The organism is Pseudomonas marginalis, assembly GCF_001645105.1.
GTDB classification, from domain to species: domain Bacteria; phylum Pseudomonadota; class Gammaproteobacteria; order Pseudomonadales; family Pseudomonadaceae; genus Aquipseudomonas; species Aquipseudomonas petroselini.
In genome coordinates this window covers 56,122-113,532 of the sequence record NZ_LKEG01000043.1, presented here as the reverse complement: position 1 = coordinate 113,532, position 57,411 = coordinate 56,122, and the positions used below count along the sequence as shown (strand labels likewise).

Genomic DNA, 57,411 nt, shown 5'->3' with positions numbered 1-57,411 from the left:
ATGCCAAGTCGAAGTTATTGTCAACTTCGCTTTCGTATCCGGCTAGGAATTCATTTAAGGTACACCAGACGTGATAGTCAGCACAGCTATTGAAGTAAGGGACTGCAAGGATGATGTCTAGAGGTGCATCTTGACTCATGTGCCGTGGTGGAGAAAGGGGGATGACGATGGCATTTAGTGTATGGTCGGATGAAATGCTGATTGGATTTTTTTCGCCAAGTTCGAGCTGCGGAGACATCAAGAAGCTGTTCAGCTTTGAGTTGTTTAAACGATATTTGGCTGGGCGAAGTGTTTTTTTCCACGGTTTGACGGCAGCCGTAAGCCTCACATCGGCTGTGGTCATCAATGTGTAAAACTCACCCTTTGGATTTGTAGAAACCACCTGCGAAGACCAAGCTTGCTGAAGCCCCGCAAGCCCATCCTGGATATAGGTATAGCGGTCTTGGGCGCGTTTTCGGTCTTTAGGGATATGTACAATATCGTTTCCCGCTGCAAACGCTTTTCGAAACGCAGTCGGAATAATATTTTTGATTTCTTCGAAGTGGTTGCGCGGAACCTTTCGACGCAGATAGCTAAGAATTTCTTCTTGTGTGTTCATGACACCTCCCACAGGTCATTTTTCCTAAAGCAGACTTTAGGCTATTTTTCCTTCCTTTTGAATGTGCGAATGACCAGCGGGTATATTTTTTACAGTAGAGAGATTCCTGGCTTTGGCGGTGGGTTCATTTCCCAGGCGGATCTTTAGAATGGCACATCCCCCAAAATCGTGGCCCGATGCATCACCCGCCGTTGCGGCCGGTAGTCATCCACCGCGTAATGCTGCGTCACGCGGTTATCCCAGAACGCCACATCGTTTTCCTGCCAACGCCAGCGAATGGTGAACTCCGGACGTGTCGCGTGGGCGAACAGCAGCTTGAGGATCGCCTCGCTTTCCGCCGGCTCAAGCCCATTGATTGTGGTGGTAAACCCCTCACTCACGAACAGCGACTTACGCCCACTCACCGGATGCGTACGCACCACCGGGTGGGACAGCGGTGGGTTTTTCTTGCGGGTTTCTTCCCAGCGCACCAGGTCTTCGGCGGTGTTGCCAAAGCGCTCCAGCGGGAAGGATTTGGTGAAGTCATGCGTCGCGGTCAGCCCGTCGAGCAACCGCTTGAACGGTTCGGACAATGCCTCATACGCCGCGATCCCGCTGGCCCACAACGTGTCGCCACCAAACGCCGGCAGCAGCTTGGCGCTGAGCACCGCACCGAGCGCCGGGGTGGGCAGGAAGGTCACGTCGGTGTGCCACACGGCGTTGTCGCGCACGTCGGTGACGGCGGTGTCGAGGATCAGCACTTCGGGCTGTTCCGGTACGTTGGGGTAGATCGGGTGGATATGCAGGTCGCCGAAATTCGCCGCAAACCGCGCTTGCTGCTGCGGGTTGATGGCTTGGCCTCGGAAGAACAGCACCGAGTGCGTGAGCAACGCCTGTTCAATGGCGTGGCGCTGCTCGAGGTCCAGCGGCTGGGTGATGTCGACGCCACTGATCTGGGCGCCCAGTGCGGTACTTAAGGGGGTAACGGTCAGGCTGCTCATGCGGTTCTCACTCAATGTGCCTGGCCATGCCAAGGCACCAGTTTGCGTTGCAGTGCACGCAAGCCCATTTCCATGGCGAAGGCGATCAAGGCGATGACGAGGATCCCCAGCACCACCACGTCGGTGACCAGGAACTGCGCCGCTGACTGCACCATGAAGCCCAGGCCGCTGGTGGCGGCGATCAATTCTGCGGCGACCAATGTCGACCAACCCACACCCAGCCCGATGCGTACGCCGGTGAGGATATCGGGCAGGGCGCTCGGCAGGATCACATGACGAATCAACTGCGCACGGCTGGCGCCCAGCGACTGCGCGGCGCGCAGCTTGGCCGGGTCGACCGTGCGCACGCCGGTGGCCGTGGCGATGGCAATGGGCGCAAAGATCGCCAAGTAAATCAGCAGCACCTTGGACAGCTCGCCGATGCCGCACCAGATCACGATCAACGGCAGATAGGCCAGGGGCGGGATCGGCCGGTAGAACTCGATCAGTGGGTCGAGCACACCCCGGGCGACACGATTGGAACCGATGGCAATGCCCACGGGCACGGCGGTCAGCACGGCAAAACCCAGGCCCAGGCCGATACGGCTGAGGCTCGCGCCCAAGTGCTGCCACAAGGTGGAATCCATGTAGCCGCTGGTCGCCAGCAGCCAGCCTTTTTGCAGCACGGCGGACGGCGGTGGCAGGAATAAGGGTTCGATCAAACCGGTAGCGGTCACGGCCCACCAGAGGGCCAACAAGGTGAACAGGGTCAGCAGGCTGATCCAGCGCGTACTCAAGCTGCGGCGCACCGGGATAACCGCGTGCGCCAATGGCTGGGTGGTGGTGGCGGGGAGTTCGTAGCTGCTCATGCGGACACCTGCCGTTGGGAGAACACTTTGCCCAGCACGTGTTCGCGGGTTTCGATAAAGCGCGGGTCGGACTTGATCGCCCGCGCCGATTCACCGGCGGCGTAGCGCTGGCCGAAGTCCAGGCTCAGGCGTTCGACGATCTGGCCGGGGTTGGGTGCCAGCAGGATCAGGTCGGTGGCGAGAAATACCGCCTCTTCGATGTCGTGGGTGATCAGGAACACCGGCTTGGCCGTGCGCCGCCAGACTTGCAGCAACAGCTCCTGCATCTGCTCGCGGGTGAAGGCATCGAGGGCGCCGAAGGGTTCGTCCATCAGCAGTACGCGCGGGTCGGCAGCCAACGCGCGGGCCAGGCCGACACGTTGCTTCTGGCCGCCGGAAAGCTGCCAGATACGGCGGCTGTCGAAACCGGCGAGGTCAACCAGCGCGAGCATTTCCCGGGCGCGGACTTCGCGTTGCGCCTTGGGCACACCGGCCAGCTCCAGGCCGAAGCCGACATTGGCCAGTACGTCCTGCCAGGGCAGCAGGGCGTCGTCCTGGAACACCACGCCGCGCTCGGCGCTGGGGCCGTTGACCGGCACGCCATCGAGGGTGATGCGCCCGGCAGACGGTTTGACAAAGCCGGCAATCAGGTTCAACAGCGAAGTCTTGCCACTGCCGGACGGGCCGAGGGCCACCAGCAATTGCTGGGGCCCCAAGTCGAGTGAAATGTCTGACAGTACCGGTTCTGTGGCGCCTGGGTACTGTGCGCTGATGCGCTCCAGTTGTAGCAAGGCCATCGCAATGAACTCCTCAATCAGTGAGTGATGAATTTGGCACTGACGTAAGGGGCGTAGTCCGGCAGCACCGCGTCGACCTTGCCTTGTTCCTTCAGGAACGCAGCGGTATCGGTGACGGCTTTGGTGGTCGGTGCGCCCAGCAGGGTCACCTGGTCAGCGGCCAGCGGGTAGACGTTGCCTTGCAGCAGCAAGGGGATGTCACTGGCCTTGGCGCCGGAGAGCTTGACCAGTTTGTCGACGTTGCCTTTGTCGGCGAGCCAGGCTTGTGGGTCTTTGCGGTAGGCGGCGTAGGCGTCCAAGGTAACTTTGGCGAACGCGGTGACGATTTCCGGGTGCTTCTCGGCGAAGTCCTTGCGCACGATCCACGCATCGAAGGTCGGCGCGCCGAACTTGGCCAGTTCACCGGAGGTGATCAGCACCTTGCCGTTCTCTTTGGCGACGCCCAGGGCTGGGTCCCACACGTAGGTCGCGTCGATATCACCACGCTTCCAGGCCGCGATGATTGCCGGTGGCGCGAGGTTGAGGATGGTCACTTTGGACGGGTCGATGTTCCAGTGTTTCAGCGCGGCGAGCAGGCTGTAGTGCCCGGTGGACACGAAGGGCACGGCGACTTTCTTGCCGATCAGGTCCTGCGGGCTGTTGATCCCGGAACCGTTGCGCGCCACCAGGGCTTCGGCGCCGCCGATCTGGGTGGCGACGAGGAAGGTTTCCACCGGCACTTTGCGGGTGATCGCAGCTGTCAGCGGGCTGGAACCGAGGTAGCCGATCTGTACGTCGCCGGAAGCGATGGCGGCGATGATGTCGGCGCCATTGTCGAATTTGCGCCAGTCGATCTTGGCGTGGGTGGCTTTTTCATAGGCACCGTCGGCCTGGGCGACTTTGGCCGGGTCCACGGTGGTCTGGTAAGCGATGGTCACATCCGCCGCCTGGGCAAACAGGCTGGCACCGGCCAGGGACAATGCGGCCAAGAGGCGCAGAGGGGTTAGCAGTTTCAAGCGGAAGCTCCTCAATCAGGCGGCCGAGGGTCGGCGTGTGAGGAGACTAAATGATCTAAGAATTCGAAAATAAATAACATTTTCGAATTAGCTTATGAGGAGAAACATATTGCCCTGTAGTGAGCGGGCTTGCCCCGCGCTGGGTGGCGAAGCCGCCCTAAAATCTGGCGCCGCGTGTTAACTGAAGCAATGCGGTTGCCTTATTGGGGCGGCTTCGCCACCCAGCGCGGGGCAAGCCCGCTCACTACAGTAAATTACCCCAACATTTTTTAGTTGCTGATGGCGAGGATGCTGGCTTGGTAGGAGCCGACAAACACATCGAAATCGCCCACTTCGTTCTGCTCCAGCTCCGCCTGCTGTGCCAGCGACGTGCGTGCCAGCTGTTCAAAGCGCGCCTGCTCTTCGGCCGGCAGCGGCTCCTTGCGGAAGTGCTCGGCGTGCAGCTGGCTCTGGTGCAGGGAAAACTGCGCAAAACTTTCCTTACGCTCGGCCATCGCCGCCAGCACCTGGGCCGATGGCGTCAGGGACGGGTCCTTGACCTTGGCCAACTGAGCGTCCAGCGCCTGGCTGTGCTCGGTAATGCCGTGGCTCTCATCCAGCAGGGCGGCCAGCGGTGCGATCTGTTCCAACAGCTCGGCGGCCCATTCCTTCATGTCCACCGCCTGGCCCTGGCGCTGCAGTTGCAGGCCCGGACGGCGACCTTCCTTGACCACGCTGAGGAAGTTGGAGGTGGCGTTGCCGCACTCGTTGTCGGCGAACAGTGGGCTGTCGTTCAGCGCGCAGTACAGCAGGAAGGCGTCGAGGAAACGTGATTCCGGCAGGTCGATGCCCATTGGCAGGAACGGGTTGATGTCCAGGCAGCGCACTTCGATGTACTGGATGCCACGCGCCACCAGCGCCTGGATAGGCCGCTCGCCGGTGTAGGTCACGCGCTTGGGACGGATGTTGGAGTAGTACTCGTTTTCGATCTGCAGGATGTTGGTGTTGAGCTGCACCCACTCACCATCCTTGTGGGTGCCGACCTCGACGTACGGCGCATAGGGCGTTGCCACCGCTTCGCGCAGGCTGTCGGTATAGCTGGCCAGGTCGTTGTAGCACGGCGTAAGGCCGGCCTGGGCGTTGCTCTGGTAACCCAGGTCGCTCATGCGCAGGCTGGTGGCGTACGGCAGGTACAGGGTGTCGGCGTCCAAGACTTCCAACTGGTGCGAACGACCGCGCAGGAAACCAGCGTCTAAGGCTGGCGAGGCACCGAACAGGTACATCAGCAGCCAGCTGTAGCGACGGAAATTACGGATCAGCGCGATGTAGGCGGTGGACTGGTAGTCGCGGTCGGTGCCGACGAACCCTTCAGTCTCCTTGAGCAACGGCCACAACGCTTCCGGCAGGGAAAAGTTGTAGTGGATGCCGGCGATGCATTGCATGGTCTTGCCGTAACGCAGGGCCAGCCCCTTGCGGTACACGTACTTGAGCTGGCCGATATTGGAGGTGCCGTAGTAGGCAATCGGAATATCTTCCTCGGCCGGCAACGGGCACGGCATCGAGGGGCTCCACAGGTATTCGCTGCCGAGCTTGGTGTAGGCAAAGCGGTGGATCTTGTCCAGGCTGCTCAGGGTATCGGCCGGGTTGGGCAGCGCGGGAGTGATGAACTCCAGCAGCGATTCCGAGTAGTCGGTGGTGATCAGTTCGTTGGTCAACGCGGCGCCCAGGGCTTCGGGGTGCGGCGTTTGTGCCAGGCGGCCCTCACCCGTGACGCGCAGGCATTCGCGCTCGATGCCGTGCAAGCACTGCTCTAGCAGGGAGAGGTGTTCGCGCTTGCCGAGCAAAGCCAGGCGGCGGTTGAGAAGTTCGCTCAAGTTGGATTCCTTCACGCGTCAGTCGCCCCAATATGGGGGTGGGCAGGACGGTCTACAAGGGTGAAGTTAAAACTGGCGTTATCGCCTGGTTTAGAGTCGATTTGACCCGCTGTGAAAATGCCTACTTCACTCCATGAATTTGGCTACAGCGCGGCTAGAAAATTCCGACGCTGTTGTCGCAGCGCCGAAATTAACTCAAATCGAGGGTGAGGAGCTATAGGACAGCGAAGGTGCCCTGCGCTTTTGCGACAAGTCTTTCGTCCTGGTACACATCCGCCTCGACCACCAGCGTGCGGCGGCCGGCATGAATCACCCGGCTGGTGCACAGCACGTCGCCGTCTTCCACGGCGCGGATGTAATTGATCTTGCATTCGATGGTCGCGCTCTGCTGGTCGAAACCATGTGAGCTGGAACAGGCCAGCCCCATCGTAATGTCCACCAGGCTGAAAATCGCCCCACCATGGAGCTTGCCCGCGCGGTTGCGCAAGTGCGGCTCCAGGGTCAGGGCCACCTCGGCAATGCCTTCTTCAAGGCGCTGCAGGCGGCAGCCGATCAGCTCGCTGAATGCGCTCTGGGTCAACCCGGCCGGGATCTCCATCAGCGTTTCTTCAACTGTTTGGCGTTGGCGAACAGCGAGGCCATGGCGTTGTTGTTTGGGGCTGCCGTGGCGGCTTCCTTGCGCGGTGCATTGTTTTGCGACTGGCGCGGCGCCGAGCCTGGGCGTGCGCCACGGGCACCGTCGATTTTCTCGCCGGGGGTGTCACTCATGCGCATCGACAGGCCGACGCGTTTGCGTGGGATGTCGACTTCCATGACCTTGACCTTGACCACATCACCGGCTTTTACCGCTTCGCGTGGATCCTTGATGAATTTCTCCGAAAGCGCGGAGATGTGCACCAATCCGTCCTGATGCACGCCGATGTCCACAAAGGCGCCGAAGTTGGTCACGTTGGTGACCACACCTTCCAGGATCATGCCCAGCTGCAGGTCCTTGAGGTCTTCGACGCCGTCCTGGAACTCGGCAGTCTTGAACTCGGGACGTGGGTCGCGGCCAGGTTTTTCCAGCTCTTGCAGGATGTCGGTGATGGTCGGTACGCCGAAGGTTTCGTCGGTGTACTTCTTTGGGTCCAGGCGCTTGAGGAACGCGGCGTCACCGATCAGCGAACGGATGTCACGGTCAGTCTCGGCAGCGATGCGTTGCACCAGCGGGTAGGCTTCCGGGTGAACCGCCGAAGCGTCCAGCGGGTTGTCACCGTTCATTACGCGTAGGAAGCCGGCGGATTGTTCGAAGGTTTTTTCACCCAGACGTGCGACTTTTTTCAGTGCTGCACGGGTTTTGAAGGCGCCGTTTTCGTCACGGTGAGTGACGATGTTCTGCGCCAGCGTGGCGTTAAGGCCGGAAATACGCGCCAGCAGTGCCACGGAGGCCGTGTTCACGTCCACGCCCACGGCGTTCACGCAGTCTTCCACGACCGCATCCAGGCCGCGCGCCAGTTTCAGCTGCGACACGTCGTGCTGGTACTGGCCGACGCCGATGGATTTAGGGTCGATCTTCACCAGTTCGGCCAGGGGATCCTGCAGGCGACGGGCGATGGACACCGCGCCACGGATCGACACGTCGAGGTCCGGGAACTCCTTGGACGCCAGTTCCGACGCCGAGTACACCGAAGCACCGGCTTCGGAAACCATGACCTTGGTCATCTTCATGGCTGGATATTTTTTGATCAGTTCGGCGGCCAGCTTGTCGGTTTCACGGCTGGCGGTGCCGTTGCCGATGGCGATCAGGTCCACCGCGTGCTTGGCGCACAGCGCGGCAAGTATCGCCAGGGTCTGGTCCCATTTATTGTGCGGCACATGCGGATACACAGTGGCGTGGTCCAGCAGCTTGCCGGTGGCGTCCACAACGGCGACTTTGCAGCCGGTACGCAGGCCTGGGTCGAGGCCCAGGGTGGCGCGCGGGCCGGCTGGGGCCGACAGCAGCAGGTCATGCAGGTTGTGGGCGAAGACGTTGATCGCCTCGGTTTCGGCACCGTCGCGCAGCTCGCCGAGCAGGTCGGTTTCCAGGTGGGTGTAGAGCTTGACCTTCCAGGTCCAGCGCACCACTTCACCGAGCCACTTGTCCGCAGGACGGTTCTGATTCTGGATGCCGAATTGTTGACCGATCATGCCTTCGCACGGGTGCATGGTGCCCGGCAGCTCGTCGCCAACCTTCAGCGCGGAGCTGAGAATGCCTTCGTTGCGGCCACGGAAAATGGCGAGTGCACGGTGGGACGGCATGCTCTTGAGCGGTTCGTCGTGTTCGAAGTAATCGCGGAACTTGGCGCCTTCTTCCTCTTTGCCGGCGATGACACGGGCGCTGAGAATGGCTTCCTGCTTGAGGTAAGTACGCAGTTTCTCCAGCAGGCTGGCGTCTTCCGCGAAGCGCTCCATGAGGATGTACTTGGCGCCTTCCAGGGCGGCCTTGACGTCGGCGACGCCTTTTTCGGCGTCGATGAAACGGGCCGCTTCGGTGTCCGGGGTCAGCGACGGGTCATTGAACAGGCCGTCAGCCAGCTCGCCCAGGCCGGCTTCCAGGGCGATCTGGCCCTTGGTGCGACGCTTCTGTTTGTACGGCAGGTAGAGGTCTTCGAGACGGGTCTTGGTGTCGGCGAGCTTGATGTCGCGCTCAAGCTGCGGGGTCAACTTGCCCTGTTCCTCGATGCTGGCGAGAATGCTGATACGCCGTTCGTCGAGTTCTCGCAGGTAGCGCAGGCGCTCTTCCAGGTGCCGCAATTGGATGTCGTCGAGGCTGCCGGTCACTTCTTTACGGTAACGGGCGATGAAAGGCACCGTGGAGCCTTCATCCAGTAGAGCGACGGCCGCTTCGACCTGTTGTGGGCGTACACCGAGTTCCTCGGCGATGCGGCTGTTGATGCTGTCCATAAAACCACCTGAAATTCTTAAAAGCAGCTCGCAGGCCCGGAGAACAAGGCCTTGGGAGGCTGGTTGAGCGGCCCGACTGGCGCCGCTGCCTGGGTCAAGAGGCAGCCTATTGACCCTCGAAATCGAAAAAATCACGACAAGCGGGTGAAAAAAGCCTCGGCATCAAACGGTAACGATCTGACGTTGCCCTGCACGACGGCGCCGCATTATAACCAGCGTTCTGCCCTTGGGGGGGATTGCGCCAACGGTTGTAGGGCGCGGGTTCGCTGGCAGTAGAGGAAAAATCTGCTAACAATGCACACGGTGCGTATAACGGCAGCTAGGCCATAATGCGCGCCGAGATAAGAGGAGCATCCAATGAGCAGCACTGCACAAACTGCTGAAGGCGAAAAAATTCTCATCGTTGATGACGATCCAGGGCTGAGCAGCCTGCTGGAGCGTTTCTTCAACTCCAAGGGCTACCGTGCCCGCGCGGTGCCGAACACCGAGCAGATGGACCGTCTGCTGGGGCGTGAGGTATTCAACCTGGTCGTACTCGACCTCATGCTGCCCGGCGAAGACGGCCTGACCGCCTGCAAACGCCTGCGCGGCGCGAACAACCAGATTCCCATCATCATGCTCACCGCCAAGGGTGATGAGCTGAGCCGCATCAAGGGCCTCGAACTGGGCGCCGATGATTACCTGGCCAAGCCGTTCAACCCTGATGAGCTGATGGCCCGGGTCAAAGCCGTACTGCGTCGCCAAGCCCTGCCTGTGCCGGGCGCACCGGGCAGCGAAGACGAAAGCGTGACCTTTGGCGACTACGAACTGTCGCTGGCCACGCGTGAGCTCAAGCGTGGCGATGAAGTGCATATGCTGACCACCGGCGAATTCGCCGTGCTCAAGGCCCTGGTGATGAACGCTCGCCAGCCCCTGACACGCGATAAGCTGATGAACCTGGCCCGTGGCCGGGAATGGGACGCCCTGGAGCGCTCTATCGACGTGCAGATCTCCCGTCTACGCAGGATGATCGAGCCGGATCCGTCCAAGCCACGGTACATCCAGACGGTGTGGGGCGTGGGTTATGTGTTTGTGCCGGATGGCAATAAAACCAGTTGACCGATGATTTGCGGGGCGGGCCTCTCGGTGTTTGACTCCACCAGAGTCGACGGGATGCCCGGCGTCTGCAATTCTGCGAGCGCCGCTCGTTCCTGCAAGGTATCTAGCTGTCTTCTATGAAAACCCCGCTGTGGTTCCCGCAAAGTTTCTTCTCTCGCACCCTTTGGCTGGTGCTGATCGTCGTTCTGTTTTCCAAGGCACTCACGCTGGTTTATCTGTTGATGAACGAAGACGTGCTGGTGGACCGGCAGTACGCCCACGGTGTTGCCTTGACCTTGCGTGCCTACTGGGCCGTAGATCCTGAGAACCGCGAAAAGGTGGCAAAAGCGTCGACGTTGATTCGGGTCGAAGGGGCCGGTGTGCCCGAAGGCGAGCAGCACTGGCCGTACAGCGAGATCTACCAGCGCCAGATGCGCGACGAACTGGGAGAGGACACTGAAGTGCGCCTTCGCATGCATGTTTCTCCCGCACTGTGGGTAAGAGCGCCGAGCCTTGGCGATGCCTGGATCAAGGTGCCGCTCTATCCGCACCCGTTGCGCGGACAAAAAATCTGGAATGTATTGGGATGGTTCCTCGCCATCGGATTGCTTTCAACGGCGTCCGCGTGGATTTTCGTCCGCCAGCTTAACCAGCCGCTTAAACGCCTGGTGTTTGCCGCCCGTCAGCTGGGGCAGGGGCGCAGTGTGCGCCTGCCGGTCAGCGATACCCCCAGTGAGATGACCGAGGTGTACGGCGCGTTCAACCAGATGGCGGAGGACGTCGAGCAGGCGGGTCGCGAACGCGAGCTGATGCTGGCGGGGGTTTCCCATGACTTGCGCACACCGTTGACGCGACTGCGCTTGTCGCTGGAGTTGATGGGCAATCATACCGACCTTACCGACGACATGGTCCGCGACATTGAGGACATGGACGCTATTCTCGACCAGTTCCTGGCGTTTATCCGCGATGGCCGTGATGAGGTGGTAGAAGAGGTCGACCTGACGGACTTGGTGCGTGAGGTCGTCGCGCCCTACAACCAGAACGGTGAGCAGGTGCGCATGCGCCTGGAGCCGATCCAACCGTTTGCGTTGCGTCGGGTATCGATGAAGCGCCTGTTGAACAACTTGATTGGCAACGCCTTGCACCACGCAGGCTCCGATGTGGAAGTGGCGGCCTATGTGTCTGGCGACAGTGCTGCACCCTATGTGGTGCTGAGCGTGATGGACCGGGGGGCAGGTATCGACCCGGACGAATTGGAGGGCATTTTCAACCCGTTCACCCGTGGCGACCGTGCTCGTGGGGGCAAAGGGACTGGCCTGGGGTTGGCGATTGTGCGGCGGATTGCCTCGATGCATGGAGGCAATGTTGAGTTACGCAACCGCGAAGAAGGTGGCCTGGAAGCGCGTGTGCGCTTGCCGCTTGGTTTGATGCTGCCTAGAGACGCAGTCTAAGCAACAACGCAGGCCCTATGTGGGAGCTGGCTCCCACATAGGTTTGTGGCGTTTCAAAAGCAGGGATTGATCAGCCCTTGCCCTTGGTCCGAGTCATATTCGGCCCGCCATTCTTCTCCAGATGCTCAATGATGATCCCTGCCACATTTTTCCCCGTGGTGGTCTCGATCCCTTCCAGCCCCGGCGATGAATTCACCTCCATCACCAGGGGGCCGTGGTTGGAGCGCAGGATATCCACACCCGCCACGCTCAACCCCATCACCTTGGCCGCTCGCAGTGCGGTCATGCGCTCTTCGGGGGTTATCTTGATCAGGCTGGCGCTGCCGCCACGGTGCAGGTTGGAGCGGAACTCCCCCGGCTTTGCCTGGCGCTTCATTGCCGCAATCACCTTGTCGCCCACCACGAAACAGCGGATATCGGCCCCGCCGGCTTCCTTGATGTATTCCTGCACCATGATGTTCTGCTTGAGGCCCATGAATGCCTCGATCACGGACTCCGCCGCTGTCGCGGTTTCACACAGCACCACACCGATGCCCTGGGTGCCTTCCAGCACCTTGATCACCAGTGGCGCGCCATTGACCATGTCGATCAGGTCGGGGATGTCGTCGGGAGAGTGGGCAAAGCCGGTCACCGGCAGGCCGATTCCCCGGCGCGACAGCAACTGCAGCGAACGCAACTTGTCCCGTGATCGGGCAATGGCTACCGATTCATTGAGGGGAAACACCCCCATCATTTCAAACTGGCGCAACACCGCGCAGCCATAAAACGTCACCGATGCACCGATCCGGGGGATGACGGCATCAAACCCTTCCAGCGGCTTGCCCCGGTAGTGGATCTGCGGCTTGTGGCTGGCAATGTTCATATAGGCACGCAACGTGTCGATCACCACCATTTCGTGGCCACGTTCGATGCCGGCCTCAACCAGGCGGCGGGTGGAATACAGACGCGGGTTTCGCGACAGCACAGCAATCTTCATGCAGCACCTGGGGCAGAAATAGTGGAGACCGGGAACACCGGCTTGTCTTGAACGTACTTGATGCCGGGATTGACCACCAACTGGCCGTCAATCAAGGCCTTGGAGCCCAGCAACAGGCGGTAGCGCATGGCTTTGCGGCAGGCCAGGGTGAACTCCACCCGCCAGACCCGATCGCCCAGCGCCAGCGTAGTGCTGATGACATAGCGCACCTGCGCATGACCGTTGGAGCTCTTGATGGTTTTCATCGTCACCAGGGGTGCTTCGCAGCGACGGTGACGCAGTTGCACCACGCTGCCCAGGTGCGCGGTAAAGCGCACCCAGTTTTCACCGTCGCGCTCAAACGGCTCGATATCGGTGGCGTGCAGGCTGGAGGTGCTGGCACCGGTGTCGATCTTCGCACGCAGGCCTGCCACTCCCAGGTCGGGAAGTGCCACCCACTCACGCAGACCCACAACGGTCAAATGGTCAAATGTCTTCAATATGGGTAACCGGTCAATTCGCCCAGGCCTGGGGTGAAACCTCGGCCAGGGCGTTGAATGCAGGCTTGGCGAACCAATAACCCTGCATCAGAAAAATTCCGCAGTCGGACAGGAAGTCGCGCTCGCCGGCACTTTCGATGCCTTCGGCGATGACAGTAACCCCCAACTGCTCACAGATTGTGACAATCCCCTGGACGATGACCTGACGGACACGATCCTGGTCAACATCGCGGATAAGCGCCATGTCGAGTTTGATCAGGTCAGGTTGGAAATCGGCCAGCAGGTTCAGCCCCGAATAGCCCGCGCCGAAATCGTCGATGGCGGTCTTGAAGCCGAATTCGCGGTATTCACGCAGAATATTGGTCAAATGGCGATAGTTATCTACATGCTCGCTTTCTAGTGTCTCGAAAATCAGTTGGTTCAGTGGAAAATTGTGTGCGCGAGCCGCTTCCAGGGTGCTACGAATACACAATTCCGGACGGTACACGGCATTGGGCATGAAGTTGATCGAAAGGTGGGTTTGCATCCCCAGGGCCGCCGCCCCGGCTATCGCCTGGGTTCGGCAACGTTGGTCGAAGCGGTAGCGGTTGCTTTCGTTGACCTGGTCCAGCACCGACAGCGCCCCTTCGCCGTGGGTGCCGCGCACCAAGGCTTCGTGGGCGAAGATCGAATGGTCCCGAAGGTCTACGATAGGCTGGTAGGCGAACGCAAAATCGAACCCCAAGGGCTCGCTTTGCTGGCAACCCACGCAGCGCTGGTTGGGCGAGGTGAGTGAAAGGGGGAAGTCGGTCACAGCGTATCCTCGCGAAAACAGGGTGCTACCTGGCGTATCTTAGGTGAGCCTTGGGGTTTATGCGTCGAAGGGTTTCAACGGTAAGGTTGCGACATTTTTCAGAGCGAGGAATTCAAGTGGCTCAAAAGCAGGAAGAGGAAGAAAAGGTCCGTCTGGACAAGTGGCTGTGGGCAGCGCGGTTCTATAAAACCCGTGCCTTGGCGAAGGCCGCTATCGAGAGTGGCAAGGTGCATCATCGGGGTGAGCGCTGCAAGCCGGGCAAGGAGCCGCGCGTCGGAGATGAGTTCCAGATTCGTACTGGATTTGATGAAAAGACGGTCGTCGTCCAGGCGCTTTCCATCGTGCGCCGTGGTGCGCCCGAAGCGCAGGCGCTCTACACCGAGACCGAAGCCAGTATCGCCAAACGCGAAAACGCGGCGGCCATGCGCAAGGCGGGCGCCACAGGCATGACCACCGATGGCAAGCCGAGCAAGAAACAACGTCGCGATCTCTTCAAGTTTCGCGGCAGTGGCAACGATGACTAGCCTCAATCGAACGGGCTTTTGTAGTGAGCGGGCTTGCCCCGCGCTGGAGTGCGCAGCGCTCCCTTTTTTGGGGCCGCTCCGCAGCCCAGCGCGAGCAAGCTCGCTCACCACAAATTATTGCGCAGTTCTAACGACGCTCATTCGCCTCACTACGGGTAGACGAGCAGCCAGCCCAAACAGCGGCGCCGATACCCGCGACAACCCACTCGATACCTTTGCCGCAAACGGCGTGTAATACCCCCAGCCTAACGCCAACAGCGCCAGCAACACCCCGCCGATGTAATCGTCCTGCCCCCAATGCGCCCCTGCTACCAGCCGAGGCATCATGAATAGCAGTGCCAGCCCCCAGATCACCAGAAGTTGCCCGAAGCGCCTGGCGAATACCGTCATGAACATCGCCCAGATCAACAGCACCGAAGCATGATCTCCCGGGAAGCTCTGGCTCGAACGGTCCTTCAATTCCCAGGTCTTCTCCAGCCCAGGGAAATAGTCACTCATCTGCACCGCCCCGCTGATCACCATCGACGGGCTGCTGTGTTGCCAGCCCATTTGCGCGGCGAGTTTGGAAAACAGCATGCGGATAAACAACAACAGCAGCAGAACACCGACAAAACCTAACACTGCCTGGCGCACCTGCACGGCCTTGAACACCCAGTCACCACGAATCAGCAGTGCCAGCAGAATCACCCCAACCACCGCATCAAACGGCCGCAAACTGGCCACAGCCCATATGTGCAGCCACGTGGAGTGGGTTGCCAGCGGGTCATTAAGCAGATGAAACAGCCACTCGTCGAAAATCACACACAGCATCTGCCCCGTGGGCCACAGCCAAAAACACAGCAGTCCGATAGCGAGTAGATTGCAAAGAGCCCATCGCCGGAGGTTCCACTTGGCTTGGAACAAACCCGGATTGTTCATAAACTGTCCCTCTTCGCTCTATGAAGCTCTCTGTTTCCAGGAGAAAGCCGCACCAAGATGGTGCTAAAGCGTTTAATTTTATAAACCTTGTAATCATTTTGTCATCAATTCAGATACCCAGACCTATGACTGATCTACCGGATACCGACTTCACCCAACGCTTCATCTTCGACGAGAACGACGCCCGCGGCGAACTGGTCTCGCTGGAGCGCAGCTATGCCGAAGTCCTCGCCAAGCACCCCTATCCGGAGCCGGTCGCGCAACTGCTCGGCGAGCTGATGGCGGCCGCTTCGCTGCTGGTAGGCACCATGAAATTCGACGGTCTGCTGATTTTGCAGGCACGCTCCGAAGGCCCGGTTCCGATGCTGATGATCGAATGTTCCAGCGAGCGGGAAATCCGCGGCCTGGCCCGTTACGAAGCGGACCAGATTGCCCCGGATGCGACCTTGTCCGACTTGATGGCCAACGGCGTGCTGGCGATCACCGTGGACCCGACGGAAGGCCAGCGCTACCAGGGCATTGTCGATCTGGACGGCGAAACCCTGTCGGACTGCTTCACCAACTATTTCGTGATGTCCCAGCAAGTCGGCACCAAGTTCTGGCTCAATGCCGATGGCAAGCGGGCCCGTGGCCTGTTGTTGCAGCAATTGCCGGCTGATCGCATCAAGGACGACGATGAGCGCACCGACAGCTGGCGAAAGCTGACCGCCCTAGCCGGCACCCTGACGGCTGAAGAGCTGTTGGGCCTGGACAACGAAACCATCCTGCACCGCCTGTACCACGAAGAGGCCGTGCGCCTGTTCGAAGAGCAGTCCCTGCGCTTCAACTGCAGTTGCTCGCGCGAGCGTTCGGCCAATGCCTTGGTCAGCCTGGGCCTTGAAGATGCGCAAAATCTGGTGGTTGAGCACGGTGGAAATATCGAGATTGACTGCCAGTTCTGCAACGAGCGTTACCTGTTCGATGCCGCCGATGTTGCCCAATTATTCGCGGGCGCAGGCATCGACAGCCCTTCCGATACCCGCCACTAAAACGTTTAAGCACAGGTAAATCACCTGACAAATGCCGGATTAGCGCTGTTCTGACGGGAGGGCCCTACTCTTTTTGGGCTTTTCTGGCATAATCCGGCCCACTTTTTTCGCGGTAGTAGTGCGCAACTTTCTACTACAAAACGTTTGGAGCACTCGGCCATAGGCCGACGGGGAACCTCATGACGCAAGCCAATAACGCCGTATACACCGATCTGAGTGTTGACGATCTGGTCAAAGAAGCCCTGCAGCGCGGTGAAGGCGTGCTTGCCGATACTGGCGCGCTGGTTGTCGAAACCGGTCACCGTACCGGCCGTTCGCCAGTCGATCGTTTCATCGTTGAAGAGCCTTCCACCCAGGACGCTATCGCCTGGGGCCCGATCAACCGCAAGTTCCCGGCCGACAAGTTCGATGCCCTGTGGGCTCGTGTCGAAGCGTTCAACAACGCGCAAGAGCACTTCGTTTCCCACGTGCATGTAGGGTCCGCCGAAGACCACTACCTGGCTGTGAAGATGACCACCCAGACTGCCTGGCAGAACCTGTTCGGTCGTTGCCTGTTCATCAACCCGGCAAAATACAACCCGGCCGGTCGTGATGAGTGGCAAGTGCTCAACGTCGCCAACTTCGAATGCGTGCCAGAGCGTGACGGCACCAACTCCGATGGTTGCGTGATCCTCAACTTCGCGCAGAAAAAAGTCCTGATCGCCGGCATGCGTTACGCCGGTGAAATGAAAAAAGCCATGTTCTCGGTGCAGAACTTCCTGCTGCCGGCTTCCGACGTACTGCCGATGCACTGCGCCGCCAATATCGGCGAAGCAGGCGACGTGACCCTGTTCTTCGGTCTGTCCGGCACCGGCAAAACCACCCTGTCCGCCGACGAAAGCCGTTACCTGATCGGTGACGACGAACACGGCTGGGGCGAGGGCGTAGTGTTCAACATCGAAGGCGGTTGCTATGCCAAGTGCATCGACTTGTCCGAGAAGAACGAGCCGGTCATCTGGAAAGCCATCAAGCACGGCGCTGTGTTGGAAAACGTCGTCATCGACGACGCCAAGCACGCCGACTACACCAACGTCAGCCTCACTCAGAACAGCCGCGCGGCGTACCCGCTGGAGCACGTCGCCAAGCGTTCCGAGAAGAACCTGGGCGGCGAGCCAAACGCGGTGATCTTCCTGACCTGCGACCTGACCGGCGTACTCCCGCCCGTGTCGATCCTCAGCGAAGAACAAGCGGCCTACCACTTCTTGTCCGGCTACACCGCACTGGTGGGCTCGACCGAAATGGGTTCCGGCGGCGGCATCAAGTCGACCTTCTCCACCTGCTTCGGCGCACCGTTCTTCCCGCGTCCGGCTGGCGAATATGCTGAGCTGCTGATCAAGCGCATCCGCGGTTTCGGCTCCAAGGTCTACCTGGTCAACACCGGCTGGACCGGCGGCGGCTACGGCGTCGGCAAACGCTTCAACATTCCGACCACTCGCGGCGTGATCGCAGCGATCCAGAGCGGCGCGTTGATCGGTGCTGAAACCGAGCACCTCGACACCATCAACCTCGACGTGCCACTGGCAGTACCGGGCGTTGAGACTGGCCTGTTGAACCCACGTAACACTTGGGCTGACAAGGCCGCCTACGACGAAGCGGCGAAGGCGCTGGCCGGTCTGTTCATCGAGAACTTCAAGAAGTTTGAAGTGAGCGATGCGATCAAGGCTGCGGGTCCTAAGTTGTAAGAGTCGATCGTTATAAAAAAGCCGCCTCTTGTGGGCGGCTTTTTTGTGGGTGCAATGTTAGCCGGCGATGTGCAAAACCACAGCGCCGACCAGCAGGCCCCCAGCAGGCCCATTGTTACGTCCATATGTTTGCAACACAGCTCGCCAACCTAGCGTAGATCCAATGTGGGGGCTTGCTCCCGATGGCGGTGTATCAGCCGCACATCTGCTGACTGACACTCTGCTATCGGGGGCAAGCCCCCTCCCACATTTGAGTTCCGGTGTGCCTGGAATTCGTGTTTCCTCAGCTCAGGTTTTCCAGCGTCTGCGTATCCCAGCTATGGGTCTTGATAGCCAGGTAGAGCATGCCGATGGTCAGCGGCACTTTTTCGCCGCGCCCCTTGGCCCTGCGTTTGAGGAACACATCAAACACCGGCGGGTTGAAGTAACGATAAGTGTCGTAGTCACCCAGGTCGAGGGCAAATTCCTGCTCCAGCGCTTCCATCAGTTGCTTGGCCTCGCCGCCATCGCAACCGAGGTCGAAATTGAGTGAGGTTTGCAGGCGGATCGTCTTGTGTTTCGGCAGGCCGATTTCTTCGTGCAGCAGTTGCAGGAGTTGCTGCATGACGGGGTCTTCGGGGAAGTTGGGGGCGAGGTTCATGGTGGGGGCACGCAGGAGTGGGTGAGGGGGATGGTTGCGTTGGGGGCGATATTTGTTTCGGGTGATCAGCAAGCGAATGCCGTAGCTAAAAGCAAGCACCGGAATGCTGTCGAATTGTAGCTCGGTTATCCAGCGTGTGGCGCCAAACAGAAGTACTGGGCCTGCAACTATCAGGGTGAACCCAACCCATGTTCTGAGGGCAGGACGCTTGATCTTTCTGTCGAGCAATACGGCGAGTGTGACGAGGGTGATGAGAATGATCCAAGGAGCATATTCGGTCATCGTTTCATCCACCTTGGTAAGGTCGGACGAAGGCTGAGGGTGATCGCTGAGGGCTGACCCCAATGGGGTGATTACCGGGCACCCCTGCGAAGGTGGCGCCATAGTGGTAGATGTGTTGAGTCCTTTCGATGTTCACGGGTTTCTGCCGAGAAAGTGGAGACCGCGCTATTTTCATTCAGCAGCGGGTAACTTCTGTAGAGGGGAGAGTGGGTGTTTGAAGCAGTTTGGGAAGAGGATGTCGCAGCGTTTGGAGATTTCTTACAGCGGTTTCCGGCATTTATGGCTTGGCAGCGAGGCAACAGGTAAAACCGGCCAAATGTGGGAGCCGAGCTTGCCCGTGATGACAATGATCAGGCGCTGGCAGGCCGACTCACACACCGCTCAAAAATCGCCTCCAACCCCCGGTAATCACACGCCACCGCATCAATATTCGCCGGTACCCACGCCGCGTGTTTGACCAGCCACCAGTTCACCGAAAAACCCGCATTCACGATGATCTGTTCGAATAGGATCCGCTGCGCCCGACCGTTGCCTTCTCGGAAGGGGTGGATGACGTTGAGGTCGCCGTAGGCTTCAGCAATCTGTGTGATCAACTCGGCCTGACTCGCGCCGACATACCAGTTCGCCTCTGCCATGCGCCGGATAATTTTCGCCGCTTCCGGCGGGATGCGTTCCGGGGTGCAGAACAGGGTGTCGCCTTTCTGGATGTTGACGCTGCGCAGTTCTCCGGCCCAGTTGTAGATATCGCCGAACAGGGTGAGGTGGATATGTTGCAGGCGCTCAAGATCGTAGGACGGCGGGAAGAGGGGGAGGCTGCCTACGGCGATTTCGGAAAGCTCCCGCTCGGCCTGGTGCAGGCGCGTTTCGTCGAGCAAATCGAGGCGGTTGCGCAGGACGCTGCTACCGGGATAGCAGTACGGATCCTGGCCCACCCCGTATTTGTCGAGCATCAGCGTGGGGTGTTGCGGTACTTGGCGAGGACGGCTTCGCGGGTCGGCAAGGGTTTGTCGACGTCCGCCGGTTGGGTGTCGAACCCTTCCAGGCGCAGGCTGGCCAGGTAATTGGAACGGCGGATCTTGTGGTAGTGATCCTGTTTTTGCTCAAACGTCAGTTCGCTCATCGCAGCGTACTCCTGGGTGGCAAGGCTTGATTGTAGCGCAATGCTTCAATGGGCAGGCGGGATAAAAACCACGTCACATTTTGTGCAAAAAATCCGCCAGTAGCCTGATTTCAGGGTATGTTTCACCGCAAAATCTTGTAGGGCGATTCCGCCCACTACTTAAAGGGAAGTTAAGCATGGGTTTGCTGCGTATCGCCTCGGCGATGTCTTTGTGTGCGGTGGCTTTTTCGGTTCAGGCCGAGCAATTGCCGATTGAAGTGCTCAGTGCAGTGGTCAAGGATCAGAAGATCGTTGACGCCGAAGTGTTGCTGCAACGCAATGGCGCGCAGAACATAGTGGGCCGCACCAACGCCCAGGGTCAGGTGACGCTCACCAGCGAAGGTGCAGACGATGGCACCAACCTGCTGATCATCAAGAAGCCCGGCTACTCCAATCTGGTGGTGAAGTGCCCGTGCGCAGGCATGACGTATGCCATCAGCCCGGTAATGGAAAACCTCGACGGCCTGCGCGTGGTGCTGACGTGGGGCAAGACTCCGCGTGACCTCGACTCCCACATGATTTTCCCCGGCAATAACATCTATTTCGAGAACAAGAACGGCACCGATGCCGAGCTGGATGTGGATGACACCGACAGCTACGGCCCGGAAACCATCACCTTGCAGAAGAAGCACTACGGCGAAAGCTACGTGTACGCCGTGCACGACTTCAGCAATGGCGGCAATCCGGGCTCGCGTCAGCTGTCCAACAGCGAAGCCAAGGTGTTCGTGTACATGGGGCAATCGCTGGTGCGCACCTATTACGTGCCGCAAAACCGCAGCGGTAACCTGTGGACGGTGTTCCGCATGACCGGCAGCGGTGACTTCCAGGACATCAACACCTTCAGCGGCGTGACCGTGAATGCCGCGAGTGTACTGAACGAAGTCAAACCGTTGCTGGACGACAGCGTGGCGATTACCGCTGTCGCGGTCAGTTCTTCCGCACAAACCGATGCGAAACGTCTGAACCTCCAAGGTGAGGCGGCCTACCAGGCGGGTAACCTGGACCAGGCCATCGACCTGTTCCGTCAGGCGATCGAACTGGACAATGGTTTCGGCAAGGCCTACGGCAACCTGGGCCTGGCGTATCAGAAAGCCGGCAATACTGCCGAGTCTATCTGGGCCAACCGCAAGGCCATCGCCCTGGCGAACGGCGCGAACGCTGCGACGGTGCGGGCTGGCGCTTATTACAACATTGCGCGGATCTACGAAGCGGCAGGGCAGTTTGCCGATGCGTTGCGTCACTACCAGTTGGCCAAGGAACAGAAGGCCAATCCGGTGTATGACACGGCGATTGAGCGGGTGCAGAATCGCTGATTCAGCTGCCGTGCAGCGCTAAGGTGCAGGAGGGGGCTTGCTCCCGATGGTGGTGTTATCAGTACAGAGGTACTGCTGACACTCTGCTATCGGGAGCAAGCCCCCTCTCACATTTGGTTGGTGTTATTCCTACAACTGCATTCGACCTTGTCGCATTTGGCCCAAGGCCACCGCAGTACCCTGTGTATCATCCTGTCTCTTTTTTCCTCGCGACCTTTCTCGATTCGCTGAGATTCCCAGGCTATGTTTTGGAGCCAACTCAGCGGTCAATGGAGTGACAGCCTATGCACGACACCCTCCAGCAGGTCTTCGGTTATCCACAGTTTCGTTTGGGCCAGGAGCAAACGATCAGCGCAGTACTGGCCGGTCGTTCGGCGGCGGCAATTTTCCCCACCGGGTCGGGCAAGTCCCTGTGTTACCAGCTGTCGGCGGTGTTGCTGCCGCACCTGACAGTGGTGGTGTCGCCGTTGTTGGCGTTGATGCAGGACCAGTTGGGTTTCCTGCAGCGGCATGGCATTTCGGCAGGCAGTATCGATTCGGCCCAGAGCCGTGAAGAGGCCAATGAGGTGATGGCCCGTGCGCGCTCCGGTGAGCTGAAAATCTTGATGATTTCGGTGGAACGCTTGAAGAACGAGCGATTTCGCAACTTCCTGCAAAGTGTGCAGATTTCGCTGCTGGTCGTGGACGAGGCGCACTGTATTTCCGAATGGGGCCACAACTTCCGCCCGGACTATCTGAAGCTGCCGGACTACCAGCGTCAGTTCAACATCCCACAAGCGCTGCTGCTGACGGCTACAGCGACGCCTAAGGTGATTGCCGACATGCAGGCGAAGTTCGCCATTGCGCCGGACGATGTGGTGACTACGGGCTTCTACCGGCCCAATCTCAACCTGTTGGTGGAGCCGGTCAGCGGCTATGACAAGCGCCGACGCTTGGTGGAGTGGATGAACGAGCGCGCCAATCAGCCGAGCATCGTCTACGTCACCCTGCAGAAAACCGCCGAGCAGATTGCCGAGCACCTGAACCGTAATGGCATCCAGGCCGAGGCTTATCACGCGGGTTTACCTCACGATAAGCGCGAGGGCATCCAGCAGCGTTTCATGGGCGGGCGCTCCCATTGCATTGTCGCTACCATCGCGTTTGGCATGGGCATCGACAAGAGTGATATCCGCAACGTGGTGCACTTCGACCTGCCCAAATCCATCGAGAACTACAGCCAGGAAATCGGCCGTGCGGGGCGTGATGGGCAGCCGTCCGACTGCCTGGTGTTGGCCAACCGCGACAGCCTTAATGTGCTGGAAAACTTTGTGTACGGCGATACGCCCGAGCAGGATGGTATTCGCCGGGTACTCGATGAGTTGCAGGCAGCACGCAGTGAGGGGCAGTGGGAGTTCCTGCTGAGGTCGCTGTCGGACCACAGTAATATCCGCGAGCTGCCGCTCAAGACGTTGCTAGTGCAGCTGGAACTCAAGGGCGTGATAGCGCCGCGCTACGCGTTCTACGCCGAATACCGTTTCAAATACCTGATCGAACCTGAGGCTTTGCTGGCGCGTTTCTCCGGCGAGCGACAACAGTTTGTCGCGGCGATCATCCAGGTCTGCAAACGGGCAAAGACCTGGGCGACGGTGGATTTTGACGCGCTTTATCAACAGCACAATGCCGAACGTGGGCGGGTGGTGAAGGCGCTGGACTATTTCCAGGAGCAGGGCTTGATCGAGCTGGAAAGCAAGCAGATGACCGAGGTCTACAGTTTGCTGAATACAGATTTTGACCCACAGGCACTGAGCGAATCGTTATACACAGGCTTCAAGCAGCACGAGGTGGGCGAAGTGGCGCGGATTCACGCCATGCTCGATCTGTTCGCCACCGAGCATTGCCTGGGGCAGCGCCTGGCGAAGTATTTTGGTGATGAAAACGCACCGCAACGTTGCGGTCATTGCTCGGTGTGTCACGGGCACGTTGCGCACCTGCCGCCACCGCCAAGCTTGCCGCCGCTTGTGGATAAAAACTTCATGGGACTGTGCGGTGATTTTATCCACAGGCATCATGAACACACCGGCCAACTGCCAGGTGCGGAACGCCTGACGCGTTTCCTTGGGGGCATCAGTGTGCCGTTGTTTACCAAGTTGAAGGCGCGGGGGATACCGGGTTTTGCAGCCTTGGAAGAGTACCCGTACGCAGCGGTAAGAACGTGGGCGCAGACGGGGCTGAGTGCTTTGGATCAGTAACCCTGTGTGAAGATATTTCCGGCTTGTCGTGTGGATTTCATCGGGGCTGATCAGCGAGTCGGATGACAGTCGCGATGCGTTCGGAATGCGAGTCTATGGGGCTCTATCTTTCTACATAGGCAATTCCCATGGACATCCCTTCACCGAAGCTTCTCACTGCATTACTGGCGTTCTGTGGTCTGGTGACTGCCTGGCCGCTGATGGCTGCTATCGAGCCGTTGAAAGACGCCGACTGTCGACTGATGACGGAGCGCAGTACCATCAGCGAGAAGAACCCGCTTGCGTGCCAGCGTTTGAGCCGGGTTACGTTCAGCTATGTGAACTTTGACGGTGTGCGCCAGGACGATGGAAGTATCGTGGTAATGGACGCCGTCGCGCCCTTTGTCCAGGAAATCTTCAGCGGCTTGTTGCAACGCGGGTTTCCGTTGAGGAAGGCCGTACCGCTTGAGCATTACAAGGGTGATGACAAGGCATCGATGGATGATAACAACACCAGCAGTTTCAATGGGCGAGCGCTGACAGGCCGCCCCGGCTGGTCTATCCACGCCTATGGTGCCGCCATTGATATCAACCCGGTGCAGAATCCGTACGTATCGTTCATGCGTGACGAAAAGGGCGAATACACAGGGATGGCTAAGATCGAGCCTAAGTCTGCGACGCCCGTGGGGCTCAACCGCCTCAACGTCCGTGCTGACGAGCCTGTCTACCCAGGTAGGACAGAAGATGTCATCGATCTGTTTGCTAACAACGGTTTTTTGACATGGGGGGGTTACTGGGATACCCGCATCGATTACCACCATTTCCAGATCGGCCGGGCGTCGTTCGCGGAGTACCTGGCCAGCGTTTCACCTAAAAAGGCAAAGCTGGCCATGGAGACCTATGTTCAGTCCTATCGAGATTGCGTGGCGACCTCGCTGGAGAAGGACCATGGCATGGCGCGTGCCGTCTGCGTACGCCAGGTAGTTGAGGCCAGCCCTGAGTAGGTGGTTGCGGGAGCGCTCGGAAACCCGTATCTAAGAGGCACGACTCTCCAGGACCTCATCGATGACTCAAACCACGCCACAACGCTCGGACTACCGTCATTTTCAGCCGATCATCACACGCTGGCACGACAACGATGTGTATGGCCATGTGAACAACGTGACCTACTACAGCTTTTTCGACACGGCGGTGAATACCTACCTGATCGAACACGGTGGGTTGGATATTCATGACGGCGAAGTGGTGGGGTTTGTGGTGAGCTCAGCGTGCGATTACTTTGCGTCGATTGCCTTTCCCGAGCGCATTGAAATCGGCCTGCGGGTGGGCAAGTTGGGCAATAGCTCAGTGCAGTACGAGTTGGCGGTATTCAAGGCCGGCGAGGAAGAGGCCTGTGCGGCAGGGCGCTTTGTGCATGTGTTTGTGGATCGGGGGTCGAACCTGCCGGTGAGTATTCCGGGGTCGTTGCGTGAGGCGTTGCAGCGGTTGGTGAGCTGACCTAATACCCCGAACATCATGGCGCTAAATGTGGGAGGGGGGGTCGTTGTGGTGAGCAGGCTTGCCCTGCGCTGGGCTGCGAAGCCGCCCCAAAACCTGCCGCTCAGTTCTGCCTGAAAGAACACGGCGCCTGGGTCAGGGGCGCTTCGCGCCCCAGCGCGGGGCAAGCCCGCTCACTACGACAAACCCACACACACACATTGGATGTGGGGTGTATTTCAGATGTTACCGGTGACGGTAGTGATGCTTGTTTTTGCGATGCCCATAGGCATGCCCGCGTCCACGATGATCATCCCGGTCATAACGACGGTTATCACGCCCACGATAACGACGATCATCGTCATCGCTCTTGTTGCCCATGTAGTTACCCAGTGCGCCACCTGCACCACCACCCGCGGCTGCGCCGATCAGGCTGCCGGTGTTGCCGCCCATGCTGCGGCCTACCACGTTACCGCCGGCTGCGCCGAGGGCACCGCCAATGGCTGCTTCGCCGCGGCTGCGCTTGTCTGCACCGACCGCACTGCCGCCTGCGCCGCCGAGAGCTGCGCCGATGGCCGAGCCGGTGTTACCGCCGATCTGCTGGCCGACAACCGAACCGAGTACCCCGCCCAATGCGCCGCCCACACCGGCTTCGGTGGTGCCACCGGCCATGGCTGCGCCACTGACCAGGCCAAGGGACAACAAGAGAATCGAGGAGAACTTCATAGAGAAACCTCAAGAGGATGACGGCGCGATCCTGAGGCTGTGTCGAGATTGTGACAATAGAAATCCGACCAGTAACACGAGTTGTACACAATTCTATAAGTTACTGTTTTAACAAGGGAACTTAAGTTGAATTCGTCAGTCTTTAGCTACTTGGGAACGGCCGCTTTTATGCAAAAGCGGCCTTTTTTGTGCCCGCAATTCAGGATGATCAACACGCCATCGTTGTAGTGAGCGGGCTTGCCCCGCGCTGGGCTACGCAGCAGCCCCAATAAGAACGCCGCGTTGTCTCAGACACTCTGCGGCGCCTGGTTTTAGGGCCGCTTCGCAGCCCGCGCGGGGCAAGCCCGCTCACTACAGGTCCGGTGATCAGGCCGAGCGTGCCATGATCAAGCCATTGTTACTCGCCGCTTCCAAACGGATCGCCACGAACTTCGACGTCGGCGTATGGCTGCCATCCCCGGTGCTTTCCAGCGGCACCAGCGGGTTAACCTCCGGATAGTAAGCCGCTGCCTGCCCTGCCGGGATATCAAACGCCAGCAAGGTAAAGCCCTTCACGCGGCGTTCACGGCCGTCTTCCCACAATGACACGATGTCGGCCTTCTGCCCCGGCTTGAAGCCCAGGCGAATAATGTCGGCTTCGTTGACGAACAACACATCACGCTGGCCCTTGACCCCACGGTAGCGGTCGTCCAGGCCATAGATCGTGGTGTTGTACTGATCGTGCGAGCGCATCGACTGCATGATCAGGTCCGGCACGCGGCCGGTGGCGTGGGTGCGTTCGTGGATCAAGTCCTTGGGCAGGATGTTGGGGCGGAAGTTGGCACGGCCCGATGGCGTGTTCCAGCGGCGCGCACCGGCGGAGTTGCCCAAGTAGAAGCCGCCTGGGTTTTTGATCTTCTCGTTGAAGTCCTTGAAGCCTGGGATGGTGTCGGCGATCAGGTCGCGGATGCGGCTGTAGTCGGCCACCAGCCAGTTCCAATCCACCGGTTTGCTGCCCAGGGTCGCGGCGGCGATACCGGCCAGGATTGCCGGCTCCGATTTCATCAATTTCGACAGCGGCTGCAACTGGCCGTTGGAGCCGTGGACCATGCTGAACGAGTCTTCCACCGTCACCGCTTGCGGGCCTTCGGCCTGGATGTCGATGTCGGTACGGCCCAGGCACGGCAGGATCAGCGCGTCTTTGCCGTGCATCAAGTGGCTGCGGTTGAGCTTGGTGCTGATCTGCACGGTCAGGTCGCAATTGCGCAGCGCTTCGAAGGTGCGCGGGCTGTCCGGCGTGGCTTGGGCGAAGTTGCCGCCCAGGCCGATAAACACTTTGGAGCGGCCTTCAAGCATGGCGTGAATCGCTTCCACCACATTGTGGCCGTTGTCGCGCGGCACCTTGAATTGGAAGCGACGTTCCAGTGAGTCGAGGAACGCCACCGGTGGGCGTTCGTTGATACCCATGGTGCGGTCGCCCTGCACGTTGCTGTGGCCACGCACCGGGCACAGGCCGGCGCCCGGGCGCCCGATATTGCCGCGCAGCAGCATCAGGTTGGCGATTTCCTGGATGGTCGGCACCGAATGGCGGTGCTGGGTGATGCCCATCGCCCAGCACATGATCACGTTCTTGCCTTTGGCGTACATGCGCGCGGCTTGTTCGATCTCGACCAAGGGCAGGCCGGACTGCGCGACGATTTCATCCCACGAGGTGTCGTCGATCTTGCCCAGGTAATCCAGCACGTTGGTGGTGTGTTCGTTGAGGAAGTCGTGGTCGAACACGGCCTCTTTGCCTTCGGCCTGGGCCTCGCGTTCCCACAACAACAGGAACTTGGCCATGCCCCGCAGGATGGCCATGTCGCCACCCAGCGCCGGGCGGAAATACGCGGTGTTGGTCGGTTTGTCGCCGTTGGTGAGCATTTCCAGCGGGTGTTGCGGATGCTGGAAGCGTTCCAGGCCGCGCTCTTTCAATGGGTTGATACTCACCACCTGAGCACCGCGCGTAACCGCTTCACGCAGCGGTTCGAGCATGCGTGGGTGGTTGGTGCCGGGGTTCTGGCCCCAGACGAAAATCGCGTCGGCATGTTCGAAGTCATCAAAGGTCACGGTGCCTTTGCCCACGCCCACACTTTGTGCCAGGGCAACGCCGCTGGCTTCGTGGCACATGTTCGAACAGTCCGGAAAGTTGTTGGTGCCGTAGGCGCGCACGAACAGCTGATACAGGTACGCCGCCTCGTTGCTGGCGCGGCCCGAGGTGTAGAACTCGGCCATGTCCGGGCTGGGCAGGGCGTTGAGATGCTTGCCGACCAGGTCGAACGCCGCCTCCCAACTGATGGGCGTGTAGCGGTCGGTTTCGGCGTCGTAGCGCATCGGCTCGGTCAGGCGGCCCTGGTATTCCAGCCAATAGTCACTTTGCTCCAGCAAGGCCGTGACGCTGTGTTTGGCAAAGAACGCAGCATCCACGCGGCGCTTGGTGGCTTCCCAGTTCACCGCCTTGGCGCCGTTTTCGCAGAACTTGACCATGCCGCTTTCGGGCGAGTCGCCCCAGGCACAGCCGGGGCAGTCGAAGCCGCCGTTCTGGTTGGTCTTGAGCATCATGCGCAGGTTTTTCAGCGCGTTGTCGCTGGTCAACCAGGCTTGCGCCACGCTGATCAGTGCCCCCCAGCCGCCCGCCGGGCCTTTATAAGGCTTGTAGCGCGGGGTTGGGGTTTGGTCGGCTTGATGATGATTGCTCACGGCTGGTTCTCCATCGCAGGGCTGTAGACCCGCGGCGCACTTTTCTGCGGCAGGTGGATGAGATTGAGGTTATGCCGGCGTGCCCATTGCAGGGCCAGGCCGGTGGGCGACGACAGGCTGACCAGGGTCTGGATGCCCGCGCGCAGGACTTTCTGGATCAATTCAAGGCTGCAACGGCTGGTGACAATCGCCAGGCCGCCTTCGGTCGGAATCTTTTGGCGGATCAGCGCGCCGATCAGCTTATCGAGGGCGTTATGCCGGCCGATGTCTTCGCGACCCAGGAGCAATTCGCCTTGGCTGTTCATAAATACCGCGGCGTGCACGGCGCCGCTGTACTGGCCCAGGGGCTGGAACGCACTGATGCGCTGACGCAGGCCATCGAGCCATTCGGCGGGCGGCAGCGGCGCACCGGGCAGTACCTGAAGGTCTGGCAGCGCTTGTTCCACGGCTTCCACACCGCACAGGCCGCAGCCGCTGGTACCGGCCAATTGGCGGCGTTGCTGCTTGAGGTTCCAGAAGGCGCGGCTGGAAATCTGCACCTGTGCATACTGGGTAGAGCCGGTTCCGCTGAGTTTCAGGTCATAAATATCGCTAACGTCGGCAATAATGCCGCTGCCGATGCTGAAACCGACGATAAAGTCTTCCAGGTCCGTCGGCGTCACCAGCATCACCGCCTGGCTGATATCGTTGAAAGCAATCGCCAACGCCACTTCTTCCGCCAAGGCTGTGCTGGCGGATTCCGTGTGTTCGAGGTTGCAATACTGATAGCTCTGGCTGGCGGCGGGCGCGGGCGTTTCAAGAGCGGGCGCCGCGCAGACTGGGCGCTTGGCGTTCATGGGGCAGTACCACCGGCGGATTGGTCAGTGTTTAGACTAGGCGCGACAAAGCGTCGCGTCTAATTGCCAGTACTGATCTACCGATAGATGACGTCGATCAAGACTCTTTTTGCGATTTCTGAAACAGCGCGAAACACGCTTCCGCCAAGGCAGAGCGGGGTGCGCTGCGGCGCATGATCAGCCCCAGGCGCGCCAGGGTGTGGGCGTCGTCGATGGGTTGCAGGCGCAAATGCTCGGTGAGCGCGTCCAGGCCCCCGTCCAGGGGCATCACCGCGCAACAGAGTCCGCCGTGCACGGCTTGTAACAACTGATGGACGGCATCGGTTTGTAACAGCGGCTGCGGGTGCAAGCCCCGGCTGTGAAAGTTGTGGTCGATGGACTGGCGAAAGTGCATGCCGCTGGTGAGCATGCCCAAGGGCAGTTCGATCAGTGCTTCCCAGCTCAGCGGCGTGTCGCCGAAGCTGAAAAAGCGCTGGTCGTAAAGCAGGCCCATACGCGTTTCGCCCAAGGCCAGCGAGTCGAAGCGTTCATTGTCCAGCCGCTCCAGGTAGGACACGCCTAAATCCAGGCGATTGCTCGCCAGTTGTTCAAGGATTTGTTCGGAGCTGAGTGCCGACAGCTCGAAACGCAGGCTTGGGTGCTCTTTGTGCAGTTGCTGCATTAGTGCCAGTGGATCAAAGCTCGACAGTGGCACCACGCCCAGGCGCAACGTACCCACCAGGTTGCCGCGACAGGCGGCCGCTTCAGCCTGCAAGCCGTCATACGCCGCCAGCACGGTGCGTGCCCAGGCCAGTACCCGTTCGCCAGGCGCGGTGAACCCCTCAAAGCGCTGGCCGCGATTGACCAGGGGAAGATCAAGTTCTTCCTCAAGGCTGCGCAGGCGCATCGACAGGGTCGGTTGGGTGATATGGCATCGTGCCGCCGCCTGGCCGAAGTGACGCGTCTCGTCGAGGGCGATGAGGAATTTCAGCTGTTTGATGTCCATCTTCGCTCCAGGGCTTATTCCAATGGCGGGGGGATTCTAGCGCGTTTGGGTCTTTGGTCGGGCTGGAACCCAAGTCTGCGGGACTGGTCTAGTCTTTGGCATCTGGAAACCAAACATCAAGGAGAGCGCACCATGAGTCTTATTAGCTTTATTAAGGAAGCGGGCGAGAAGTTGATCGACCTGTTGACGCCGGGTAATGCGAACGCGAGTGAGCAGTTGAAGGAGCACGTGGCGAAAGTGGGTCTGGGTAATCCGAATGTGCAGACCACGGTGGATGGCGACAAGGTAACCGTCACCGGTGAAGTCGCCACCCAGGAAGAGAAAGAAAAGATTTTGCTGGCGCTGGGCAATATTGCCGGTGTGGCCAGTGTGGATGACCAGATCACCGTATCCGGCCCGGCCGTAGCTGCCGCCCGTTTCGTCGTGGTGAAAAAGGGTGACACCCTGAGCGCGATTTCCCTGGCGGTGTATGGCAACGCCAACCAGTACAACAAGATCTTCGAAGCGAATAAGCCGCTGTTGTCGCATCCGGACAAGATCTACCCAGGGCAGACGCTGCGTATTCCTGAGTAAAACGCAGAGCAAAATGTGGGAGGGGGCTTGCCCCCGATGGTGGTGTGTCAGTCACTGAATGTGTCTCTGATGCACCGCCATCGGGGGCAAGCCCCCTCCCACATGGGTTCAGAGTCCTTCAATGAGATCCCGGTAGTCGTCGACCGCCGCAAATTCCGCCGTGTCCTTCGGCCCCTTCCTGCTGTCCGGCTCCTTCACCGCGAGCAAATGCTCCACACCAAACGCTTGGGCACTGCGCAGGATCGGCAGGGTGTCGTCGATAAACAAGCTGCGGGCCGGGTCGAAGTTAATGTCGGCTTGCAGGGCATCCCAGAACTGCGGGTTTTCCTTGGCGAAACCGTAGTCGTGGGAACTGATCAACCGCTCGAAATACGGCGCCAGTTCAATGCGTTCCAACTTCAATGACAGCGAATCACGATGAGCGTTGGTGATCAGGATCACACGCTTGCCGGCCTGTTTGATCGCCGCCAGAAAGGTATCGGCGTCTGGGCGCAGCGCGATCAGGTGGGCGGTTTCCAGCTTGAGTTCACGTACCGGGATATTCAGCTCGGCACTCCAGAAATCCAGGCAATACCATTGCAACTGTCCCGCGTTACGCTCGAACAGTGGCTGCAACTCCATCTCGGCCATGGCGCGGCTCACCCCGTGCAACTCGGCGTAACGCTGCGGCAGGTGCTCCATCCAGAAGTGATTGTCGAAATGCAGGTCGAGCAGCGTGCCGTCCATGTCCAGCAGGACAGTGTCGATGGCGTGCCAAGGCAAAGAGGGCATGGGACGTTCTCATGTAAGTAAAGATATCCGACACAGACAATCGGAAAAGCCACGGTATAGTAACCCGATCACGCCAAGGAGCCGCTTATGCGCCAGAAACCCACCGTCCTCGCCCGCGAAATAGTCGCCAGTAGTCGTTTGTTCCGCGTGGAGGAAGTGCAATTGCGCTTTTCCAATGGCGTTGAACGGACCTACGAGCGCCTGGTGGGCCGCGGTGCCGGCTACGGGGCGGTGATGATTGTGGCGATGATCGACGAAGATCATGCGTTGCTGGTGGAAGAGTATTGCGGTGGCACGGATGAATATGAATTGTCCCTGCCAAAGGGCTTGATCGAGCCCGGCGAGGATGTGCTGGCGGCGGCGGACCGCGAGTTGAAAGAAGAAGCGGGCTACGGCGCGCGACAGTTGGAGCACATCACCGAGCTGTCGTTGTCGCCTGGTTATATGAGCCAGAAAATCCAAGTGGTGCTGGCCACCGATCTGTATGAAGAGCGCCTGGAAGGCGATGAGCCTGAGCCCATGCGTGTGGAGCGGGTCAACCTGCGTGAGCTGTCGCAGCTTGCGCAAAACGAGCAATTCAGTGAGGGCCGCGCCCTGGCCGCGCTGTACCTGGTACGAGACCTGCTGACCCAGCGAGGAGCGTTTAGCGCATGAGCGAACTGTTTTTAGGTCACCCGTTTATTGCCCCTGTGATCGAACTGGCCCGCCAGGCCGGTGAAGTGATATTGCCGTACTGGCGCGCCGACGTGGCCGTCACCTCCAAGGCTGACGATTCGCCCGTGACGGCAGCGGACTTGGCCGCTCACCATCTGATTCTCGCCGGCCTCACCGCGCTGGACCCAAGCATCCCCGTGCTGTCCGAGGAGGATGCCGATATCGACCAAAGCGTGCGTGCCGGCTGGCAGCGCTGGTGGTTGGTGGACCCGTTGGATGGCACCAAGGAGTTCATCGCCGGCAGTGAAGAATTCACCGTCAATATCGCCTTGATCGAACAAGGCCGGGTGATATTTGGCGTGGTGTCGATGCCCACCAGTGGCCGTTGCTACTTTGGTGGCGCGGGCCTCGGCGCCTGGCGCTCGGATGTGAATGAAGCGCCCAAGCAGATTCAAGTTCGCGAGGCGCCGGCGGCGGGCGAGTCGTTTACGGTGGTGGCCAGTCGTCGGCACACCAGCCCCGAGCAGGAACGCTTGTTGGACGGTTTGAGCGAAGGCCTGGGCGCACTGAAGCTGGCGAATATCGGCAGTTCGTTGAAGTTTTGCTTGTTGGCCGAGGGCAGCGCGGATTGCTACCCGCGCCTGGCGCCGACGTCGCAGTGGGACACCGCAGCCGCCCAAGGCGTGCTGGAAGGCGCGGGCGGTGAGGTGTTGGAGTTGAGCGGTGAACCGTTCAGTTACCCGGCGCGTGCATCGTTGTTGAACCCGTTCTTCCTGGCGTTGCCGGCGAAGGCAGCATGGCGTGAGCGGTTGCTCACCCTGGCCAGGTCTTAAGGCCACAGCCGATCAAAATGTGGGAGGGAGCAAGCCCCCTCCCACAGGTGTTTTGTGTCGTGGCGGTTAGCGGTGCAGGACGTACTGGCCAGTAAACGTCACCGCTCGTTCCTCACTGCCCTCATTCACAATCCACGTCTCCAACGTCAATCGCGCGCGGCCATAGCGCTTGTACGTCGCCACGAAACGTTTCCACACCTTCTCCTCCGGCGCCTGGCACACCACCGTCGCATCCCGCGTAACCGGCAGCGGATAACTGATCTGCCCCTCCTGAATCACGATATGCCCGTCTTCAATGCCTGCTTCGCGCAACTGCAAGTGCAGCCAGCCCCAGCCCGCCAACACCGCGCCGCAATACAGGCTGCCGCCGAACATGGTGCTCTTGTGGTTGATGTTGGCGTGCAAGGGCAGATGCAGTTCCAACCGTTGGTCGTGCCAGTCGAGCACCTTGAGGCCCATTTCCCGGGTAAGGGGGATGTCATGGTGAAGGATGGATTCCAGGTAACGGCTGTCGCGGCTCATGGCGGCCTCTTGGCGGGTGGGAGTGGTCATTCGTCATCGCCGCTTTGGTTGGCGAAATTCAGGCCGTGCTTGCGCAGTTTGTCGTGCAGTGTCTTGCGCGGTACGCCCAGGGCTTCGGCGAGGCTGCGCATGGAACCGTGGGGGCGAGTCAGTTCGGCCGCGATCAGGCTCTTTTCGAACTGCTCGACTTGCTCGCTCAGGCCGCCGGGTGTGGAGGTCAGGACGCCAGCCGCTGGGTTATCCGGCGAACTGTCCAGCGCCAGTTCCAGGCCCAGGGCGAAGCGTTCGGCGGCGTTCTGCAATTCACGTACGTTGCCCGGCCAGCTATGGCGCAACAGCAGCGCGCGCTGCCCCGGTTGCAGCTCATGCAGTGGCAGGCCGTGGCGGCTGCTGGCTTCGTCGGCGAAGTGCTGGAACAACATCAGTGCATCTTCACCGCGCTCACGCAGTGGCGGAATGCGCAGCGGCGCGACGTTGAGGCGGTAATACAAGTCGGCACGGAAGCGGCCCTGGTCGGCGGACTGGCGCAGGTCTTCCTTGGTCGCGGCGATGATGCGGATATCCAGCGGGATCAACTGATTGCCGCCCAGGCGCTCCACCACGCGCTCCTGCAACAGGCGCAAGAGTTTGACCTGTACATCCAGGCTCATGCTTTCAATTTCATCGAGGAACAAGGTGCCGCCGTTGGCGAATTCGAACTTGCCGATACGGCGCTTCTGCGCGCCGGTAAAGGCGCCGGGCTCATGGCCGAACAGCTCGCTTTCGACGACCGATTCGGCCAGCGCCCCGGCGTTGATCGCCACAAAGGGGCCGCTACGACGACTGGACAGGTCGTGCAGTGCGCGGGCGACCACCTCTTTGCCGGCGCCGGTTTCGCCGAGAATCAGCACATCAGCCTTGGTCGCGGCCAACGCGCCGATCTGTTCGCGCAGGCGCAGCATTTGCGGGGAGTGCCCTACCAGGCGCGTGCTCAGTTGCTGGCGGTCGCTGAGGGCCAGGCGCAGGCTGCGGTTGTCCAGCACCAGGCGGCGCAGGGCGAGGGCGCGACGCACGCTGTCGAGCAGGGCGTCGCTGGCGAACGGTTTTTCCAGGAAATCATAGGCACCGGCGCGCATGGCCTGCACTGCCAGCGGCACGTCGCCGTGGCCAGTGATCAGCAGCACCGGCAGGTCCGGGTCCTGGCCGTGCAGTTCTGCCAGCAACTCCAGACCGTCCATGCCGGGCATGCGGATGTCACTGACCACTACGCCTGGCCAGTCCCGTGACAAGCGCGCGGTGAGGCCGGTGGCTTCGCCCAGGGTCAGGACTTTCAGCCCGGCCAGGTCCAGGGTCTGGCACAAGGCCTGACGCAGGTGTGGATCGTCGTCGATCAACACCACCTGAATCTGGTTATCGATACTCATACACTGCGGTCCTCGGACGGTTGCAGACTGACGCCCGGCGAGCCGGCACGCAATTTCAAGGTTAACAGCGCGCCGCCTTCCTTGTGGTTGGCGAACAGCAGTTCGCCGCCAAAGGCACGCATCAGGGTGTCACAGATCGCCAGGCCCAAGCCCAGGCCCTGGGTGCGTGTCTTGGTGGTATAGAACGGCTCGCTGGCGCGGCCCAGGGCCTCCATGCAAAAGCCCGGACCGTTGTCGCGAATGTACAGGTTGACGCCCTGTTCGGTGGTTTCGGCACTCAGCCACAGTTTGCGCGGCGGGCCTTTTTCGGTGAGGGCGTCGAGGGCATTGGCCAGCAGGTTGCCCAGCACTTGGCGCAGGCGGGTTTCGCCGGCTTGCACCCACAGGGTCGCTTCCGGCAAGTCACGGATCAGCTCCACCTCCATCGACCGCCGCCGCTTGGCCAGCAACGCCAGCGCATCGTCCAGCGCCGGTTGCAGGGCCACGCTCTCTGGCGCATGGCGGTCGCGGCGGGCAAAGGCGCGCAGGTGGGCGATGATCGAGGCCATGCGCCCGGTCAGTTCGCTGATCAGCTTGAGATTGCCGCGCGCATCAGTGGTGCGCTCATGGTCGAGCAGGATCTCGGCGTTTTCCGCGTAGCTGCGAATCGCCGCCAGGGGTTGGTTGAGTTCATGGCTGATGCTCGCCGACATGGTGCCCAATGCCGACAGTTTGCCCGCCTGCACCAGGTCATCCTGGGCACGCACCAGCTCCTGCTGAGCGTGCTCGCGTTCCAGCACTTCCTGTTTCAGGCGACGGTTGAGGCCTTCCAGGTCGCTGGTCCGCTCGACCACGCGCGCTTCCAGCTCGCGACGGGCCTTGGCTTCAAAGGCAATGCGTTCCAGGTAATGGCGGCGGCGTTGCATCATCAACCCCAGCAGCAACATCAAGACCAAGAGCGTGGCGCCGCCCACCGCAACGACTGTACGCACCGGCCGGTTGATCAGCGAGCGCGGCGCGAGGATCTCCACGTTCCAGCCCGTCTCGGCGATGGCCGTTGATTGACGCAGCCAAGCGGTGCTGCTCAGGCTCAGCGGCTGCGGATCGCGGGTCGGGTAGGGCTGGATGGCGATGATGGCCTGGCGCTCTGCGGCGGTCAGCGGCCGGGTGGCGCGGAATCGCCATTGCGGGCGCGACGTCAGGATGACCACGCCGTTATGGTCGGTCACCAAGAGCTGTTCCGGGGTGTTGCCCCACAGGCTTTCGGTGTGGTCCAGGTCCACCTTGACCACCAGCACACCGATGATTTTCTCGCCATCACGCACGGCGGCAGCAAAGAAGTAACCGCGTTTGGCCGAGGTGGTGCCCAGGCCGAAAAAGCGCCCCAGGCGTCCGTCCATGGCTTCGCTGAAGTAGGGGCGGAACGAGAAGTTGCGCCCGACAAAGCTGTCCTGTTTATCCCAATTGGACGCGGCGAGGGTCTTGCCGCGGGTGTCCATCAGGTACATCACTTCCACTCCGGCCTGGGCGGCGACGTTCTTGAGCAGCAGGTTGGCGTTGACCAGGTTGGTGCTGACTTGGGGCGCATCCAGCGCTGTGCGCAGGGCCGGCAGGTCGCCGAGGATCTGCGGCAACACTTCATAGCGGTGCAGGGTGCCGAGCAGGTTGGCCACGTACAGATCGAGGGTCTGACGATTCTGCCCCGCCAGTTCGCTGCGGTAATAACGCTCAGCCAGGTGCTCCAGCGGCCACAGCAGCGGTGCCAAGCACAACGCCAGCAGGGCGAGGCTGCGCCAGCGGGGTCTACGCGGGAGGGATGGGGTCATGGGAGTCATGCGCCTGTGGGGACAGGCGCATTATGCCTAGTGCGGCTGTGCAAGACACTCGCGCAATGCGTCTTGCCAGCTCGGCTGGCTGACGTGCCATTGCTGCTGCAGGCGGCTGCAGTCAAGGCGCGAGTTCAAGGGGCGCTTGGCTGGCGTCGGGTAGGCACTGGAAGGGATCGCTTCCAGTTCGGCGCACGCTTTGCCCTGCGTGCGCAGATGCTCGCCAATGGCCTCGGCAAAACCGAACCACGAGGTCTCACCTTGGTTGGTCAGGTGGTAGATACCCCATTCTCCCGGTTCGCCCGCTTGCCAGCGCTCGATCAGCGCACGCGTGCTGCGCGCGATGCTGCCGGCCCACGTCGGCGCGCCGATCTGGTCGGCGACGATGCGCATCTGAGGTTTCTCCTGCAGCAGGCGCTGCATGGTCAGCAGGAAATTCTTGCCATGACTGGAATAGACCCAGCTGGTGCGCAGGACCAAGTATTCGCCGCCCACCGCCGCAATCGCCTCCTCGCCCGCCAGTTTGCTCTGGCCGTAGACGCCCAGCGGGTTCGGCGTGTCAGCTTCGGTATAGGGGGCCGGCTTGCTGCCGTCGAACACGTAGTCGGTGGAGTAGTGGATCAACGGGCTGCCCAGGGCCTTGGCTTCTTCTGCGAGAACACCAGGAGCAATGGCGTTGATCGCGAAGGCTGCGTCCGGCTCGCTTTCGGCTTGATCGACGGCAGTGTGGGCTGCGGCGTTGATGATCAGATCGGGGCGATGGACCCGGATTTGCTGGCGGATCTGGTCGGCGTTGGCCAGGTCAAGCTGGTCGCGGCCCAGGACGATGAGCTCGCCCAGGCCTTGGAGCTGCAGTTGCAGTTCTCGGGAGACTTGGCCGTGTTGGCCGGTGATCAAGACCTTCATGGGAAAAGGTCTGCCTCTTTCAGGCTTTTGCCGTTTTGATCCTTGCCGGACAGCGTCGGGGTACCGGCAAACTGCCAATCGATATCCAGATCAGCATCGTCCCAGCGAATGCAGCGTTCCGCAGAGGGCGTGTAGTAATCGGTGGTTTTGTAGAGGAATTCAGCAGAGTCACTGAGCACGACAAAACCATGGGCAAACCCCGGCGGAATCCACAGTTGACGGCTGTTTTCGGCAGACAAGCGCACGCTGGCCCATTTGCCAAAATGCGGTGAGCTGCGGCGGATGTCCACCGCTACGTCCAGCACTTCACCCGCTGTGACACGCACCAGTTTTCCCTGAGCGTGTTCGATCTGGTAGTGCAAACCGCGCAAGACGCCTTTTTGCGAACGCGAGTGGTTGTCCTGGACAAAATCCACGTGCTGACCAGTGGCTTGTGCGAAATTTCGGGCGTTGTAGCTCTCATAGAAAAAACCGCGTTCATCGCCAAAAACCTTCGGCTCGATGATCAGTACACCGGGCAACTCAGTGGCGGTCACATTCATGCAGTTTCCCCTGCGAGCGTGAAAAGATATTGACCGTAGCCGGTCTTGCCAAAGTACTTGGCACGCTCCAGCAGATGGTCACGGTCGATCCAGCCATTTTCGTAGGCGATTTCTTCCAGGCAGGCGACTTTCAAGCCCTGGCGATGCTCGATGGTCTGCACATAGGTGGAGGCTTCGAGCAGGCTGTCATGGGTACCGGTGTCCAGCCAGGCAAAGCCGCGGCCGAAGCGCTCTACGTGCAGGTCGCCACGCTTGAGGTAGGCGTTGTTGACGTCGGTGATCTCAAGCTCCCCACGGGGCGAAGGCTTAACGTCCTTGGCGATCTTGATCACGTCGTTGTCGTAGAAATACAGGCCGGTGACCGCATAGGGCGACTTGGGCTTGGCCGGTTTTTCTTCGATGGACAGGGCACGGCCTTCCTTGTCGAAGTCGATCACGCCAAAACGCTCCGGGTCCTTGACCCAGTAGCCGAATACCGTGGCGCCGCTAGCGCGCTCGGCCGCGGTGCGCAATTGATCGCCGAAGTGCTGGCCGTGGAAGATGTTGTCGCCCAGGATCAGGCACACCGGGTCTTCGCCGATAAACGCCTCGCCAATCAGGAACGCCTGGGCCAAGCCATCGGGCGACGGCTGTTCGGCATAACTGAAACGCACGCCAAACTGGCTGCCATCACCCAGCAGGTTGCGGTATTGCGGCAGGTCCACCGGTGTGGAAATCACCAGGATGTCTTTGATCCCCGCCAGCATCAGCACCGAGATCGGGTAGTAGATCATCGGCTTGTCGTACACCGGCAGCAATTGCTTGGAGACGCCTAGGGTAATGGGGTGCAAACGCGTGCCGGAACCGCCGGCCAATACGATTCCCTTCATCATGCAATCAGATCCTTAAAGTCGGTGTTGCCCAAACGTTCGCCCTGATAACTGCCGTCCTGGACCCTGCGGCACCATTCCAGGTTATCGAGGTACCACTGCACGGTCTTGCGCAAACCGGATTCGAAGGTTTCTTCAGGAACCCAGCCCAGCTCGCGTTCAATCTTGCTGGCATCGATCGCATAGCGCTGATCGTGGCCTGGGCGGTCCTTGACGAAGGTGATCAGGTCGGCAAATTGCGCGACCCCGGCCGGGCGCTGTGGCGCGAGCTCTTCGAGCAGGGCGCAGATGCCGCGCACCACGTCGATATTCTTCTGCTCGTTGTGCCCGCCAATGTTGTAGGTCTCGCCGACCACACCTTCGGTGACTACTGTGAGCAGTGCGCGGGCGTGGTCTTCGACGAACAGCCAGTCGCGCACCTGCAAGCCATCACCGTAGACCGGCAGTGGCTTGCCCGCGAGGGCGTTGAGGATCACCAGCGGGATCAGCTTCTCGGGGAAGTGGAACGGCCCGTAGTTGTTCGAGCAGTTGGTCAGCAAAACCGGAAGGCCGTAGGTGCGCTGCCAGGCGCGGACCAGGTGGTCGGACGCCGCCTTGCTGGCCGAGTACGGTGAGCTGGGCGCATAGGGTGTGGTTTCAGTGAACAGATCGTCCACACCATGCAAGTCGCCGTACACCTCGTCGGTGGAAATGTGATGGAAGCGGAACGCACGCTTGGCCGGCTCATCGAGCTTCTGCCAATAGGCGCGGGTGGCCTCGAGCAAGCTGTAGGTGCCGACGATGTTGGTCTGGATAAAATCCGACGGGCCGTCGATGGAGCGGTCGACATGGGACTCGGCTGCCAGGTGCATGATCGCCTGCGGCTCGAAGCGCGCCAGTACGGCGCTGACGGTGGCCTGGTCGACGATATCGGCCTGGACGAACTCATAGCGGCTGTCGGACGCGATGCTGGTCAGCGACTCCAGGTTGCCGGCGTAGGTGAGTTTGTCCAGGTTGAGCACTTGGTGCTCGGTGTTTTCAATCAAATGGCGGATCAGGGCAGAGCCGATAAAACCAGCGCCGCCGGTGATGAGAATGCGCATGTCGGGGGCCTTTTCCTTAGACGGACATTAAGCGAATGAAGCATAGCTTGAGTTGTGACGCAGGGCTGCGCAAGCGCGGTGTGCATTGGGGGTTGCCTTAACCCCCTTAAAGGTGGCGATATAGACGCCTGAAAAAACAGAGGTCGTCACAATGTTGCTCGCCACGTTGATTCATCGCGCCAGCCTGCCTTGTCCACACGTCAGCTCCGACCGGGCCGCACAGTTGCTCGAGCAGCATTACGGCCTCACCGGCACCTTGCAGTCACTGGGTAGCCAGCAAGACCTCAATTATAGAGTCGACAGCGACCGTGGCCGCTTTGTTCTGAAGATCTGCCGGGGTGACTACGCGGCCGTTGAGCTGCAGGCGCAGCACGCGGCGCTGAACAGTCTGAAGGCCGATGCACACGTGCAGGTGCCCGAGGTCATCCAGGCGCTCACCGGTGAAGAGTTGCTCTCGGTCGTGGTGGACGGCCAGACCCTGCATCTGCGGCTGTTGGGGTACATCGACGGCCAGCCGTTGACCCATCAGCCCCATCTGGGCCGTGACGTGATCGCAGGCTTTGGTGAGCTGTGCGGGCGCATGAACCTGGCGCTGGCCGATTTCAAGCACCCTGGTCTGGATCGCACCTTGCAGTGGGACCCGCGTCACGCCCAGGCATTGATTGCCCACCTGCTGGCGACGCTTGAAAACCTGCCCCAGCGTGCCGCACTGGAGCAAGCGGCCGAGCAGGTCGCGACGCGCCTGCACGCCGTGGCCGACCGCCTGCCGTGGCAAGCGGTGCACATGGACATCACCGACGACAACGTCGTGTGGCAGCGTGATGCTCAGCGGCATTGGCAAGTCCGGGGCGTGATCGATTTCGGCGACCTGGTGCACACCTGGCGCATTGCCGACCTGTCGGTCACCTGCGCCGCCCTGTTGCATCACGCTGAGGGCGACCCCTTTGCGATCTTGCCGGCGATCCAGGCCTGTCACGCGGTGACACCGTTAGAGCCGGCAGAATTGCAGGCGCTGTGGCCGCTGATCGTCGCCCGTGCGGCGGTGCTGGTCTTGAGCAGCGAGCAACAGCAGCGCCTGGACCCGGATAACACTTACCTGTTGAAAAACGCCGAGCATGAGTGGGAAATTTTCCATGTGGCGACGTCAGTGCCGTTTGAGCTGATGGAGGCGGCGATTCTAAGCAGCGTCGGGCAGGCACCGGCACCGATCGACGGGCAAGGCTTCGCGCCTTTGCTGCCGGGGCTGGTCGGGCGCGAGTTCGCGCTGATCGACCTGGGTGTACTCAGCCCGCATTTCGACGCCGGGAATTGGGAGCAACCCGGTATCGATCAGCGTTTGTTGCAGGATGCGGCGCTGGTGCACGGCCTGGCCGCGAGTCGCTATGGGCAATACCGTTTGTCGCGTACCCAGCCGGACAGCGCTCACGAGCCCGAGACCTTCCCGTTGCACGTCGAATTACAGGTGCCTCAGGGGACTGCCGTTGAAGCGCCGTTCGCCGGCATTGTACGATCGGGTGTCAATGGCGAACTCCAGGTGCACAGCAACGCGGTAAACGTACGACTGTGGGGCGTAAAAGCGCTGGTTCAGCCGGGTGGGGCGGTGCTCAAGGGCCAGGTGATCGGTGCGGTTGAAGGCCCGCTGACCGTGCAACTCTGCCGCACTGACGGGCCCGCACCGCTGTTTTGCACGCCTTCCCGCGCGCAGGCCTGGCAAACGCTTTGCCCTTCACCCGCAGCAGTGATGGGATTGGCCTGCGACGCCGAACCTGAGTTGGACCCCGAGGCCCTGCTGGCCCGTCGCGACGCCAGTTTCGCCCGTTCGCAAAAGCACTATTACGTCGACCCGCCGCGCATCGAGCGCGGCTGGCGCAATCACTTGATCGATATGCAGGGCCGTTCCTACCTGGACATGCTCAACAACGTGGCCGTGCTGGGCCACGGTCACCCGCGCATGGCGGCGGTGGCGGCGCGGCAATGGTCATTGCTCAACACCAACTCGCGCTTTCACTACGCGGCGATTGCCGAGTTTTCCGAACGTTTGCTGGCGCTGGCACCGGAAGGCATGGACCGGGTGTTCCTGGTCAACAGTGGTACCGAAGCCAATGACCTGGCGATCCGCCTGGCCTGGGCCTACAGCGGCGGGCGCGACATGCTCAGCGTGCTGGAGGCTTACCACGGTTGGTCGGTGGCGGCGGATGCAGTGTCCACGTCGATTGCCGACAACCCCAAGGCCTTGAGCAGCCGCCCGGATTGGGTGCACCCGGTGACGGCGCCCAACACCTATCGCGGTGAGTTCCGTGGGCAGGACAGCGCGCCCGATTACGTCAGAAGCGTGGAGCACAACCTGGCGAAAATCGCCGCGAGCAAGCGCCCATTGGCGGGCTTTATCTGTGAGCCGGTGTACGGCAATGCCGGTGGTATTTCGTTGCCACCGGGCTATCTGCAGCAGGTGTATGCGCGGGTACGCGCCCAGGGTGGCGTGTGCATCGCCGACGAGGTGCAGGTGGGTTACGGCCGCATGGGGCATTTTTTCTGGGGCTTTGAAGAGCAGGGTGTGGTGCCCGATATCATCACCATGGCCAAGGGCATGGGCAACGGCCAGCCCCTCGGCGCGGTGATTACCCGGCGTGAAATTGCTGAGGCGCTCGAGGCTGAGGGGTATTTCTTCTCGTCGTCGGGAGGCAGCCCGGTGAGTTGCCGGATCGGCATGGCCGTGTTGGATGTGATGCAAGAAGAAAAGCTGTGGGAAAACGCCCAGGTGGTCGGTGGGCATTTCAAGGCGCGGCTGGAACAACTGATCGATCGCCATCCTCTGGTGGGCGCCGTCCACGGTTCCGGCTTTTATCTGGGCCTCGAGTTGGTGCGCGACCGGCAAACGCTGGAGCCCGCCACCGAAGAAACCACGTTGTTGTGTGACCGCCTGCGGGAGTTGGGGATTTTCATGCAGCCCACCGGTGATTATTTAAACATCCTCAAGATCAAACCGCCGATGGTCACGTCCCGACGCAGTGTGGACTTCTTCGTCGACATGCTGTCGAAGGTGCTGGATGAGCAGCTGTAAATAATCGATTGTTATCGGTTAATTACTGTCATATTCATCGCCTATCATCTTTTTTCGCTTCTAAAGCCGATTTTTATCCGCTATAAAGTCGGCCTTCACCCCATTCGGAGTCCTGAACGCCATGACCACCCTGCACAGCACCCCTCGCGCCGATGGCTTCCACATGCCTGCCGAATGGGCGCCACAGACCCAGACCTGGATGATCTGGCCTGAGCGTCCGGACAACTGGCGCCTGGGCGGCAAGCCGGCGCAGGCCGCTCACGTGGCGGTGGCCAAGGCCATTGCACGGTTTGAGCCGGTCACCGTGGCGGTTTCCGCCGGCCAGTATGAAAATGCCCGTGCGCGCCTGGATGTGCCAAATATCCGTGTGGTGGAGATGTCCAGTGACGACGCCTGGGTGCGCGACACCGGCCCTACTTTTGTGATCAACCACACTGGCGAAGTGCGCGGCGTGAACTGGGACTTCAACGCGTGGGGCGGTTTTGACGGCGGCCTGTATTCGCCGTGGAACCGCGACTCGCAGGTCGGCGGCAAGATCCTCGAGATCGAACGCGCCCCGCGCTATCGCACCGAAGGCTTTGTGCTGGAAGGCGGTTCGATCCATGTCGACGGCGAAGGCACCCTGATCACCACCGAAGAATGCCTGCTCAACCCCAATCGCAACCCGCACCTCGACCGTGCCCAGATCGAAGCGGTGCTGAGCGCCAATCTGGCGGTGGATAAAATCATCTGGCTGCCGGACGGTCTGTTCAACGACGAAACCGACGGCCACGTGGATAACTTCTGCTGCTACGTGCGTCCAGGGGAAGTGCTGCTGGCCTGGACCGATGACCCGCAAGACCCGAACTACGCACGCTGCCACGCCGCGATGAACGTGCTGCAAAGCAGCACTGACGCTCAGGGTCGCTCGTTCACAGTGCATAAAATGCCGATCCCGGGGCCGCTGTATGCCACCGAGGCAGAGTGCGCCGGTGTAGACCCGGTTGACGGCACCCAGGAGCGTAATCCGACCGTGCGGTTGGCCGGTTCCTACGTCAACTTCCTGATCGTCAACGGTGGCATCATCGCGCCGAGCTTCGATGACCCGCTGGACAGCCAGGCCAAGGCGATCCTGCAGGACCTGTTCCCGCAGCACGAAGTGGTGATGGTACCCGGCCGCGAACTGTTACTGGGTGGCGGCAATATCCACTGTCTGACCCAACAGCAGCCCGCGCCGCACAAAAATTGAGTGCAGTTGTAACAGCATCCTGGCGATAGCCGGGGCCACCCGGTTTCAACGCCCCCAGCAAGCCCGCGCCCCAGCAAGGTCGCGGGCTTTTTTGTGTCCACCTGCCTATGAACACGAGACATTGGCATAGCTCTTGTATCGCTGTTGTCACAGTGGCCCAGGGTGATGACTGCGCAGTTCTGTCATAAACCTTGAGTAAGTTAGCCGCTCACGCAGTAGGAGAGAGCGCTGAAATGAATGCCGATATCAACCTGATGTACACGCGTACGTTCCACCCTTTGCGGGTTGACGGCGACGCGATTCATGCGCTGGCGCTCTGGTTGAAGGAAAACGGCTCGCGGCAGATCCGGCAGCAGCCTGATTGGCGCAGCGTGATGAGTGAACGGTACCCGGTGGGCTTGTTCAGTGAGGACGAAGTGCACGCGTTGTGCGAGTTGATAAACAACTAGAGAACACTGAGATCAAAATGTGGGAGCGAGCAAGCCCGCTCTCGCATTTGAAGGGTGTGTAGCTTTAGAAACTGTACGTGCCTGTCACCACCAGACTGCGCGGATCCCCTGGCTGAATCTGCGCCACACTGGTCGCAGACGCGTAGTAGGTTTTATCCGCGATATTGTTCAGCGCCGCCCGCACATCCCATTCCTTCTGGCGGAAGCCGGCCAATGCGTCCCAACGGCCATAGCCTGGCAGCACCACGGTGTTGAGGCTGTCGGCATAGCGATCGCCCACCAACGTCAAACCGGTTTCCGCATACCAGCCCATCTCCGGTTTCCAAGTGATGAACAGGCTGGCATTGCGCTTGGCCACATCGCTGACGCGCTTGCCTTCGAAGCCGTTGTTGTCCTTCTCGACCTTGGCATCTTGCAGGCCGACACCACCGCGCACGTACCAGTTGCCGACGAGCTTGCCGGTGGCGGTCAGCTCAACGCCGCGTGAGCGCTGCAAACCGCTGAGCAGGGTGATGGTGCGGTTCAGTGGGTCGCTGGTGCGGCGGTTGTAGAGTTCCAGTTCGTACACCGCCAGGGTGGTGCTCAGGCGGTCGTCGAGCCAGTCGCTCTTGACCCCGATTTCCTTCTGCTTGGTCAGCTCGGGACTCAGGTCGTTGACGCTGCCGGCGGCGTTTGGCGTGATGCCTATCAGGCCGCCACCCGCAGGCGAGAAGGTCTTGCTCCATGAGGCGTAGAACGAATGATGCTCCAGCGGCGTCCAGACCAGGCCGAAGCGCGGGCTGGTGCTGTGGCTTTTGACGTCCTGCCGGGTGTTGAGCAGCTTGTTCTTGGTGTCGACCTCGAAGCGGTCATAGCGCAGGCCTGCGAGTATCTGCCACTGGTCATTCAGGCGCAGTTGGTCCTGTACATAAAGGGCGCGGCTTTCGACTTCGGTGTGGTTGTCACTCGACACACTCATCCGCCCGGTATGGCTGAGGTTGCGATTGGGCTGGTTGAGGTCCAGGGGCGGTACGACGCGGCCGCCTTGTGCGACGGTAGTGGCGGTGTACAGCTTCGGATCACGGCGCTGGCTGCCCAGTTCAAGGCCGGTGAGCAGGCGGTGTTCAAGGCCGAAGGTGCTGAAGCCACCTTCGAGCTCGACGTTATTGAAGATGTTGAGGGTGGTCAGGTCCTGCTGCCAGCGCTGGCGCGTGACGCTTCTGGTCGCCGGGGTGTAGCCGGTGAGATAGGTGTTGTCGAAATCACTGTCGAGCTTGAACACGCCTAAGGTCTGGCGCAGTTGCCAGTTGTCGTTGAGCTCATAGGCCAACTTGGAGCGCAGCGACTGGGTCTTGTCGTCGATGTAATCGCGGCTGTCGCCGTAGGTCGTGCTGCGGCTCACATCTGCCGGCCGGCCGTTGACCCCGGGAATGCCACGGTCCGGCGTGCGGTTGTAGCGGCTGTATTCGTACTGCACCAGCCAGTTCAGGTCCGGCGTGAGCTGCCAGCTCATGGACGGCGCAAACAGTTGGCGATTGCCGCTGACGCCATCACGAAAGCTGTTGTTGTCCTGGTTGCCCATGTTCAGGCGCAGGCTGATGTTGTCGGTGGGGTCGGTGCTGAGGTCGGCATACACACTGCGCAGATCGTTGCTGCCGCCTTGGGCCTCGATGCTCGACGTGTGCCCGGCGGTGGGCAGTTTGCTCACGCGGTTGACGATCCCTCCCTGACCGCCTCGCCCGTAGAGTACCGCGGCCGGACCTTTGAGCACTTCGATGCGCTCGATGTTATGCAGGTCGCGAACGTACTGGCTGTCGTCGCGGATGCCATCCAGATAGAAGTCATTGCTCGCGTCGAAACCGCGGATGCGCAAACTGTCAAAACGCGTGTCTGCGCCGCTGCTCACGTTGGGAATCCCGCTCAACGCCTGGCCCAGGTCATTGGTGCCGTAGGAACGCAGGCTTTCGGTCTTCACTGAATCGATAGCCTGGGGCACATAACGCACCGGTGTGGCGGTGCGGGTGGCGGTGCTGGTTTCCTTGACGCGCGGGTCGTCTTCGTCAGCTTCGGCGCTGATCGAGGTTTCGGGCAAGGTGGTGGCCGCACAGGCAAAACCGGCAGACAGCAGAACAGAAAGCCCAAGGGTAAGGGGCGTCAGGCGAGGGGCTGGCATGAAGGAATGTATCCGAATTGTTAGGGAGGAAAACTGCGCGTTAATGGTAATGCTTTGCATTTGCGTAAGTTATGTATTCCCAAACGTACCGGCTTTGAAATGTATTACTAAATGTGTTTTTTGACGTTTCAGGTGCGGTTTTTTGTCGCTTTCAGAACGGCTGAAGCGCATCGCTTAGAATTATTTCGCCTAAATACAGACGATTCGCGAAATTGACACATAGTTCCGGGCGCGACTAGGATTGCGCCCAACGCCTGTGGCTAACCGCCATGACTCATCCAATAAAAAAGGCCCGCGGCATGTTCAGTCGTCCGCGGGCCTTCTTTTTTCCGGAATCAGTCGACACCAGAAAAGCGACACGGAGCCTGGTGTCACAGCGCGTACTCAACCAGGAATAAGGAATACAAGAAAATGTTGAAGCAACGGATGAGTCTGATCGCTCTGGGGATTTTGAGCGCATCGACAGCAATGGCAAACGACCAGGACCAGTCCAAGGGTTTTATCGAAGACAGCCACCTGAACATCGCCGCACGTAACGCCTACATCAGCCGTGACTACAAAAACGGCAAGCAAGACAAAGCCGAATGGGGCCAAGGCTTCATCGGCAAGCTCGAGTCTGGTTTCACCCAAGGCACCGTCGGTGTGGGTGTGGACGTGATCGGCCAATACGCTATCCGTCTGGACGGTGGTAAAGGTCGCGCCGGCGCGGGCGGTATCGACTTCTTCAAACCGGGCAATGGCACCACCGACAACCCTGGCTCGGCACCACACGACCTGGCCAAGGGCGGCGCTGCCGTGAAGTTCCGCGTTTCCAACACCGTGCTCAAGTACGGTGACCAGTTCCCGGCCGTGCCTGTGCTGCAGTACGACAACTCCCGTCTGTTGTCGGAAACCTACACCGGTACGTCGATCGTTTCCAAAGAGATCGCCGGTCTGCAACTGGACGCGGGTCACTTCACCAAAGAAGCGCGCAAGAGCGCGGAAGGCACCGACAGCGGCCGCCTGAAAAGCATCGACTACATCGGTGGTAGCTACAAATTCACCGAGAGCTTGTCGGCTGCGCTGTATGCCTCGGACATGCAGGACGTGCTGAAGAAGCAATACGTCAACGTCAACTACGTCCTGGCCCTGCCAGAGAAGCAGTCGCTGACGTTTGACTTCAACGGCTACAAAACCAAGCTGGACCGCAGCTTCGCCCTGGAAAACCAGAAAGATGCTGACGCCCGCGACAACAAAATCTGGAGCCTGGGCGCCACGTGGGCTGTTGGCCCGCACAGCTTCACCGTCGCTCACCAGCGCAGCACCGGAGACACCGGCTACCTGTACGGCGGCTACCGCAACGCTGGCGGCATCGGCGACGGTGGTAACACCATCCTGCTGGCCAACTCTTACTGGTCTGACTTCAACGGTAAGGACGAGCGTTCGTGGCAAGTCGGCTACGGCATCGATTTCGCCACCTTCGGCGTACCGGGCCTGACCTACAACGTCGCCTACGTGCGCGGTACCAACATCGACGACGGCACCAACCGCGGCGATGGCTCCGAGCGTGAAATCTGGAACCAGTTCAAGTACGTGGTCCAGAGCGGTCCGGCCAAAGACCTGAGCCTGCGTGCTCGTGCCTCGTGGCTGCGCGTCTCCAATAACGCTGACCAGTACAACGTAGGCGGTAACGAAATCCGTCTGTTCGCCGACTACCCGATCAACGTTTTCTAATTGATCTGGCGTCGCGCCTGATGCCAGGCGCTAAAAAACCCCGACTGGTTCGGGGTTTTTTTATGACCGCCAGTGCGAGACACGTTTGTTACACCACGGCACTGATGATGTATCCGGCCCCATCTTTATCCCCTCCCGATGCACGCCTACGGCTTCTTCTATATCACTCAACTTGCCATTGCCGAGATGGAAAAGAACAACGCCGGCGACATCGTCAACATCACCACCAGCCTGGCTGACCATGCAATCGATGGCGTACCGTCGATACTTGCCAACCTCACCAAAGGCGGCCTGAACTCAGCGACCAAGTCATTGGCGATCGAATATGCCAAGCGCGGTATCCGAGTGAATGCGGTAAGCCCAGGGATCATCAAGACGCCGATGCATGGCGAAGAAAGCCATGCTGCGCGGGAGCAATTGCACCCGGTTGGGCACAGGGGGGAGGTGAATGACATCGCCCAGGCGATTATTTATCTGGAGAATGCGGGGTTCGTGACGGGGGAGATTTTTCATGTAGACGGCGGGCAGAGTGCCGGGCATTGATCTACACGTCCCGGCTTGATTGGGCCGGGCGTTATCTTGTCTTGGTGAGGTTGTGCGCAGGCTGGGAAGGGGGTTCACCTGCCATTTGGCACTTTAAGAAATTGAGCTCTTCCGGGAAATAGGCAGAAGGCGACAAGGACGGAGAAGCTATCAACCAGGTGAGGGCGTCGGTTGAGCAAAAATGAAGCGTGGGCACTTTTTGGGCATTTTGGCCAAAACGACGCCCAAAGTTTTTCGTGTTTTCCAAACCCCAGAAACCACAAAGCCCCGCATTGCGGGGCTTCGAGATATGGTGCCGGCACCAGGAGTCGAACCCGGGACCTACTGATTACAAGTCAGTTGCTCTACCAACTGAGCTATACCGGCGTGTTAGGGCGACGATTATAGCGATTGGAAAGGTTCTGTAAACCCCTGAATTCTGACTATTTTTGCAAAACCCAAGCTTTTCTCACAGTCGCCCCTTTTTTCGACCAGCAAGGGTAGGATTCTTCTCTTAATGCCGAAGGGTCTATCTCGGCAATCTTGTCCAAACCAAAGGAAGCCCCATATGAAACGGACTCTCTCCCTGTCCCTCGTCCTCCTCACCGCCGCTCTCGGCGCGTGCTCCACCCATCAGTCGGCCAACGACCCCGCGCTGGTTGGCACTTGGAAAGGCTTGCGCACCGAGACCGGTAAATGCCAGTTCCTGTCGTGGACCAATACCCTCAAGCCTGACGGTCGTTTCGTTATTACCTTCTACCGCGATGCGCAGCAGACGCAGGTGATCCAGACCGAGCAAGGTTCGTGGGCCGCGGCCAATGGCAAGAATGAGCTGCGCACAGATGGCGTGCGTTCACCTGATGTGTACACCTATAAGCTGCTGGACGCAGACACCGTTCACTATGTGAGTGTGGCATCGGACCCCACCAGCGATTGCCAGGACGACTACCAGTTCACCGAGCGCCGTGTCCGCTGACAAGGCAGGTTTGCTTCAAAACCGGGCACTCGGGTGCCCGGCCGTCACAAGTTTCAACTCCCTTGCCCGCACCTTTCTCGTAGTCCAATACCTTTTTTTGCCTGGCGTGAGCATCAGCAGCAAAAGCCTACAGCCTGACTGCGATCAATTTGGTCTAGTTAATGGGGCGTATCTTCCAGGCTCAGCAGGTTTAGCGCTCTGGAGGTGTCGGCCCTGTGTTATTCGGCGTGGGTTTTGCTTTGTCGTCTTGGCTGCCTGTACAGCGATATACGGGCCGTGGCTTTGCGGGCGGTTGCGGATCGACCGCTCGGCAGTTTCGCCCTTGAATACAGGCGAGGTTTCCGTATTCTGTCGCGCGATATAAACCGTCCGTTTAATCGCGGTTGTGTGTAGGCAAATTTTTGAGACAGTTTAGGGCAATCGAATATTTGTTTATGGGTATGTCAGATTAGTGCCGTTTCTGACCACTCAGCCAACAAAAAATACGATAAATCAGTGCAAGTTCATGTTCTTACAGCGAATGCATTCTCTCTAAAGAATCTGTCATAAAAATGGCGCCACGCCGTTCGTCGGATAAGATTGAGTGAAAAGCATCAAAATACTGACACCATCATTGTGATATCACAGAATGCGCCCGACACCACATAACTAAAAAAATACAAGGTCAGCCTATTGCTGACCTTTTTATCGCCTTTAAAGCGCAAACCAGGTGGGGAGGGGCAGTGAGTGAGTCGAGCAGATGACATTTCAAAACTATTCAACAAGCTGGGTGCCAACCCGAGTGGCTACCGCGAGATCGACTTCGTCCACGAGTTCATCGAGGACGATGTAGAGGTCCTGGAAACCCCGGCGGTCGTTCGAGCCCTGCCTGTGATTGAAGCGCCGTCAGCGCCTTTGCTGCGTCTGTTGGAAGAGCTGAGCCAAGGCGAAGCCGACCACCTGCAGCCGCCCGAAGTGGTGGAAGGGCGGGACGGTGAGGTGTACTCGGAGCATTCCAGCCCCAAAGTCGTGGTGGTTGTCTCGGTAAAAGGCGGCGTTGGCCGCAGCACCCTGACTGCCGCGATTGCCAGTGGTTTGCAGCGTCAGGGGCGCCCGGCACTGGCCCTGGACCTGGACCCGCAAAACGCCCTGCGCCACCACTTGTGCCTGGGCCTCGACATGCCCGGCGTGGGCGCGACCAGCTTGCTCAATGAAAGCTGGGAAGCGCTGCCCGAGCGCGGTTTTGCCGGGTGCCGCCTGGTGGCATTCGGTGCTACCGACCACGAGCAGCAACAGAGCCTGAATCGCTGGCTGGGCCAGGATGAAGAGTGGCTGAGCAAACGCTTGGCCGGCCTCAAATTGAACGGCCAGGACACCGTGATCATCGACGTCCCGGCCGGCAATACCGTGTACTTCAGCCAAGCCATGTCGGTTGCCGACGCAGTGCTGGTAGTGGTGCAGCCGGACGTGGCGTCGTTCAGCACGCTCGATCAGATGGACAGCGTGCTCAAGCCCTCTCTCAATCGCAAAAAACCGCCACAACGCTTCTATGTGATCAACCAACTGGACGGTGCGCACCGCTTCAGCCTGGACATGGCCGAGGTGTTCAAGACCCGCCTGGGTGCTGCCCTGTTGGGGATGGTCCACCGCGACCCCGCGTTCAGCGAAGCCCAGGCCTACGGGCGTGATCCCCTTGACCCCACCGTCAACAGTATCGGCAGCCAGGACATCCATGCCCTGTGCCGCGCATTGCTCGAACGAATCGACTCGGACCTCCCATGACCGACACTACGTCCTCCACGCCCTTCGTCGAAGGGCGCGCTGAACAGCGCCTAAATGGCGCCATCGCGCGCTTCAATCGGTGGCCTTCGGCGCTGCGTACGGTACTGGTTGTTGCCAGTTGCGTGCTCGGCGCCATGCTGCTGCTGGGCATTATCAGCGCGCCGCTCGACCTCTACAGCCAATGCCTGTTTGCCGCCGTGTGCTTCCTGGCGGTGCTGGTACTGCGCAAGATCCCGGGGCGCCTGGCGATCCTCGCCTTGGTGGTGTTGTCACTGGTGGCGTCGTTGCGCTACATGTTCTGGCGCCTCACCTCCACCCTCGGTTTTGAAACCTGGGTCGACATGTTCTTCGGCTACGGCCTGGTCGCGGCCGAGTTCTATGCCCTGATCGTGCTGATCTTCGGCTACGTGCAAACCGCCTGGCCGCTGCGCCGCACGCCGGTATGGCTCAAGACCGAGCCGGAAGAGTGGCCGACGGTCGACGTGTTCATCCCGACGTATAACGAAGCGTTGAGCATCGTAAAACTGACTATTTTCGCCGCCCAGGCGATGGACTGGCCCAAGGACAAGCTGCGCGTCCACGTGCTCGACGACGGTCGCCGCGACGACTTCCGCGACTTCTGCCGCAAGGTCGGCGTGAACTACATCCGGCGCGACAATAACTTCCACGCCAAGGCCGGTAACCTCAACGAAGCGTTGAAGGTCACCGACGGCGAATACATCGCCCTGTTCGACGCCGACCACGTGCCGACGCGTTCCTTCCTGCAAGTGAGCCTGGGCTGGTTCCTGAAAGATCCGAAGCTGGCGATGCTGCAAACGCCGCACTTCTTCTTCTCCCCGGACCCGTTTGAAAAGAACCTCGACACGTTCCGCGCCGTGCCCAACGAAGGTGAGCTGTTCTACGGCCTGGTGCAGGACGGCAACGACCTGTGGAACGCCACCTTCTTCTGTGGCTCCTGTGCCGTGATCCGCCGTGAGCCGCTGCTGGAAATCGGCGGCGTAGCCGTTGAGACCGTGACCGAAGACGCCCACACCGCGCTCAAGCTCAACCGCCTGGGCTACAACACCGCTTACCTGGCCATCCCGCAAGCCGCGGGCCTGGCCACTGAAAGCCTGTCGCGCCACATCAACCAGCGTATTCGCTGGGCACGGGGCATGGCGCAGATTTTCCGCACCGACAACCCGCTGCTGGGCAAAGGCCTGAAGTGGGGCCAGCGCATCTGTTATGCCAACGCCATGCTGCACTTCTTCTATGGTTTGCCGCGCCTGGTGTTCCTGACCGCGCCGTTGGCCTACCTGGTGTTTGGCGCAGAAATTTTCCATGCGTCGGCGTTGATGATCGTTGCCTACGTGCTACCGCATTTGGTGCACTCCAGCCTGACCAACTCGCGGATCCAGGGGCGTTTCCGTCACTCGTTCTGGAACGAGGTCTACGAGACCGTACTCGCCTGGTACATCCTGCCGCCGGTGCTGGTGGCGCTGGTCAACCCCAAGGCGGGTGGCTTTAACGTCACCGACAAGGGCGGCATCATCGACAAGCAGTTCTTCGACTGGAAACTCGCGCGCCCGTACCTGGTGTTGTTGGCGGTGAACCTGGTCGGCCTCGGCTTCGGTATCCACCAGTTGATCTGGGGCGATGCGTCCACTGCCGTGACCGTGGCGATCAACCTGACCTGGACCCTCTATAACCTGATCATCACCAGTGCCGCCGTAGCCGTGGCCTCGGAAGCACGCCAAGTGCGTTCCGAGCCGCGTGTCAGCGCCAAGCTGCCCGTGAGCATCATTTGCACCGACGGCCGCGTGCTTGATGGCACCACCCAGGACTTCTCGCAAAACGGCTTCGGCTTGATGCTTTCCGATGGTCACTCGATCACCCAGGGCGAACGCGTGCAATTGGTACTGTCGCGCAACGGCCAGGACAGCCTGTTTGACGCCCGCGTGGTGTTCAGCAAGGGCGCGCAGATCGGCGCCCAATTCGAAGCCCTCAGCCTGCGCCAGCAAAGCGAACTGGTTCGCCTGACCTTCTCCCGGGCCGATACCTGGGCCGCGAGTTGGGGCGCCGGTCAGCCGGATACGCCGCTGGCGGCCCTGCGCGAAGTCGGCTCCATCGGCATCGGCGGCTTGTTCACCCTCGGCCGCGCCACCCTACACGAACTGCGTCTGGCCTTGAGCCGCACCCCCACAAAACCGCTAGATACGCTGATGGACAAGCCATGACCTCGAACATATTCGCTCGCCCTCATCCGCGCCGTGCACTGGCGCTGATGATCGCCTCGCTGATGGGCTTCAACACCCTCGCGCAAGCTGCCGAGCAAGCGGTTGCCACCGTGCCGGTACAAAGTACCGACACCGGCTACAGCCTGACCCTCAAGCAATTGGGGCGTCGCGACACCATGAACCTGCAAGGTGTGGAGTCGTCCGACAGCGTCAACTTTGATATCCGTGCCGATGAAGTGGTGAAGGGCGCGCAATTGTTGCTCAAGTACAGCTACTCGCCGGCGCTGCTGGCCGATCTGTCGCAGATCAACGTGCTGGTCAACGGCGAAGTCGCCGCCAGCCTGCCGCTGCCTAAAGAAGGCGCGGGCACGCCGCAAGAGCAGTTGGTGCAGATCCCGGCGCACTTGATCACCGAGTTCAACCGCCTGAGCCTGCAGTTCATCGGCCACTACACCATGTCTTGCGAAGACCCGCTGCACAGCAGCCTGTGGGCCAAGATCAGCAACAGCAGTGAGCTGAAAGTGCAGGTCGAGCCGATCGTGCTCAAAGACGACTTGGCCGTGCTGCCGCTGCCGTTCTTCGACAAGCGTGACGCACGCCAGGTGAGCCTGCCGTTCGTGTTCGCCACCGCTCCCGACAGCGCCGCGCTGGAAGCCGCCGGTGCTCTGTCGTCGTGGATCGGCGGCCTCGCCAGCTACCGCGGCGCGACGTTCCCGACCACCCTCGGTGAGCTGCCGGCCAAAGGCAACGCCATCGTGCTGGTGCAAACCGCCGACGCGATGGACATACACGGTGTTGCCGTTGCCAAGCCGGCCGGCCCGACCCTCACCCTCATCGCCAACCCGAACGACGCCAACGGCAAGCTGCTGATCGTCACCGGCCGTGACGGTGCAGAACTCAAGCGCGCCGCTAACGCGGTGGTGCTGGGCAACCCGGTATTGGCCGGTAACAGCGTGGTGATCACCAAGCTGGATACCCTCGCACCGCGTCGTCCATACGATGCCCCGAACTGGCTGCCAAGCAACCGCCCGGTCCGCCTGGGCGAGTTGATCGAACAGCAAAAACTCAGCGTGTCGGGCTACAACCCAGGCGCGATCAGCGTCGATATGCGCCTGCCGCCAGACCTGTTCAACTGGCGTGAAGAGGGTGTGCCGCTCAAACTCAAATACCGCTACACGCCGCAGCAGGTGTCGACCAACTCCTCGCTGCTGATCGGCCTGAATGATCAGTTCATGAAGTCCGTGGCATTGCCGTCGGTGAGCAACCTGGGCGGCGGCCAAACCCTGCTCGACCAGTTGAAGAAAGACGAAAGCCTGCCGCGTGAAGTGACGACCCTGTTGCCGATCAGCTCGGCATCGCCCAAGTCCAAGCTGCAAGTGCGCTTCATGTACGACTACATCAAAGAAGGCGAATGCCGCGACATCATCGTCGACAACATGCGCGGTTCGGTCGACCCGGACTCGACCCTCGACGTCACGGGCTACCAGCACTACATCGCCATGCCGAACCTGGGCGTGTTCAACGACTCGGGTTTCCCGTTCACCCGTTTGGCTGACCTGTCGGAGTCGGCCGTGGTCATGCCCGACAATTACGGTACCGACGAGCTGACCGCCTACCTGACGGTGCTTGGCCGTTTTGGCGAAGCCACCGGCTACCCGGCCACTGCGGTAAAAGTAGTGCAGGCCAAAGACGTGCAAAGCGTTGCCGACAAAGACCTGTTGGTGCTCGCCACCGCTGCCAACCAACCGCTGCTCAAGCAGTGGCAGCAATACCTGCCGGCGACCAGCGATGGCGAGCAACACCAGTTCCTACTGTCTGACCTGCCACGTTATGTGCGCAGCTGGATCAGCCCGGACCCGGCGGCCAACCAACACCCGGCCAACACCGGCATTACCTTCAAGGGCCTGAGCAACAGCACGTGGCTGGCGGGTTTCCAATCGCCGCTCAAGAGCGGTCGCAGCGTGGTGCTGATCGCCAGCAACCAGCCTCAGGGCCTGCTGGAAGCGACCAACGCGCTGATCGGCGGTGACGACTATAAAGACTCGATCCAAGGCAGCCTGGCGGTGGTGCAAGGCACGCAAATCAGCTCGCTGGTAGGCGATGAGCAGTACTACGTCGGCAAGCTCAACTACTTCAAATTCATGCAGTGGCAACTGTCGCAGAACCTGGGTTGGATGCTGTTGATCACCTTCCTCGGCCTGGCCGTGGTCACCAGCCTGATCTACTTGTCGCTGCGTGCCCGTGCAAAACGGCGGTTGGCATGAGCCCGCTTAAGAGCATGGCCCTGGCGGCGCTGGGCGCGGTGATGTTCGTCGGTAGCGCGCAAGCGCAAACCTGCGACTGGCCGTTGTGGCAGAACTACGCCAAGCGCTTCGTGCAGGATGATGGGCGCGTGCTGAACTCGTCCATGAAACCCACCGAGAGCAGCTCGGAAGGCCAATCCTATGCGATGTTCTTTGCCTTGGTCGGCAACGACCGTGCGAGCTTCGACAAGCTGTGGACCTGGACCAAGGCCAACATGTCGGGCGCCGACATCGGCCAGAACCTGCCCGGCTGGTTGTGGGGCAAAAAAGCCGATAACACGTGGGGTGTGATCGACCCGAACTCCGCCAGCGACGCCGACTTGTGGATGGCCTACGCCTTGCTCGAAGCGGCGCGCGTGTGGAATGCACCGCAGTACCGTGCCGACGCGCAATTGTTGTTGGCCAACGTTGAACGCAATCTGATCGTGCGTGTGCCTGGCCTCGGCAAGATGCTGTTGCCAGGCCCGGTGGGCTACGTGCACGCCGGTGGCCTGTGGCGCTTCAACCCGAGCTATCAGGTGCTGGCGCAACTGCGTCGCTTCCACAAAGAACGCCCGAATACCGGCTGGAATGAGGTGGCCGACAGCAACGCCAAAATGCTTGCCGATACGGCCAGCAACCCTCACGGCCTCGCGGCCAACTGGGTCGGTTACCGCGCCACCAGCGCCAACACCGGGCTGTTCGTGGTCGACCCGTTTTCCGATGACCTGGGCAGCTATGACGCGATCCGCACTTACATGTGGGCCGGCATGACCGCCAAGGGCGATCCGCTGGCGGCGCCCATGTTGAAAT

General features: G+C 60.4%; 49 protein-coding genes, 1 tRNA gene and 1 pseudogene (2 of these 51 cut by a window edge). 22 read left to right on the top strand and 29 right to left on the bottom strand.

Annotated features, from left to right (window positions below; translation table 11 throughout):
• The 8 genes from AO064_RS17695 to AO064_RS17660 form a co-directional block, all read right to left on the bottom strand.
• Positions 1-598, bottom strand: partial view of a hypothetical protein gene (locus AO064_RS17695; protein ID WP_064054149.1) — the 5' portion only. It extends 68 nt beyond the left edge of the window; the window shows 598 of its 666 coding nt (coding positions 1-598); its start codon is at positions 596-598; its stop codon lies off the left edge, out of view.
• A gap of 143 nt (positions 599-741) precedes the next feature.
• Positions 742-1,578 carry a taurine dioxygenase gene (gene tauD, locus AO064_RS17690; RefSeq protein ID WP_064054148.1) on the bottom strand — a complete coding sequence of 279 codons (837 nt, stop codon included), beginning with the start codon at positions 1,576-1,578 and terminating at the stop codon, positions 742-744.
• Positions 1,579-1,589: 11 nt separating this feature from the next.
• Entirely contained in the window at positions 1,590-2,426 is an 837-nt protein-coding gene (gene tauC, locus AO064_RS17685; RefSeq protein ID WP_064054147.1) for a taurine ABC transporter permease TauC, read from the bottom strand.
• Entirely contained in the window at positions 2,423-3,202 is a 780-nt protein-coding gene (tauB, locus tag AO064_RS17680) for a taurine ABC transporter ATP-binding subunit (RefSeq protein ID WP_064054146.1), read from the bottom strand. The genes tauC and tauB overlap by 4 nt, the downstream gene beginning before the upstream one ends.
• A 17-nt stretch (positions 3,203-3,219) precedes the next feature.
• Positions 3,220-4,197 carry a taurine ABC transporter substrate-binding protein gene (tauA, locus tag AO064_RS17675; RefSeq protein WP_046034591.1) on the bottom strand — a complete coding sequence of 326 codons (978 nt, stop codon included), beginning with the start codon at positions 4,195-4,197 and terminating at the stop codon, positions 3,220-3,222.
• 269 nt (positions 4,198-4,466) lie between these two features.
• Positions 4,467-6,050, bottom strand: a complete 1,584-nt coding sequence (gshA, locus tag AO064_RS17670; protein ID WP_046034592.1) for a glutamate--cysteine ligase — start codon at positions 6,048-6,050, stop codon at positions 4,467-4,469.
• A 214-nt stretch (positions 6,051-6,264) separates the two neighbouring features.
• A complete protein-coding gene (locus AO064_RS17665) occupies positions 6,265-6,648 on the bottom strand; it encodes a PaaI family thioesterase (protein ID WP_064054145.1) in 384 nt (127 codons plus the stop codon).
• Positions 6,648-8,972 carry a Tex family protein gene (locus tag AO064_RS17660; protein ID WP_064054144.1) on the bottom strand — a complete coding sequence of 775 codons (2,325 nt, stop codon included), beginning with the start codon at positions 8,970-8,972 and terminating at the stop codon, positions 6,648-6,650. Before AO064_RS17660 ends, AO064_RS17665 begins: the two co-directional genes overlap by 1 nt.
• Before the next feature lie 357 nt (positions 8,973-9,329).
• Between AO064_RS17660 and ompR the strand changes: the two genes are divergently transcribed.
• Both ompR and AO064_RS17650 read left to right on the top strand, forming a co-directional pair.
• On the top strand, positions 9,330-10,070 hold the full coding sequence (gene ompR, locus AO064_RS17655) for an osmolarity response regulator transcription factor OmpR (protein ID WP_012721684.1): 741 nt from the start codon (positions 9,330-9,332) through the stop codon (positions 10,068-10,070).
• 116 nt (positions 10,071-10,186) lie between these two features.
• Positions 10,187-11,500 carry an ATP-binding protein gene (locus AO064_RS17650; RefSeq protein WP_012721685.1) on the top strand — a complete coding sequence of 438 codons (1,314 nt, stop codon included), beginning with the start codon at positions 10,187-10,189 and terminating at the stop codon, positions 11,498-11,500.
• Positions 11,501-11,570: 70 nt separating this feature from the next.
• Here AO064_RS17650 and rimK read toward each other — a convergent pair whose 3' ends face one another.
• Genes rimK through rimA form a run of 3 tightly spaced genes read right to left on the bottom strand, consistent with a single transcriptional unit; the run spans position 11,571 to position 13,748 of the window.
• Entirely contained in the window at positions 11,571-12,476 is a 906-nt protein-coding gene (gene rimK, locus AO064_RS17645) for a 30S ribosomal protein S6--L-glutamate ligase (protein ID WP_046034594.1), read from the bottom strand.
• Positions 12,473-12,955 (bottom strand): retropepsin-like aspartic endopeptidase RimB, encoded by a 483-nt coding sequence (gene rimB / locus AO064_RS17640; protein WP_012721687.1) that lies wholly within the window; start codon positions 12,953-12,955, stop codon positions 12,473-12,475. The genes rimK and rimB overlap by 4 nt, the downstream gene beginning before the upstream one ends.
• 13 nt (positions 12,956-12,968) lie before the next feature.
• Positions 12,969-13,748 (bottom strand): S6 modification regulatory phosphodiesterase RimA, encoded by a 780-nt coding sequence (gene rimA / locus AO064_RS17635; protein ID WP_012721688.1) that lies wholly within the window; start codon positions 13,746-13,748, stop codon positions 12,969-12,971.
• 116 nt (positions 13,749-13,864) lie between these two features.
• Here rimA and AO064_RS17630 point away from each other — a divergent pair, with 116 nt between their 5' ends.
• Entirely contained in the window at positions 13,865-14,272 is a 408-nt protein-coding gene (locus AO064_RS17630; RefSeq protein ID WP_012721689.1) for an RNA-binding S4 domain-containing protein, read from the top strand.
• Between the two features lie 114 nt (positions 14,273-14,386).
• Here AO064_RS17630 and AO064_RS17625 read toward each other — a convergent pair whose 3' ends face one another.
• Complete coding sequence (locus tag AO064_RS17625) at positions 14,387-15,190, bottom strand: phosphatase PAP2 family protein (RefSeq protein WP_012721690.1); 804 nt, start codon at positions 15,188-15,190, stop codon at positions 14,387-14,389.
• 125 nt (positions 15,191-15,315) lie between these two features.
• Here AO064_RS17625 and hslO point away from each other — a divergent pair, with 125 nt between their 5' ends.
• Positions 15,316-16,218 (top strand): Hsp33 family molecular chaperone HslO, encoded by a 903-nt coding sequence (hslO, locus tag AO064_RS17620; protein ID WP_012721691.1) that lies wholly within the window; start codon positions 15,316-15,318, stop codon positions 16,216-16,218.
• A gap of 179 nt (positions 16,219-16,397) precedes the next feature.
• The gene (locus tag AO064_RS17615) at positions 16,398-17,939 is read left to right on the top strand and encodes a phosphoenolpyruvate carboxykinase (protein ID WP_012721692.1); all 1,542 of its coding nucleotides are present in this window, start codon (positions 16,398-16,400) and stop codon (positions 17,937-17,939) included.
• Between the two features lie 283 nt (positions 17,940-18,222).
• On the opposite strand, the gene AO064_RS17610 is transcribed toward AO064_RS17615, so the two are convergent.
• The 3 genes from AO064_RS17610 to AO064_RS30335 form a co-directional block, all read right to left on the bottom strand.
• Positions 18,223-18,579 carry a DUF1493 family protein gene (locus tag AO064_RS17610; protein WP_043206099.1) on the bottom strand — a complete coding sequence of 119 codons (357 nt, stop codon included), beginning with the start codon at positions 18,577-18,579 and terminating at the stop codon, positions 18,223-18,225.
• A 632-nt stretch (positions 18,580-19,211) separates the two neighbouring features.
• Positions 19,212-19,811, bottom strand: a complete 600-nt coding sequence (locus AO064_RS17605; RefSeq protein WP_064054143.1) for a putative adenosine monophosphate-protein transferase Fic — start codon at positions 19,809-19,811, stop codon at positions 19,212-19,214.
• The gene (locus AO064_RS30335) at positions 19,811-19,981 is read right to left on the bottom strand and encodes a YhfG family protein (protein ID WP_003236014.1); all 171 of its coding nucleotides are present in this window, start codon (positions 19,979-19,981) and stop codon (positions 19,811-19,813) included. Before AO064_RS30335 ends, AO064_RS17605 begins: the two co-directional genes overlap by 1 nt.
• A 176-nt stretch (positions 19,982-20,157) precedes the next feature.
• Here AO064_RS30335 and AO064_RS17600 point away from each other — a divergent pair, with 176 nt between their 5' ends.
• From AO064_RS17600 to AO064_RS17585, 4 genes are all read left to right on the top strand, one after another.
• Positions 20,158-21,333 carry a tetratricopeptide repeat protein gene (locus tag AO064_RS17600; RefSeq protein WP_064054142.1) on the top strand — a complete coding sequence of 392 codons (1,176 nt, stop codon included), beginning with the start codon at positions 20,158-20,160 and terminating at the stop codon, positions 21,331-21,333.
• A 284-nt stretch (positions 21,334-21,617) separates the two neighbouring features.
• Positions 21,618-23,561: a RecQ family ATP-dependent DNA helicase gene (locus AO064_RS17595; protein ID WP_064054141.1), complete on the top strand. Its 1,944-nt coding sequence runs from the start codon at positions 21,618-21,620 to the stop codon at positions 23,559-23,561.
• 128 nt (positions 23,562-23,689) lie between these two features.
• A complete protein-coding gene (locus tag AO064_RS17590) occupies positions 23,690-24,544 on the top strand; it encodes a M15 family metallopeptidase (protein WP_064054140.1) in 855 nt (284 codons plus the stop codon).
• Positions 24,545-24,605: 61 nt separating this feature from the next.
• Positions 24,606-25,037: an acyl-CoA thioesterase gene (locus AO064_RS17585; RefSeq protein WP_046034599.1), complete on the top strand. Its 432-nt coding sequence runs from the start codon at positions 24,606-24,608 to the stop codon at positions 25,035-25,037.
• A gap of 225 nt (positions 25,038-25,262) precedes the next feature.
• Here AO064_RS17585 and AO064_RS17580 read toward each other — a convergent pair whose 3' ends face one another.
• The 4 genes from AO064_RS17580 to AO064_RS17565 all read right to left on the bottom strand — a co-directional run bounded on the left by AO064_RS17580 (position 25,263) and on the right by AO064_RS17565 (position 30,278).
• Entirely contained in the window at positions 25,263-25,742 is a 480-nt protein-coding gene (locus AO064_RS17580) for a glycine zipper domain-containing protein (protein WP_012721700.1), read from the bottom strand.
• Positions 25,743-26,108: 366 nt separating this feature from the next.
• Entirely contained in the window at positions 26,109-28,457 is a 2,349-nt protein-coding gene (locus tag AO064_RS17575; protein WP_064054139.1) for an FdhF/YdeP family oxidoreductase, read from the bottom strand.
• The gene (gene fdhD, locus AO064_RS17570; RefSeq protein ID WP_064054138.1) at positions 28,454-29,293 is read right to left on the bottom strand and encodes a formate dehydrogenase accessory sulfurtransferase FdhD; all 840 of its coding nucleotides are present in this window, start codon (positions 29,291-29,293) and stop codon (positions 28,454-28,456) included. Before fdhD ends, AO064_RS17575 begins: the two co-directional genes overlap by 4 nt.
• Positions 29,294-29,390: 97 nt before the next feature.
• A complete protein-coding gene (locus AO064_RS17565) occupies positions 29,391-30,278 on the bottom strand; it encodes a LysR family transcriptional regulator (RefSeq protein ID WP_012721703.1) in 888 nt (295 codons plus the stop codon).
• A gap of 132 nt (positions 30,279-30,410) precedes the next feature.
• On the opposite strand from AO064_RS17565, the gene lysM reads away from it, so the two are divergent.
• Complete coding sequence (gene lysM, locus AO064_RS17560) at positions 30,411-30,851, top strand: peptidoglycan-binding protein LysM (RefSeq protein ID WP_012721704.1); 441 nt, start codon at positions 30,411-30,413, stop codon at positions 30,849-30,851.
• 108 nt (positions 30,852-30,959) lie between these two features.
• Here lysM and yrfG read toward each other — a convergent pair whose 3' ends face one another.
• The gene (gene yrfG / locus AO064_RS17555; RefSeq protein WP_064054137.1) at positions 30,960-31,622 is read right to left on the bottom strand and encodes a GMP/IMP nucleotidase; all 663 of its coding nucleotides are present in this window, start codon (positions 31,620-31,622) and stop codon (positions 30,960-30,962) included.
• 87 nt (positions 31,623-31,709) lie between these two features.
• On the opposite strand from yrfG, the gene nudE reads away from it, so the two are divergent.
• Together nudE and cysQ are read left to right on the top strand one after the other, a co-directional pair.
• Entirely contained in the window at positions 31,710-32,276 is a 567-nt protein-coding gene (gene nudE, locus AO064_RS17550; protein WP_012721706.1) for an ADP compounds hydrolase NudE, read from the top strand.
• A complete protein-coding gene (gene cysQ / locus AO064_RS17545; protein ID WP_012721707.1) occupies positions 32,273-33,109 on the top strand; it encodes a 3'(2'),5'-bisphosphate nucleotidase CysQ in 837 nt (278 codons plus the stop codon). The genes nudE and cysQ overlap by 4 nt, the downstream gene beginning before the upstream one ends.
• Before the next feature lie 66 nt (positions 33,110-33,175).
• Here cysQ and AO064_RS17540 read toward each other — a convergent pair whose 3' ends face one another.
• From AO064_RS17540 to rfbB, 7 genes are read right to left on the bottom strand one after another with little or no spacing between them, the layout of a single operon-like run.
• Positions 33,176-33,631 carry a YiiD C-terminal domain-containing protein gene (locus AO064_RS17540; RefSeq protein ID WP_064054136.1) on the bottom strand — a complete coding sequence of 152 codons (456 nt, stop codon included), beginning with the start codon at positions 33,629-33,631 and terminating at the stop codon, positions 33,176-33,178.
• Positions 33,632-33,657: 26 nt separating this feature from the next.
• Positions 33,658-35,034 carry a sigma-54-dependent transcriptional regulator gene (locus AO064_RS17535; RefSeq protein WP_012721709.1) on the bottom strand — a complete coding sequence of 459 codons (1,377 nt, stop codon included), beginning with the start codon at positions 35,032-35,034 and terminating at the stop codon, positions 33,658-33,660.
• Positions 35,031-36,839 carry a sensor histidine kinase gene (locus AO064_RS17530; RefSeq protein ID WP_064054135.1) on the bottom strand — a complete coding sequence of 603 codons (1,809 nt, stop codon included), beginning with the start codon at positions 36,837-36,839 and terminating at the stop codon, positions 35,031-35,033. Before AO064_RS17530 ends, AO064_RS17535 begins: the two co-directional genes overlap by 4 nt.
• 36 nt (positions 36,840-36,875) lie before the next feature.
• The gene (gene rfbD, locus AO064_RS17525; RefSeq protein ID WP_064054134.1) at positions 36,876-37,745 is read right to left on the bottom strand and encodes a dTDP-4-dehydrorhamnose reductase; all 870 of its coding nucleotides are present in this window, start codon (positions 37,743-37,745) and stop codon (positions 36,876-36,878) included.
• On the bottom strand, positions 37,742-38,287 hold the full coding sequence (gene rfbC, locus AO064_RS17520; RefSeq protein WP_012721712.1) for a dTDP-4-dehydrorhamnose 3,5-epimerase: 546 nt from the start codon (positions 38,285-38,287) through the stop codon (positions 37,742-37,744). Before rfbC ends, rfbD begins: the two co-directional genes overlap by 4 nt.
• On the bottom strand, positions 38,284-39,159 hold the full coding sequence (gene rfbA, locus AO064_RS17515; RefSeq protein WP_064054133.1) for a glucose-1-phosphate thymidylyltransferase RfbA: 876 nt from the start codon (positions 39,157-39,159) through the stop codon (positions 38,284-38,286). The genes rfbC and rfbA overlap by 4 nt, the downstream gene beginning before the upstream one ends.
• Entirely contained in the window at positions 39,156-40,238 is a 1,083-nt protein-coding gene (gene rfbB, locus AO064_RS17510; RefSeq protein ID WP_012721714.1) for a dTDP-glucose 4,6-dehydratase, read from the bottom strand. Before rfbB ends, rfbA begins: the two co-directional genes overlap by 4 nt.
• 151 nt (positions 40,239-40,389) lie before the next feature.
• Here rfbB and AO064_RS17505 point away from each other — a divergent pair, with 151 nt between their 5' ends.
• From AO064_RS17505 to AO064_RS17495, 3 genes are all read left to right on the top strand, one after another.
• Positions 40,390-43,299 (top strand): aminotransferase, encoded by a 2,910-nt coding sequence (locus AO064_RS17505; RefSeq protein WP_064054132.1) that lies wholly within the window; start codon positions 40,390-40,392, stop codon positions 43,297-43,299.
• A gap of 121 nt (positions 43,300-43,420) precedes the next feature.
• Entirely contained in the window at positions 43,421-44,527 is a 1,107-nt protein-coding gene (gene aguA / locus AO064_RS17500; RefSeq protein ID WP_064054131.1) for an agmatine deiminase, read from the top strand.
• Between the two features lie 233 nt (positions 44,528-44,760).
• Positions 44,761-44,976, top strand: a complete 216-nt coding sequence (locus AO064_RS17495; RefSeq protein WP_043204643.1) for a hypothetical protein — start codon at positions 44,761-44,763, stop codon at positions 44,974-44,976.
• A gap of 64 nt (positions 44,977-45,040) precedes the next feature.
• On the opposite strand, the gene AO064_RS17490 is transcribed toward AO064_RS17495, so the two are convergent.
• Positions 45,041-47,128, bottom strand: a complete 2,088-nt coding sequence (locus AO064_RS17490) for a TonB-dependent receptor (RefSeq protein ID WP_064054130.1) — start codon at positions 47,126-47,128, stop codon at positions 45,041-45,043.
• Positions 47,129-47,539: 411 nt separating this feature from the next.
• On the opposite strand from AO064_RS17490, the gene AO064_RS17485 reads away from it, so the two are divergent.
• Both AO064_RS17485 and AO064_RS17480 read left to right on the top strand, forming a co-directional pair.
• Positions 47,540-48,841, top strand: a complete 1,302-nt coding sequence (locus AO064_RS17485) for an OprD family porin (protein WP_064054129.1) — start codon at positions 47,540-47,542, stop codon at positions 48,839-48,841.
• Positions 48,842-48,988: 147 nt separating this feature from the next.
• Positions 48,989-49,384 (top strand): annotated as a pseudogene (locus AO064_RS17480) (SDR family NAD(P)-dependent oxidoreductase); the annotation flags it as partial.
• A 290-nt stretch (positions 49,385-49,674) separates the two neighbouring features.
• Here AO064_RS17480 and AO064_RS17475 read toward each other — a convergent pair.
• Positions 49,675-49,750, bottom strand: a tRNA-Thr gene (locus AO064_RS17475).
• Between the two features lie 181 nt (positions 49,751-49,931).
• Here AO064_RS17475 and AO064_RS17470 point away from each other — a divergent pair.
• The 5 genes from AO064_RS17470 to bcsZ all read left to right on the top strand — a co-directional run.
• The gene (locus AO064_RS17470) at positions 49,932-50,339 is read left to right on the top strand and encodes a hypothetical protein (RefSeq protein WP_012721720.1); all 408 of its coding nucleotides are present in this window, start codon (positions 49,932-49,934) and stop codon (positions 50,337-50,339) included.
• A gap of 726 nt (positions 50,340-51,065) precedes the next feature.
• Positions 51,066-52,100, top strand: a complete 1,035-nt coding sequence (gene bcsQ / locus AO064_RS17465) for a cellulose biosynthesis protein BcsQ (RefSeq protein WP_122256320.1) — start codon at positions 51,066-51,068, stop codon at positions 52,098-52,100.
• A complete protein-coding gene (bcsA, locus tag AO064_RS17460; protein WP_064054128.1) occupies positions 52,097-54,316 on the top strand; it encodes a UDP-forming cellulose synthase catalytic subunit in 2,220 nt (739 codons plus the stop codon). Before bcsQ ends, bcsA begins: the two co-directional genes overlap by 4 nt.
• Positions 54,313-56,580: a cellulose biosynthesis cyclic di-GMP-binding regulatory protein BcsB gene (gene bcsB, locus AO064_RS17455; RefSeq protein ID WP_012721723.1), complete on the top strand. Its 2,268-nt coding sequence runs from the start codon at positions 54,313-54,315 to the stop codon at positions 56,578-56,580. The genes bcsA and bcsB overlap by 4 nt, the downstream gene beginning before the upstream one ends.
• On the top strand, positions 56,577-57,411 hold the 5' portion of the coding sequence (gene bcsZ / locus AO064_RS17450) for a cellulose synthase complex periplasmic endoglucanase BcsZ (RefSeq protein ID WP_064054127.1). It continues 362 nt past the right edge of the window; 835 of the gene's 1,197 nt are visible here — the first part of the coding sequence; it begins with the start codon at positions 56,577-56,579; its stop codon lies beyond the right edge, outside the window. The genes bcsB and bcsZ overlap by 4 nt, the downstream gene beginning before the upstream one ends.

Excerpts from the sequence above, each read along its gene's own strand:
- tauD (WP_064054148.1), bottom strand. The coding sequence starts at position 1,578 with ATGAGCAGCCTGACCGTTACCCCCTTAAGTACCGCACTGGGCGCCCAG.
- tauC (WP_064054147.1), bottom strand. The coding sequence starts at position 2,426 with ATGAGCAGCTACGAACTCCCCGCCACCACCACCCAGCCATTGGCGCAC.
- tauB (WP_064054146.1), bottom strand. The coding sequence starts at position 3,202 with ATGGCCTTGCTACAACTGGAGCGCATCAGCGCACAGTACCCAGGCGCC.
- AO064_RS17665 (WP_064054145.1), bottom strand. The coding sequence starts at position 6,648 with ATGGAGATCCCGGCCGGGTTGACCCAGAGCGCATTCAGCGAGCTGATC.
- AO064_RS17660 (WP_064054144.1), bottom strand. The coding sequence starts at position 8,972 with ATGGACAGCATCAACAGCCGCATCGCCGAGGAACTCGGTGTACGCCCA.
- ompR (WP_012721684.1), top strand. The coding sequence starts at position 9,330 with ATGAGCAGCACTGCACAAACTGCTGAAGGCGAAAAAATTCTCATCGTT.
- AO064_RS17650 (WP_012721685.1), top strand. The coding sequence starts at position 10,187 with ATGAAAACCCCGCTGTGGTTCCCGCAAAGTTTCTTCTCTCGCACCCTT.
- rimK (WP_046034594.1), bottom strand. The coding sequence starts at position 12,476 with ATGAAGATTGCTGTGCTGTCGCGAAACCCGCGTCTGTATTCCACCCGC.
- AO064_RS17625 (WP_012721690.1), bottom strand. The coding sequence starts at position 15,190 with ATGAACAATCCGGGTTTGTTCCAAGCCAAGTGGAACCTCCGGCGATGG.
- hslO (WP_012721691.1), top strand. The coding sequence starts at position 15,316 with ATGACTGATCTACCGGATACCGACTTCACCCAACGCTTCATCTTCGAC.
- AO064_RS17615 (WP_012721692.1), top strand. The coding sequence starts at position 16,398 with ATGACGCAAGCCAATAACGCCGTATACACCGATCTGAGTGTTGACGAT.
- AO064_RS17610 (WP_043206099.1), bottom strand. The coding sequence starts at position 18,579 with ATGAACCTCGCCCCCAACTTCCCCGAAGACCCCGTCATGCAGCAACTC.
- AO064_RS17605 (WP_064054143.1), bottom strand. The coding sequence starts at position 19,811 with ATGCTCGACAAATACGGGGTGGGCCAGGATCCGTACTGCTATCCCGGT.
- AO064_RS30335 (WP_003236014.1), bottom strand. The coding sequence starts at position 19,981 with ATGAGCGAACTGACGTTTGAGCAAAAACAGGATCACTACCACAAGATC.
- AO064_RS17600 (WP_064054142.1), top strand. The coding sequence starts at position 20,158 with ATGGGTTTGCTGCGTATCGCCTCGGCGATGTCTTTGTGTGCGGTGGCT.
- AO064_RS17595 (WP_064054141.1), top strand. The coding sequence starts at position 21,618 with ATGCACGACACCCTCCAGCAGGTCTTCGGTTATCCACAGTTTCGTTTG.
- AO064_RS17590 (WP_064054140.1), top strand. The coding sequence starts at position 23,690 with ATGGACATCCCTTCACCGAAGCTTCTCACTGCATTACTGGCGTTCTGT.
- AO064_RS17585 (WP_046034599.1), top strand. The coding sequence starts at position 24,606 with ATGACTCAAACCACGCCACAACGCTCGGACTACCGTCATTTTCAGCCG.
- AO064_RS17580 (WP_012721700.1), bottom strand. The coding sequence starts at position 25,742 with ATGAAGTTCTCCTCGATTCTCTTGTTGTCCCTTGGCCTGGTCAGTGGC.
- fdhD (WP_064054138.1), bottom strand. The coding sequence starts at position 29,293 with ATGAACGCCAAGCGCCCAGTCTGCGCGGCGCCCGCTCTTGAAACGCCC.
- AO064_RS17565 (WP_012721703.1), bottom strand. The coding sequence starts at position 30,278 with ATGGACATCAAACAGCTGAAATTCCTCATCGCCCTCGACGAGACGCGT.
- lysM (WP_012721704.1), top strand. The coding sequence starts at position 30,411 with ATGAGTCTTATTAGCTTTATTAAGGAAGCGGGCGAGAAGTTGATCGAC.
- yrfG (WP_064054137.1), bottom strand. The coding sequence starts at position 31,622 with ATGCCCTCTTTGCCTTGGCACGCCATCGACACTGTCCTGCTGGACATG.
- nudE (WP_012721706.1), top strand. The coding sequence starts at position 31,710 with ATGCGCCAGAAACCCACCGTCCTCGCCCGCGAAATAGTCGCCAGTAGT.
- cysQ (WP_012721707.1), top strand. The coding sequence starts at position 32,273 with ATGAGCGAACTGTTTTTAGGTCACCCGTTTATTGCCCCTGTGATCGAA.
- AO064_RS17540 (WP_064054136.1), bottom strand. The coding sequence starts at position 33,631 with ATGAGCCGCGACAGCCGTTACCTGGAATCCATCCTTCACCATGACATC.
- AO064_RS17535 (WP_012721709.1), bottom strand. The coding sequence starts at position 35,034 with ATGAGTATCGATAACCAGATTCAGGTGGTGTTGATCGACGACGATCCA.
- AO064_RS17530 (WP_064054135.1), bottom strand. The coding sequence starts at position 36,839 with ATGACCCCATCCCTCCCGCGTAGACCCCGCTGGCGCAGCCTCGCCCTG.
- rfbD (WP_064054134.1), bottom strand. The coding sequence starts at position 37,745 with ATGAAGGTCTTGATCACCGGCCAACACGGCCAAGTCTCCCGAGAACTG.
- rfbC (WP_012721712.1), bottom strand. The coding sequence starts at position 38,287 with ATGAATGTGACCGCCACTGAGTTGCCCGGTGTACTGATCATCGAGCCG.
- rfbA (WP_064054133.1), bottom strand. The coding sequence starts at position 39,159 with ATGATGAAGGGAATCGTATTGGCCGGCGGTTCCGGCACGCGTTTGCAC.
- rfbB (WP_012721714.1), bottom strand. The coding sequence starts at position 40,238 with ATGCGCATTCTCATCACCGGCGGCGCTGGTTTTATCGGCTCTGCCCTG.
- AO064_RS17505 (WP_064054132.1), top strand. The coding sequence starts at position 40,390 with ATGTTGCTCGCCACGTTGATTCATCGCGCCAGCCTGCCTTGTCCACAC.
- aguA (WP_064054131.1), top strand. The coding sequence starts at position 43,421 with ATGACCACCCTGCACAGCACCCCTCGCGCCGATGGCTTCCACATGCCT.
- AO064_RS17495 (WP_043204643.1), top strand. The coding sequence starts at position 44,761 with ATGAATGCCGATATCAACCTGATGTACACGCGTACGTTCCACCCTTTG.
- AO064_RS17490 (WP_064054130.1), bottom strand. The coding sequence starts at position 47,128 with ATGCCAGCCCCTCGCCTGACGCCCCTTACCCTTGGGCTTTCTGTTCTG.
- AO064_RS17485 (WP_064054129.1), top strand. The coding sequence starts at position 47,540 with ATGTTGAAGCAACGGATGAGTCTGATCGCTCTGGGGATTTTGAGCGCA.
- AO064_RS17470 (WP_012721720.1), top strand. The coding sequence starts at position 49,932 with ATGAAACGGACTCTCTCCCTGTCCCTCGTCCTCCTCACCGCCGCTCTC.
- bcsA (WP_064054128.1), top strand. The coding sequence starts at position 52,097 with ATGACCGACACTACGTCCTCCACGCCCTTCGTCGAAGGGCGCGCTGAA.
- bcsB (WP_012721723.1), top strand. The coding sequence starts at position 54,313 with ATGACCTCGAACATATTCGCTCGCCCTCATCCGCGCCGTGCACTGGCG.